The sequence below is a fragment of the Bacillus sp. FSL R5-0523 genome (assembly GCF_037975295.1).
GTDB classification, from domain to species: domain Bacteria; phylum Bacillota; class Bacilli; order Bacillales; family Bacillaceae; genus Bacillus; species Bacillus subtilis.
In genome coordinates, this window is sequence record NZ_CP150251.1 from 3,351,510 (window position 1) to 3,409,180 (window position 57,671).

A 57,671-nucleotide genomic window follows, 5' to 3' on the forward strand; every position below is an offset into this window, starting at 1 on the left:
TAAATAATTGCTGATATACGCATTTGCTTTCTCCCGCTCTCCCCTGTGGGCAGCAACAGAAAAGAACCGAACAACAACCGAGCTGAGCGCCACGGTGATAACCGAAAAGTAATTAATCACATTTTGTGTCAAGTGAACAAAGCCAAACGCTTCCACACCAAGCGTTTTGACAATAAAAGGCGTCATCCAAACCGATAGGAAAACAGACAACAGAAAAGCCGTGAGATTAGCGCTGAAGTTTATCGTGAATTTCATGCCTGCTTCGCACTGCCTTTCATTGTCCCCCGATGCTCGAAAAACAGCTTGATGAGAAAAGTGAGCCGCCATTTACACAGTGCTAATACCAAACGCTCTCCTCTTAATAATTTCTCATGCTGAAACGGTGTATGTCTGACAGCCTGCCGCACCATGTCATAGGATAAAATCTGTCTGATCTTCTTTTTGATGTCTTTCGGCGAATTCGGAGAAGCACAGGCATTTGCCAAAAGCATCGGAAGCTGATGCCTGCAAATGTACACATTCAAATCTTCTTTACATGCGCCTGCTAAGCCGTAGTGATTGTAGAATGCGATTTTAGCCTGATATTGTTTTTGAAGATGTTCATCCATCGCCGGCTTATAAGGAATTTCTGTCAGGCTGTTCGGGTTTTCACGATAAATGTACAATCCTTCATCAAGCATTTTCACCCGCTCCGCTTCGCAAAAAGCGGACAAATTGAAGGGAGAGTCTTCAGCAAAACGGATGTCTTCATCAAACAACAGATTCGCTCTCTCAAAAAGCTCACGGCGGTAAAGATAACGCCATACATACCAGATAAATCTCGTTTCGTGAGCATGTTTAAGCCGTTCAGTCATTTCTCGTTTTGTCAGCACGCGGTTTGCCTCAAGCTGCGGCGGCACATATGTCCGCCTGTCCGATGACTGCTTGTAAAAACCGCATCCGGCGATGTCAAGCTGATTTTGCTCCGCTTCTTCAGCCAGCCTCTGGAACATGGCGGATAATACATAATCGTCTCCGTCTACAAAGCCGATGTAAGTGCCCCGCGCGGCCTTTATTCCCGTATTTCGCGCTGAACTAAGCCCGCCGTTTGCCTGATGAATGACCCGGATTCTCGCATCCCGTTTTGCATAGTCCTCTGCAATCTCGCCTGAACGATCCGTTGTTCCGTCATTCACGAGGATGATTTCAATATCAGAAAGCGTTTGGCAAAGCAAAGAATCAATGCACTCTTCTATAAATGGTTCAACATTATACATCGGGACAATAATGCTGACGAGCGGGATCATTGCGCTTCACCGCTGATTTTGTCACGCAGACCTTTAAAATACACATCTCTCGGAAAGCCTGCACGGGGTGTTTCTTTTGTTAAAAGCTCATTGACTGCGGCTGTTACGCGCTCTGGCTCCGGATGTTCTATCAGCTTCATGAACGGGATGTCTTTAAGCCATTGATAGCCCTCCATCACCTTATGGTCAAAGGAGCGAATGACAACACATGGCGTTCCTGTCAGCGCGCAAAAAATCATGCCATGAAGCCTGTCAGTGACGACGGCTTCTGCGCTTTGCAGCTTAGACCACAGTGCTTCAAGTTCTTGTTCGCGTGTATCCCGGCTGACCCGGCGGCCGATCGTTGTCGTAAAGGATTTGATCTCGCCGAATTCCTCAAATAGCGCAGCCTTGACCCGGTTCCTCTGGTCCTCCTGAAGCACGCTTTCCTGATCCTCGCGCAAACATATATAAACCCCTTCGCGTTCTGCGGGGGTCTTGCTTCTGTCTAAATACAGCACCATGTCCGGCTGCTTCAAAATTGTCTTTTCTTGAAAATGCTGTTTCATAAATTGATACGTTGTTTCATCCCGTGCCATGAGCAATAGGCCGGGGTGCGCATTATAAATTTTCTGTGCCCGTTTCAGCTCTTTGCGCCCTTTTTTCGTGTCAGAAAAATGGGCCGTTGCCGGAAGCTGGACAACCCGATAGTCACGGAATGTTTTAATGATGAAGCGGCGCGTCCACTCCTCATAACGGTATAAATCCCCCATGTTTCCGCCGCCGATGATAAAGACCATATCCTCCGGATGGCGCGAGTGGATCAGTTTTTTTGCTGATTTGTAAATGTCCTTCATATCGACCTCGACGATGTCAAAGTCCGGGTATTCTTGCTCAAGAAATGCCTTGCTGGCATAAGCAATTGCATGATCTCCCAAATTGTCATGGGACGGCAGCAGGGTCAGTATGATTTTTTTCTGATGTGCTGCGGCCTTTACCGGCTGATCTGCCGCTCCCAGCCAATATTGGGACGGGTATTTGACCTTAAGCAGCAGCCATTCTGCAAAATTGATTTTCAACGATTGTAACGACATGTCCTCACCCTCTGTTTCTCATTTTGTACTCGATCACCCGCTGATACACAGCCGATGCCATAGCGACGAACGGAATCATTCTGTATTTCGCCATCAGAAGCAGGCATGACCGTTTTGCGTCAAAAGGAGCGGTACCCGTTTTTGAAAGACTTTCTTGAAACACCGGGTCCGCGCATATCACGCCAACATTTCTAAGCTTTTCAAACAGCCGGCGGCTGCCGCTCGTTTTCCATTCATTCAGCATACAGATGCTGCTGTGAAGAACGATAAAGGTATCAAGCTCCTTGCGATACTCCTCCAGTTTGTTGTTCTCCTGTAAAAACGCCGCATTCGCCTCATACAGCGCAAGTCCTGATTCAAACAATTTTTTCTGATAGCGCTGCACAATGGAGGAAAGGTGAATTCGGTAATGATAGAGCGGCGTTTTTACGTAGGATACTGAGCGGGCGAAAAAATGAGCCCTGAAGCTGAAAAACTGATCCTCGACATGCTCCAGCTCGCCTCGGAGCGGAAACGACAGCCGATGAGCTTCAATCATGCTTCTTCTGTACAGTTTGTTCCATGAAAACCCTCTGACCTTCCCTTCGAATAACGCCTTGATATAGTGCTCCTTCGGCTGATCCTGATAGGTTTGGGCAATGTCTGAGTCCATGGTTTTGCCAGTGTCCTCAAACTCTGCGGCGTAATTGCAAATGACCAGATCAGTTTCATCGCCTGCTGCCCGGAGCATCTGCTCGCAATAATCAGGTTCGATCCAATCATCTGAATCGATAAACGCGATAAATTCGCCGCGTGCCGCCTCAATGCCTTTATTCCGAACCGCACCGAGACCCTGGTTCTCTTGATGAATCACCTTGAACCTGTTGTCCATATTGGCGTATTCTTCTGCGATATCCGGGCTGGCGTCTGCTGAACCGTCATTAACAATGATGATTTCTATATTGTCCACTGTCTGGTTCCGCAGGGATTCGAGACACGTTCTGATATATGTTTCTGTGTTATAAACAGCGACTAACAGACTAACCGCAGGTGTTTCCATAATGACCGGCTCCTCTTGCATAAATTACCGGGAAAAAATCGTTCTGTAAGGCAGAACGGATGAATCAACCGGCATAAGCAAATAACTGTAAAGAAAATAACAAACAATGATAGCAATATAGATAAGGGCGTTCGATTTTTCATCAAATATCCTGACAAAATAAGGGACTAGGATCATTTGATACAGACCGAAATAAATATTGAATCTGGCAAAAATCACGTCCTTTGTGGCCAAAAGGCCGAACAAAAAACCTAGCAGGCACAAATTGACGACAATATCAATTTGCGGCCACAGACTCCGCAGTCGTTCTTTATAGCAAAATGCAAGGAACAGCGGCAGAACCAAAACAGCGATTTTGATCACATTCATTCCATTTGTGTTCGTCATGAGCCATTTTTCATAATGGCTGTATGAGCTGTTTTCAAGTACAACGACAAACACAGAAATAAATTTTTGATATAAAAATGTCATGCCGAGAAATAAAGCGGATAGGCCGAATATCGCCGGTGACCAGGCTTTTCTTCTGACAATAAAGTACACTGGAATCATAATCAGCGCCGACGAATGAAAGAGCGAGCTGACCAGCACAATCAGGAAATATCGCTTCCAGTTCCCGCTAATGATATAACGGATCGCCCAAAACAAAACAGCTGCGACCATGTATTGCCTGATGCCGTTAAAAGACGCGTAGTAATGAAAGGTTCCCAAAAACAAAAAGACACTCAGCTCAAACGGCCTGCCATAGTCGGCGAGTGTCTTCATAATAAAGCTGTAGGTCACGACCGCCACCGTAAAATACATGATTTGAGGATCTTCCGTGATGAAATTCATCAGCCAAAGGAGTGCGGTAAACCCCGGATCTGTCGCTGTTTTTGCTGTGCCGAAACCGAATATCTGCCACACATTTTGATAATCGCCCGCCAATTCGTACAGCAGCGTATACGTCTGAAAATCCGTGCCGACTCGATAGCGGAGACCTGACACGAGCACAAGTGAAGCGAGCGGAATCCAGATCAAAAGCTTATTCGGCCGATACCCCGTGGCAAGCGAATCGTCACGGCCGCCGCACATTTTAGCGAACCAAGACCAAATAAATACAATCCCCATATTGACGGCATATACAATCATCGGTTATGGTCCTTTTCCGTGCTGATGTTGTATACATTCAGCAGCGCTCCTACATTTTGCTGTGCATCGTAGCCAAGTTGAGCGAGTGTTTCTTTGATGAACTCACGCTTCGGCCTGCCTGCGGCGGCCGCCCTTGCAATGGTTTCAGCCCAGACGCTGATCGGCTCAGAAAGACTTAATCTTGTGACAAGCCCGAGACCGGCGTCGACTTTTTCTGTAATGCTGTCTGAAATGATGCATGGAAGCCCCGACGCCTGCGCTTCCACAAGCACAACCGGCAAGCCTTCGTACAGAGACGGCATGACAAATACATCGAATGTTCGCATCAGTTCATGGATCCGTTCTTCCGTGCCTAAAAAGAGGACGTCTGAAAGCAAATTCTGCCGCCGCGCCTCCTCCTCTATCTCCCCGCGCAACGGCCCGTCTCCCGCCAGAACGAGCTGAAAGCGAACGCCTCTTTCTTTGAGATGTGCGGCAAGTTTCAGCAGGAACGCGTGGTTTTTCACTTCATGAAACCGGGCCACATGGCCGATGATGAGCCGGTCAGCTGCAATGCCGCGTGCTGCTTTTTCTTCATCAGCCGCCTGCCCATTTGGGGCGAACAACTCAAGGTCAATCCCGTTAGGAAGAAGGTGAACACACTCCCGCTCCATATTGGACTGTCCAAATAAAAACCTGCCCGCATCCTCTCCGCAGGCACACAGCGCTGTCGCATTTGCCAAAATGAGCCGCCTGAACACCATCAGCTGCAAGCGATCCTTCCAATTGAAGCCGGTCTTCCAAGACGTATTGTGGGAATGGCATACCCTGACCGGCACTCCGGCGAGCCTTGCCGCAAGGGCGATAAAACCCGTTTGGAAATCCGTGTGCGCATGAACGGCGCTGAACGGCCCGTTTTCTTTTATCGCGTTTCTCACATTCCTCACAAATGTAAGGGGATTGCTTTGCCCAATGCTCGGGACATAAAAAAGCCGCCCGCCTAAAGATAAAATCTCTTCATCGTAAGCGCACGGATCATTTCGATACGTTAAAAAGTCAAATTGCACTTTGCTTTTGTCCATTTTCCGATATAAATTCATCACCATGGTTTCCGCGCCGCCCCTGTTCATGCCGCTGAGAACATGGAGCACGCGTTTTTGGCTGCTATTCATGCTTGACAAGCCCTTCCTTTTGGTTCATTACTCTTTTTTTGTGGTAGCGATTCATCACGGCTGCAGGCATAAAGGCGCGGATTAACGGTTTTGCGATATATATGTAATCAGATAAAGGAAGCTTCAAGCGTCTGCACGCCTGATAGACAAGGATGGCATTGTCGATTGAATACGTAAATGACCGCCGTTTGAATGCATCGCTGTCTTCCCTCACTTTATACAAGGCTTCCTGAAGATTATAGCCCCTGAAGCCCTCTTCAAAAAAGCGAAGCCACAAATCAATATCTTCCATTCGTCTCGTCCGCCGCACCGACCGGTAGCCTTTCAGCGTGCGGTAGGCACTCGCTCTCATCATAATCGTGCCGTGGCAAAATGGAGTCCCTTTTGCCATGATGCCCGGCTCCGGAACAGAAGGCAGAATGCGGGTGCCTCTTACGCCAAATTCATCAAACACAAGCATGCCGGTGCCAACCACCTGATAGTGTCGGTGCTTTTCTAAAAACGCGACCTGCTTTTCCAGACGGCGCGGAAACGAAAGGTCATCTCCGTCCTGACGTGCGATATAATCGCCTGTCGCATGCGAAAGACAATGATTTAATGATGCGGCAAGCCGCTTATTTGTTTTGTTTTGAATCAGTTTGATGCGGTCGCTGTAATGAGCGGCATACTGCTTCGCGATACGGAGCGTGCCGTCTGTTGACGCATCATCGCACAAAATCAGCTCCCAATTTTTATAGGATTGGCTGAGAATGGATTCTATGCTTTCTGCCAAAGTGCGTTCGCAATTATAAATGCCCATAATGACAGAAACTTTCGGTCCTGAGTTCATACGCTTTTCTCCTTTGTATCCATATCCATGTACGCGGAATAAATATCTGCCATTTCTTCCACCGTTCGCGCCTCCGAGAAGCGCAAGGCTGTTTTTCGGCCTTCCTGTCCCAGCTTTCGGCAGAGCTCCGGCTTATGGTAAAGCTGTTCAATCCGGCGGGCAAAAGCAGCACTGTCACCGATTTTGATCAGAAAACCGTTTTCTCCGTCGCGAATGATTTCCCGATGCCCGCGATTATCTGTGGCGATCGCCGGTTTTTCTGCCGCCATTCCCTCAAGCACATTCATGCCGAGGCCCTCTCTAATGCTGGATGCGACAGATACATCCGCAAGCTGAATCAGCTCATGTATGTCGCTGCAAAAGCCGTAAAAACAGACATTGGCGGAGGCGCCAAGCTTTTCAGCTAACGTTTGATACGTTTGTTCCATTGCCCCTTCCCCGGCAAACACAAGGCGGAGCGAGGGAATTTTTTCTTTTAGCAAGGCTGCGGCTTCAATTAACTGCTTCTGGTTTTTGTTCAGATTGAGCTCAGCCGGATAAACCAATATAAAATCATCTTCACGGAACCCGTGCTTTTCTCTGAGTCTTTGCTGCTCTATCGGACTGACTGGCCGGAAACGCTCGGTATTGACGCCAATGCCGTGAATTTTCTGCGTCCTTCCGCCCGGCCTTTGAAGTCCTTTCGCCCGTGTGTAATCCTCTTCATTAATCGTAATCAGGCAGTCCGTATATGCTGAAAGCCATTTCTCGACCGGATAGTAAAGAAGCCAATTTTTCACTGGTGCTCCTTTGCAGAAGTGAAATCCGTGCGCTGTGTACAGCACCTTTGTTCCGTGCCGCCGTGCCTGCCTCGCCGCCAGTCTGGCGAGAACACCGCCGACCGGTGTATGGCAATGGACAATGTCGTATTCATAGGTGTCGATCACTTTCTTCAGTTGCCTATAAACGGCCAGGTTCTGAGGGTCAAAAGGTGACCTGCGAATCGGAATGGAGAATTTCTCATCCACATACGGCAGCTTGGTTTGTCCGTTCGCGGCGACATGAACCTCCCAGCCCATTTGCTTGAACCATTTAAAATAAGGGAGGTGAAAGGCCTTAAAATGATAATCAACAGTCGCGCAAAACAAGATCTTTTTCGTCATTTTCACTCCCCCTAATGAACGCTGGCAGCCGTCATTTCTTCTGATGTATTGATTGCCGCAAACAGCCTCGCTCTCAGGTCGGCTTCCGGCAGCTCATGAAAATCCTCGATAAAGCGCATCAGCACCGGCCAATCGCCGTCCACCGCTTTACCGATGTGAATTTTCGGAAAGATTTGTTCAGCATGGACTTCATTTTTGTTCAGTAATTCTTCATACATTTTTTCGCCCGGACGAATGCCTGTGAATTCGATTGGAACCTGCTCTGTCGTGTAGCCGGACAAATGAATGAGGTTTTTGGCAAGATCTACAATCTTTACGGGCTCTCCCATATCGAGAACGAAAATCTGACGCCCTTTCGCCAGTGCCCCAGCCTGAATCACAAGCCTTGATGCCTCGGGAATCGTCATGAAATAGCGGGTCATTGCCGGATGTGTTACTGTCACCGGGCCGCCTTTTTCAATCTGTTTTTTGAAAATCGGAATGACGCTGCCGCGGCTCCCGAGTACATTGCCGAAGCGAACAGCGACAAATTTGGTACTGCTGACTTTCCCAAGATTCATAATAATCATCTCTGCGAATCGTTTTGTCGCCCCCATTACGTTGGCTGGGTTCACCGCTTTGTCCGATGAAATCAGCACGAATGTCTCTGTTCCCGACATATCGGCTGCTTCCGCGACATTTTTTGTTCCGATAATATTGTTTTTGACCGCCTCTTCAGGATTATGTTCCATTAAAGGCACATGCTTATGGGCAGCTGCATGATAGACAACATGCGGCTCGTATTTTTTCATCAAGGTAAACATTTTATCGCGGTCCTGCACATCAGCGATTTCCGTATGGAACACAATGTGTTTGCCGAATCGTCCGTTCAGCTCTGTATAAATTGAATGAATGCTGTTTTCCCCATGGCCGAGCAGAATAATTTCCTTAGGCTGAAACGCGCTGATCTGACGGCAGATTTCCGAGCCGATTGATCCGCCCGCTCCCGTGACGAGAACTGTTTTTCCTTTGATGCGGTTCGAAATTTCGCTAGTGTCGAGGGTTACCGGCTTTCTGCCGAGCAAGTCCTCAGCTTTTACATCTCTGATTTGTCCGGCAGTTCGTGTGCCAAGCAGCATTTCATCAAAATGAGGCATAATTTTAATGCTTACTCCGGTTCGCACACATTCTTTATATAACACCTGAAGCTCATGGGTGCGGAGTGAAGGAATGGCAATAATAATATAGTTAATTTTGAGCTTTTGCACCGCAGGCATGATACTTTCTTTTCCGCCGATTACGGGCAGCCCCATAATTTCTAATTTATGCTTCGTTTGGTCGTCATCAATAAAAGCGACAGGTATGATATCAGGTTCATCTTTCGAAAGCAGCTGCCTGACCATCAGAGTCCCACCTGAGCCCGCCCCGATAATCAGCGCGCGGGACGAAGCGCAGCGTTTTTTCCTGATGCTTTCGTTTAATACTCTGGATAAAATACGGGTCCCTCCAATAGACAAAAGCTGAAGCACCCAGCACGCGGTTAACAGACGGAAGAACATCGTGTGATACACAGCATATTGAATGATGCCGGTCACAGCGGCGGAAAGCGTAATGCCCTTAAGCAGGACGATCAGCTCGCCGAGTCCGGTGTATGTCCACACCTGTTTATACTGATTGAACAGGAAAGCACACACATGATAGCTGAGGAGCAAGCTGACAGCGGTAAGCAGTAATGCTCCGGAGTCATAAAATTGATAGGAATCTTTTAAAAATTGATATCCTGCAATAACTGAATTTAAAACGAGGTAAGTATCCAGCGCAATAATCATTGACAGTCTTCTCCGGTAACTCAACCTTTTCCCCCCTAATTCTTTTATCGGTTTAGCTGCGGCGGTTTTCGTCTCTCCAAAAAATCGGCAGCAGCTAAACCGACAATACGTCCTATGTATATATCAGATAAGTGGGCATTTAACCCATCCTCACGCCCCGCCAGCGACGACCAGCATCTAAGGCAGCAACTTCAGCTGCCCACAGCAGAGCCGAGTGCCTCCATTGATACAGGTCAGGAGACATCACCTTTACAAAAACTAGTAGGAATAGTGTTCCGATTTTTTCATTTTCTTTTTGTTTAAAAGAGCGCCTAACAGCTTCGCATTGGATTGTTCCAGTGCATCTTTTGCTTTCAGAACGGTATCGGTTTTTGTTTTTCCGCTTAAAACGACGAGCACGCTGCCGTCTGTTTGATTTGCTAGAATCTGAGCATCTGCAACAGCCAAAAGCGGAGGGGAATCAAAGATGACGAGGCTGAATTGTTCATAGATCTCAGATATTAAATCTCCCATTGCTTTTGAAGACAGCAGTTCTGCCGGGTTTGGCGGGGTCGGCCCGCTTGTCAATACATATAAGTTATCGATCGGCGTCTTTTGCACCGTCTCACTGAGTGAAGCATTACCGACCAGCACATTTGTCAGCCCGGTTACATTATCAACCTGAAACGTCTGATTGATGGTCGGCTTTCTTAAATCGGCATCCACCAGCAGTACTTTCTTTTCCTGCTGCTGCGCAAAGACAGCCGCAAGATTCGCTGCACTGAACGATTTACCTTCACCAGGCACAGAGGAGGTGACGAGGATAGATCGCAAGCTGGTCTGGACAGATGAGAACTCAATGTTTGTCCGAATGGTGCGGTATTGTTCCGCAACAACTGATTTATTGTGTAAAACAGATATTTGAGCCAAACCTCGCCTTGCTTTCTTTTTTCTAAAGATCACTCGCTTCACTCCCCGAAATGTTTTATCCCGCGATTCCGCCCTTTGTGGACATCAGGAACGGAGCCTAAGCATGGCAATCCGGTTCTCTCGCTGAGCTGCCGTGCGCTTTTGCACGTATCATCGAGAAAATGCAGAAAAAATGCCAGTGTAATGCCGCCCATGACAGCAGCGCCAAAAGCCATGACCATATTTCGCAGCCTGGCCGGCTTGATCATCGGGCTTTCAGAAGCCTTCGCCTCTGATAATATATGTACGCCTTGTACATTCATTCTTTCATCTACTTCTTTTTCAAACTTGTTCACTAACGTGTTCGCAATCTCAGCCGCTTTCGCCGGATCGTGATCCTGGACGGCAACGTTGATTATTTCTGATTCATTTTCACTGCTGGTAACCACTTTTCCTTTCAGCGAGGAAGCCGATTCAGATAGGTGCAATTCCGCCTTAACTTCTTCCATCAAGGCAGTGCTTTTCATAATCGATTGGAACGTGCTGCTATACTGAAGATTTCGCTGGATGTCACTGAGATTCGAGTTTTCTTCACCGTCTGATTCATGAACCAGCACCTGTGTCGACGCCTGGTAGGTCGGTGAAATGACCTTAAATTGCACAAAACCCATCATAAGGGTGACGCCGATTGTGATGAGCAGAATCAGCACGAATCTGTGTCTGACAATCGCATATAATTCTTTGAAACTCATATTCTCATTCATGTATTCATAGCCTTCAGCCTTCCCGCGGCTGGCTTCCCGCGCCCCTTTCTGTTAATGATTGGATTATAAAAGAAAACGTTATTATTTAAAAATTGCAAAATAAGCCAATAAGTTCTCTTTAGAGAACAAAATCATGATTTTCCTCTAATTTACTGCACTTCCCTTATTATTTTAAATTTTATAAAGAACGAAAAATTCCTTATAATGAACGAAATAACGACAGGAATAGAGGAGAATTTCATATTATGATTGGAAGAATTATCCGTTTGTACCGTAAAAGAAAAGGCTATTCTATTAATCAGCTGGCTGTTGAGTCAGGCGTATCCAAATCCTATTTAAGCAAGATTGAAAGAGGCGTTCACACGAATCCGTCCGTTCAATTTTTAAAAAAGGTTTCTGCCACACTGGAAGTTGAATTAACAGAATTATTTGACGCAGAAACAATGATGTATGAAAAAATCAGCGGCGGTGAAGAAGAATGGCGCGTACATTTAGTGCAAGCCGTACAAGCCGGGATGGAAAAGGAAGAATTGTTCACTTTTACGAACAGACTCAAGAAAGAACAGCCTGAAACTGCCTCTTACCGCAACCGCAAACTGACGGAATCCAATATAGAAGAATGGAAAGCGCTGATGGCGGAAGCAAGAGAAATCGGCTTGACTGTCCATGAAGTCAAATCCTTTTTAAAAACAATGGGAAGATGATGAACGGTTAAAGGGCTAACGTTCGCATCTTCAGGGGAAATCTGTTTATAATGGGGGAAAAAGGGAGAGGACACAATGACTCATCAAATAGTAACGACTCAATACGGCAAAGTAAAAGGCACAACGGAAAACGGCGTACATAAGTGGAAAGGCATCCCCTATGCCAAGCCGCCTGTCGGACAATGGCGTTTTAAAGCACCTGAGCCGCCTGAAGTGTGGGAAGATGTGCTTGATGCCACAGCGTACGGCCCTATTTGCCCGCAGCCGTCTGATTTGCTGTCACTGTCGTATACTGAGCTGCCCCGCCAGTCCGAGGATTGCTTGTATGTCAATGTATTTGCGCCTGACACTCCAAGTCAAAATCTTCCTGTCATGGTGTGGATTCACGGAGGCGCTTTTTATCTAGGAGCGGGCAGTGAGCCATTGTATGACGGATCAAAACTTGCGGCACAGGGAGAAGTCATTGTCGTTACATTGAACTATCGGCTGGGGCCGTTTGGCTTTTTGCACTTGTCTTCGTTTGATGAGGCGTATTCCGATAACCTTGGGCTTTTAGACCAAGCCGCCGCACTGAAATGGGTGCGGGAGAATATTTCAGCGTTTGGCGGTGATCCCGATAACGTAACACTATTTGGAGAATCCGCCGGCGGGATGAGCATTGCCGCGCTTCTCGCTATGCCTGCGGCAAAAGGCCTGTTCCAGAAAGCAATCATGGAAAGCGGCGCTTCCCGAACGATGACGAAAGAACAAGCGGCAAGCACTGCGGCTGCCTTTTTACAAGTCCTTGGGATTAATGAGAGCCAGCTGGACAGATTGCATACTGTAGCAGCGGAAGATTTGCTAAAAGCGGCTGATCAGCTTCGGATTGCAGAAAAAGAAAATATCTTTCAGCTGTTCTTCCAGCCCGCCCTTGATCCGAAAACGCTGCCTGAAGAACCAGAAAAAGCGATCGCAGAAGGGGCTGCTTCCGGCATTCCGCTATTAATTGGAACAACCCGTGATGAAGGATATTTATTTTTCACCCCGGATTCAGACGTTCATTCTCAGGAAACGCTTGATGCAGCGCTCGAGTATTTACTAGGGAAGCCGCTGGCAGAGAAAGTTGCCGATTTGTATCCGCGTTCTCTGGAAAGCCAAATTCATATGATGACTGATTTATTATTTTGGCGCCCTGCCGTCGTCTATGCATCCGCACAGTCTCATTACGCCCCTGTCTGGATGTACAGGTTCGATTGGCACCCGGAGAAGCCGCCGTACAATAAAGCGTTTCACGCATTAGAGCTTCCTTTTGTCTTTGGAAATCTGGACGGATTGGAACGAATGGCAAAAGCGGAGATTACGGATGAGGTGAAACAGCTTTCTCACACGATACAATCAGCGTGGATCACGTTCGCTAAAACAGGAAACCCAAGCACCGAAGCTGTGAATTGGCCGGCGTATCATGAAGAAACGAGAGAGACGCTGATTTTAGACTCAGAGATTACGATCGAAAACGATCCCGAATCTGAAAAAAGGCAGAAGCTATTCCCTTCAAAAGGAGAATAAATATGGGGAAAACAGGATACATTGGTGCTGCCATTGTTGTGGCAGCTTGTATCATTATTTTGTCGGCCGTGGTATGTTTACGGGACACAGTCTATTACCAGCCTATGCGCTGGACTGGCATCATACTGTTTTTCGCGGGAATTGTGATGGTTCCCGCATACTCAGCAAAAAGAAAACCCGGAAAAGAGAAGTAATTCTCTTTTCCGGGTTTTTATGTTTATTATAATCTTCCCGCGCGAATATCGTCTGTCATTCCCTCATAAGGTGCCTTCGAAATCACTTCTTCGTTGTCGACTCCTTCATTTTTCAGAAATGTAATTTCCGCAAATTCAGGTACAACGTATTTTGGATACGTTTCATATTTTTCACGGGATTCTTTCATCAAATCAATGTGATCATTTTGGTAGCAAACCGTAATTTCAGGATGTTCATGCACCCATTTCGGGAAGAAAATAATGCCGTGCATGCGTTTTTCATTTGGCATAAAGTTTAATGAAACATCCGTGCCAGTCGGCTCTGTCCAAGACACTTTATATACGCCTTCTGTCAGTTTGACAATATTCACTTCCTGATCCCGAACCCAGCGTCCGGCAACCATTCCGCTATGAATCCTATAATCAATTGTATGGTCGTTTTTAATATAAATCTCGTATTCCCATCCGTTATCATACGTATAAATCATGTGGCTTCCGATAAAGTTTTCCATCTTACACACTCTCCTTAGTCTTTTACTGTACTTCATAAATGTCTAGTAGAACGTAATCAGGGGTTCTTTCTGCGGAACCGATAAACAAGCGGTCATGGAGCCATTGATAGACTTCACTGCCTGTTTCAAACGTCGGTACCGTACGAAAATAAACATGCTCCGGTTCAATAATTTCCCCGGCTGCCGCTTGTTTTCGAAACGGCTCGCTGACTTGCCGTATTCCATTGTTTTCAATGTAAATCAGTTCATGATCTGCTGTTTCAATCACATACCTGGCAGATAAATCTGTTCTGCCGTTAGCGCGAATCATTTGTGAATCGGCACCGCCCGGCAAAATACGTCCCTTTACTTCCCCGGTTATTGTTCCCGAACGAATCGGAATGAATCGTCTCAGTCCCAGGCTTGTCTCACCAATCGTGATAGGCGGATCAACCTTGATTTCTAAAGAGGCGAATGGTTTTAAAACCGGCTTCTTCACGAGAACCACCTCACCTTCAGAAAAAAATCATGTAACTATTTACATGTTCACTTTAACACCATTGCAGTTAACTGTCAAACAATAGGAACATAAAAAAACAAGGACTGTTTGAAGACAGTCCTTGTCTGAAGCTAGCTTTGATAAGCAAGATATGTGCTGACAGTGCTTTTGGCAAGACAGGCAGAGGAATCTATAATCGGAATCTCACTTTGAATATGATCTAACACCGCATTTAAATCCGTGCAGGCTGAAATGATGATGTCTGCATGCTGACTGATTTCTTCATATAGCGTCTGCCACAATGCTTGTGTATGCTGCATATGATTTGGCTGTTTGATTGCGGCGATAAGCTGGTTCACAGCCTGCTGCCAATGGTCCTTGTAAATAACTTCTTGTCCATTTCCCTTCAGAACTTTTTGGTAGATGGCGGATTGGATGGTTGGCTCTGTTCCTAAAACCACCGCTTTTTTTGCGGGATGCGGAATCTCTTTTATCGTTTCCTCAACAATATGCAACATAGGAACCGACAATGCCTGCTGAATCTCTTCATAGTAGACATGCGCCGTATTACAAGGCAGCGCAATGAAATCCACGCCTGTTTTCTCGAGCTTTACCGCTCCGTCGATAATCGCTTTTTTCATCTCGTCATGGTCAATTGGACGATCTGCATAGAAGGGCGTCGGGCATGAATAGATCATCATGTGCGGGTAGTCAATATCGTTTGAAGCCCCATACAGCTTCTGACAGTAATCAATCACCTTATCAATAAACGGCGAGGTCGATTTCGGCCCCATTCCGGCTAATATTCCGATCATCTAGTTCATTCCTTTCTAATTCGTACGGACCGCTTCTTCTTCTGAGCCATCCTCATAGAGGATAAAGCTTTTCGCAGCATCCTCGCCTAACATAAACTCGACTTCAACAGACAATGCTCGCAGAAAGAAACGGGTTTCCGAGGAAGGAAATAACTCCAGTCTCAGCTGTCCAGTGATCTCCAAATAAAGCCTTTCATTCTGGGCTGTCACCTGTGCAGCCGTCCCATCCTGAAACAAGTAGCTGCCAACGTAGCTGCTGTATATCGCCGTATCAATTGCTTTTTTCTTTTTATCAGCAGGACGTTCCGGGACCTCATATGGCTGGCCAAATAGAATATGTTCCGCCGCCTTCAGAATCGCTTGTTCATATTCAGTATCCTCTTCCTTATTACTCAAATAGATCAGTGTTTTACGATGATCGATATATCGGATCATCAACGTCGAATAGCCGGGCCACCCTCCGCTGTGGCTGACAATCCGCCCTTTTTCAGGACTATTTTGCAGTACCCAGCCAAAGCCATAATCAATTGTTTCTCCATTGTTGAGGCGCACTGGAGAAAACGCGGATTCCTTAGAAGCCTTGCTGATTAAATCGTCCTCATATAAAGCCTGATCAAATCGAAACAAATCACTTGTGACAGAGTTCACCGTCCCGTCTCCCTGTATGCCATCGAGATACACAACATAGTCCGTTTCCTCTAAATCATCAGGGAGGACGTATGTTTCGGAGTGTACATCATACACATATCCATATGCATAATGATCTATTCGCTCAGGCGAAAGCCTCCTGTTATACACTCTTGTTTCATTCATGCCGATCGGTGAAAAAATACTTATTTTCATAAAATCCGCATAGCTCATACCAGACGCTTTTTCAATGATAACCGCCAGCAGCATATACCCCGTATTGCTGTACATCCAGCCTTCATTCGGCTCAAAATAACCGGGCAGCCCCTCATTCATCAGCATATCGACAATATCCTGATTCACCGCAATCTTGTGTGAATCCCAATTGGCAAAAAACCATCCCATATAATCAGGAAGCCCTGACGTATGGTTCAATAAATGCCGAATCGTTACGCCCTGATACGGAAAACCGGGCAGCCAGCGATCCACTTTATCTTCATAGCCAAGAATCCCCTTCTCCTCTAGCAAGATGATTCCCAATGCTGTAAAAGGCTTTGACAAAGACGCTAACTCAAACAAAGAGTTGGTTTGCAACGGGCGTTTTTCCGTCATTTCCGCATAACCAAAAGAGTGATGATATAAAATATCGCCACCCTCCGCAGCCAGAACCGTCCCGTTAAACTGATGTTTTTCGCCTAATGTCTCAAATAACGTCTGAAGATGCTTTCTTTTATTCTGCTTCATTCCTCCACCTCCCATATCTCTGTACGTTACTAACCTACTAACGTTTCAAATATTTTGAAAATAACAAAAAAAGTTGATCAATCCTCATACAGGAAAAATCAACTTTAATATAGCGGTATTAGATCTGTATGAATCAAAAAATCCCCTTTTATGAAGTCGGAGAAGGAACTCTAGCGGCTGCAAAATGGGTTCTCGTAGTCGCTTGAATGACTCCGGCGGCAGTACTCCTCATTGCAACTGTCACCGTATCTCCGGCGTTTAACTGAAGAATTTCAGTTATTGCTACGACTGCCGGGATGTTCCCTGCTTGAGATTTGTTATTTCCGCCTACCACATCTTGATTCACGAGAAATACGACTTCTAAGTTGAAGTCAACAATTGCATTCGGTTGAAACTCAACTGATGCATTAAGAGAATACACGCCTGCTGTTCTCGGTGAAAATGTAGATGTGTTAGGGTTATATTCATTCGCTAAATCAAATTGCACATTTTGAAAAAGGACTCCGCTAGCTGCATTTGCAGCCACTGACAGATTCGCATTGCTGGTAGCTCGGAAAGCAGAAATAGGCTGGTTACTATTTGATGTAATTGGTGCGAAGAGCTGGTTTTGTTGAGCTGGCGGGGTATTTCCATTTCTGCCTTGCATGACACTTGGTGATAAAAGAGGTTCCGGTCGATCGTTCCTCTTAATCCATTTAGTTGGCCGTGGCGGCATAACTTTTTCCTCCTTATAAGCCTTACGCTTCTATCATTTGTTTGCTAGTGAATACATTATTATATTGATCGTTACAGACATTGAAACGGTATCTGCCCGACTGTACTCAAAAATAGAAATAACAGCAGCATGTTCCCAAAACAGATTACTGCTTTTGATCCAAGATGAATTTCAAGGCATGGTTCACCCTAGAAGATATTTTCTGAATCATTACTCAAAAGGTAACTTTATGCCCATTCATCAGGCGTTATAAAAAATACAGAGAATGAAAAGAAATATCCATCTGTATTAGTTCTTTAGACCTGTAACTTTTTAATCCTTTTATAATTTTCTATCAAACAAAAGAGGAAAATAGACCAGTTGCAATCCAAACGAGAGTCTAATAGAATGAGGTCGAAAAGTAAATCGCGCGGGTTTGTTACTGATAAAGCAGGCAAGACCTAAAATGTGTAAAGGGCAAAGTGTATACTTTGGCGTCACCCCTTACATATTTTAGGTCTTTTTTATTGTGCGTAACTAACTTGCCATCTTCAAACAGGAGGGCTGGAAGAAGCAGACCGCTAACACAGTACATACAAAAAGGAGACATGAACGATGAACATCAAAAAGTTTGCAAAACAAGCAACAGTATTAACCTTTACTACCGCACTGCTGGCAGGAGGCGCAACTCAAGCGTTTGCGAAAGAAACGAACCAAAAGCCATATAAGGAAACGTACGGCATTTCCCATATTACACGCCATGATATGCTGCAAATCCCTGAACAGCAAAAAAATGAAAAATATCAAGTGCCTGAATTCGATCCGTCCACAATTAAAAATATCTCTTCTGCAAAAGGCCTGGACGTTTGGGACAGCTGGCCATTACAAAACGCTGACGGCACTGTCGCAAACTATCACGGCTACCACATCGTCTTTGCATTAGCCGGAGATCCTAAAAACGCGGATGACACATCGATTTACATGTTCTATCAAAAAGTCGGCGAAACTTCTATTGACAGCTGGAAAAACGCTGGCCGCGTCTTTAAAGACAGCGACAAATTCGATGCAAATGATTCTATCCTAAAAGACCAAACGCAAGAATGGTCAGGTTCAGCCACATTTACATCTGACGGAAAAATCCGTTTATTCTACACTGATTTCTCCGGTAAACATTACGGCAAACAAACACTGACAACTGCACAGGTAAACGTATCAGCATCAGACAGCTCTTTGAACATCAACGGTGTAGAGGATTATAAATCAATCTTTGACGGCGACGGCAAAACGTATCAAAATATACAGCAGTTCATCGATGAAGGCAACTACAGCTCAGGCGACAACCATACGCTGAGAGATCCTCACTACGTAGAAGATAAAGGCCACAAATACTTAGTATTTGAAGCAAACACTGGAACTGAAGATGGCTACCAAGGCGAAGAATCTTTATTTAACAAAGCATACTATGGCAAAAGCACATCATTCTTCCGTCAAGAAAGTCAAAAGCTTCTGCAAAGTGATAAAAAGCGCACTGCTGAATTAGCAAACGGCGCACTCGGCATGATCGAGCTAAATGATGACTACACACTGAAAAAAGTGATGAAACCGCTGATTGCATCTAACACAGTAACAGATGAAATTGAACGCGCGAACGTCTTTAAAATGAACGGCAAATGGTACCTGTTCACTGACTCGCGCGGATCAAAAATGACGATTGACGGCATTACGTCTAACGATATTTACATGCTTGGTTATGTTTCTAATTCTTTAACTGGCCCATACAAGCCGCTGAACAAAACTGGCCTTGTGTTAAAAATGGATCTTGATCCTAACGATGTAACCTTTACTTACTCACACTTCGCTGTACCTCAAGCGAAAGGAAACAATGTCGTGATTACAAGCTATATGACAAACAGAGGATTCTACGCAGACAAACAATCAACGTTTGCACCAAGCTTCCTGCTGAACATCAAAGGCAAGAAAACATCTGTTGTCAAAGACAGCATCCTTGAACAAGGACAATTAACAGTTAACAAATAAAAATGCAAAAGAAAATGCCGATATCCTATTGGCATTTTCTTTTATTTCTTATCAACATAAAGGTGAATCCCATATGAACTATATAAAAGCAGGCAAATGGCTAACCGTACTCCTAACCTTTTTAGGATTATTGCTGTTTATCGACTTATTTCCAAAAGAAGAACATGATCAAAAAACAAAATCAAAACAGAAGCCGGACTACCGGGCGGCATATCATTTTACGACGCCGGATAAATGGAAAAATGACCCTCAAAAACCGATCTATTTTGATGGCAAGTATCATTATTTCTATCTATATAACCGGGATTATCCAAAAGGTAACGGCACAGAATGGCGCCATGCCGTCTCAGAGGATTTGGTGCACTGGACCGATGAAGGCGTGGCGATTCCGAAATATACAAACCCGGACGGTGACATTTGGACCGGTTCCGTCGTGGTTGATAAAGAGAACACAGCCGGCTTCGGGAAAAATGCGCTTGTCGCGATTGTGACACAGCCCTCAGCCAAAGACAAAAAACAGGAACAATATTTGTGGTACAGCACAGATAAGGGAAAATCATTCAAATTCTACAGTGGCAACCCCGTTATGCCTAATCCGGGCACAGACGATTTCAGAGATCCGAAAGTCATATGGGATGACCAGGATAACAAATGGGTCATGGTCATGGCTGAAGGATCAAAAATCGGCTTTTATGAATCCGATAATCTTAAGGACTGGCATTACACAAGCGGATTCTTCCCAGAACAGGCGGGAATGGTGGAATGTCCCGACCTCTACATGATGCGGGCAAGCGACGGAACGAATAAGTGGGTTCTCGGTGCCAGCGCGAATGGCAAACCGTGGGGCAAACCAAATACGTACGCCTACTGGACCGGAAGCTTCGACGGAAAAGAATTCAAAGCGGATCAGACTGAAGCCCAATGGCTTGACTATGGCTTCGACTGGTATGGCGGTGTGACGTTCGAAGACAGCAAAAGCACAGATCCATTAGAAAAGCGGTATGCGCTTGCCTGGATGAACAATTGGGATTATGCCAACAACACCCCGACAATGAAGAACGGCTTTAACGGCACAGATTCTGTCATACGCGAACTCCGGCTGAAGGAGCAGGATGGCACATACAGCCTCGTCTCACAGCCGATTGAAGCTTTGGAGCAGCTGACTGTTTCAACTGACGAAATAGAGGATCAGGATGTGAACGGATCAAAAACATTGTCGATAACAGGTGATACGTACCAGCTTGATACGGATCTTTCTTGGTCAGAGCTAAAGAATGCAGGCGTCAGGCTCAGAGAATCAGAAGACCAAAAACGCCATATTGATGTCGGTATTTTCGCTGAAGGCGGCTATGCTTATGTCAATAGAGCAGCCACAAATCAGCCTGACAAAAGCAATACCTATGTCGAAAGCAAAGCTCCTTATGATGTAAGCAAACGTAAGGTGCATTTGAAAATACTTGTCGATAAAACAACGATAGAAGTATTTGTTGGCGACGAGAAAACCGTTTTTTCAAATGAAGTCTTCCCAAAGCCTGAAGATATAGGAATTACCCTTTATTCTGACGGCGGCACAGCCTCCTTCAAAAATATAACAGTGAAACACTTTGATTCGGTTCATAAATAAAAACAGGGGCAGCGCAGGCTGCCCCTGTTTTTTTATTAGGAGCGGTATTCTCTGTTACATATTGGGCATTGTAAGAAATATAAGGCTGGTTTCAAAGGAGGAAGCGAATGTCTAAACAAGGAAATTTTCAAAAATCAATGTCGCTGTTTGATCTGATTTTGATTGGGATGGGAGCCATCTTTGGATCAGCGTGGCTGTTCGCTGTCAGTAATGTCGCTTCAAAAGCAGGGCCCTCCGGCGCTTTTTCCTGGATCCTCGGAGGAGCCATTATTTTGTTAATCGGGCTCGTATATGCAGAGCTCGGAGCCGCTCTGCCCCGTACCGGAGGCATCATTCGATACCCCGTTTATTCACATGGCCACCTTGTCGGCTACTTAATTTCGTTTGTCACGATTATCGCTTATACAAGCTTGATTTCAATTGAAGTGACAGCTGTGCGCCAGTATGTGGCCTATTGGTTTCCCGGCCTGACCATTAAAGGGTCTGATTCGCCGACCATTTCCGGCTGGATCTTGCAGTTTGCCCTATTATGCTTGTTTTTCCTGCTAAATTATTGGAGCGTCAAAACCTTCGCTAAGGCGAATTTCATCATATCGATTTTTAAATATATTGTGCCGATTACCATCATTATTGTACTGATCTTTCATTTTCAGCCGGAGAATTTATCTGTTGAAGGATTTGCACCGTTTGGGTTTACAGGTATTCAGGCTGCAATCTCGACAGGCGGCGTCATGTTTGCGTATCTCGGTCTGCATCCGATTGTATCTGTAGCAGGTGAAGTCCAAAATCCAAAACGCAATATCCCGATCGCTTTAATCATTTGCATCATCGTTTCAACCATCATTTATACTGTTTTGCAGGTCACCTTTATTGGTGCAATCCCGACAGAAACACTGAAACATGGCTGGCCGGCAATTGGCCGGGAGTTCTCATTGCCGTTTAAGGATATTGCGGTCATGCTCGGGTTAGGCTGGCTTGCAACGCTTGTCATTTTAGACGCCATTCTGTCCCCCGGAGGAAACGGGAATATCTTTATGAATACGACATCCCGCCTTGTTTACGCCTGGGCGCGTAACGGCACATTATTTGGCATATTCTCAAAGGTCAATAAAGATACGGGGACACCCCGCGCTTCGCTTTGGCTTTCGTTTGCCCTGTCCATTTTCTGGACACTTCCCTTTCCTTCGTGGAACGCGCTCGTCAATGTCTGTTCAGTCGCGCTCATTCTTTCATATGCGATTGCACCCATTTCTTCAGCCGCGCTGAGGGTCAACGCGAAGGACTTAAACAGGCCGTTTTATTTAAAGGGAATGAGCATTATCGGGCCGCTTTCCTTTATATTTACAGCGTTTATCGTGTACTGGTCAGGATGGAAAACAGTCTCCTGGCTGCTCGGTTCACAGCTCGTGATGTTTTTGATCTATCTCTGTTTCAGCAAATATACGCCTAAAGAAGATGTCAGCCTCGCTCAGCAGCTGAAATCAGCCTGGTGGCTTATCGGGTTTTATATTATGATGCTGATCTTTTCCTACATCGGTTCTTTCGGACATGGTTTAGGGATTATCAGCAATCCCGTCGACCTCATTTTAGTCGCGATCGGCTCACTTGCGATTTATTACTGGGCAAAGTATACCGGGCTCCCAAAAGCCGCCATTGATTACGATAAATAAAGAAGCAAGAGGTTTTCTTGCTTCTTTATTCTTTACAAACATACATACACGCGATAAAATGAATGAGAGTCAGTCATTATTGGAGGTGTTCCTCATGCCAAAACAAACATCGGGTAAATATGAAAAAATTTTGCAGGCGGCCATAGAAGTCATTTCTGAAAAAGGCCTCGACAAGGCTTCTATTTCTGATATTGTCAAAAAGGCCGGCACTGCCCAAGGAACATTCTATTTGTATTTTTCATCTAAAAATGCCCTCATACCGGCCATTGCAGAAAATCTTCTCACCCATACACTTGATCAAATCAAAGGTAGGCTGCATGGGGACGAGGATTTTTGGACCGTTTTAGATATATTAATTGATGAGACATTTCTCATTACAGAACGCCATAAGGATATTATTGTCCTCTGTTATTCCGGGCTTGCGATCGACCACTCCATGGAAAAATGGGAGACGATCTATCAGCCTTATTATTCCTGGCTTGAACAAATCATCAACAAGGCCATTGCAAACCATGAGGTAACGGAAGGAATCAATTCAAAATGGACGGCCAGAACGATTATCAATTTGGTCGAGAATACTGCGGAACGATTCTATATCGGATTTGAACAAGATGAAAATGTTGAAGTGTATAAAAAGGAAATTTTCACTTTCTTAAAACGGAGCTTAGGTACTGCTTAAAAAATGACTGGGTAACACCGCTCATTTTTTAATGCCCTAAAAATGACTGACGTTCATTCATAAAATAGAGAGGTGTTTCATTTGAATTGGGTTCTTGTTTTTATTGCAGGGCTTTTAGAGGTTGTTTGGGCCTCTTCCCTCAAACATGCCGATTCGCTTTTGGATTGGATCATCATTTTTATCTTAATCGCGGTCAGCTTTATCCTGTTGATCCGCTCTTATCAAAAAATCCCGATGGCCGCCGCGTACACTGTGTTTGTGGGAATCGGAACCGTCGGAACATATCTGACTGGAATTGTTCTGGGCGAATCCTTCTCAGCAGCCCAAATGTTCTTTTTAGCTTTATTGCTGGCTGGCATTTTAGGAATGAAATTATTTACGAAAGAAAGCAAATCTCAGCCGGGAGGTGAACAATAATGGCATGGTTTTTATTAGTGATTGCCGGCATAGAAGAAATTATAGCTGCCATTGCCATGAAATATATAGACGGAACAAGAAAAAAATGGCCGATCATTGTGATGACTGTTGGATTCGGCTTATCCTTTTACTGTCTTTCCCAAGCGATGATGGTCCTGCCTGCCGGAGTCGCATATGCCGTCTGGACTGGCATTGGAAGCATTGGTGTTTCGGCGGTCGGGCTCATCTGGTTTAAGGAGCGGTTTCAGCTTTCACAGGTGATTTCACTTTGCCTTATCCTAGCCGGCGTTATCGGCCTGCGTCTTACGTCATCTTCATAAAATAAAGGCATATACAGCTGTATATGCCTTTGCCATTAAGCTTCGTGATGTTTTTGAAGATGAAGCGGCGGCGGGATGAGCCAGCCTTTGTTTTTTAGCAGCCTTAAGTATTTTGCGCCAGTTGCCGCTTTCGACATATGAAATTGCCCAAACATCATGGCAATATCCTCACGAATCGATTGCCCCATCATTTTGCTGCATGTCACAAGACCTGCAGCATTTTCTGCTGCCGCGGAGGCCGCCGCATCCGGATCGAGAAACCGTGCGCCAGGCGGAATATCGTTAAGATCTGCTGTCGGCGGTTCAGGAGAAGCCGGCGGCAGCGCCACCCCGTTTTCTTTCAGGATCGTGCTGACCTGTTTGATTTCATCTTGGCACTTCTCAATGGACTCACGAAGCAGCTTCTTCAGGTCGTCATCACCGACATGATTCAATAGCATTTGGTAATTGCCGACCATTTTATTGCCCGCCATCACATAACTCCACAAGCCGAATATCTCACCATAATGCATCGGTTCATCCTGCGGATTTCCGCTTAAAATACCCATGTTCATCCTCCTCGCAAATTCAATATCGCACACATTCCATAACGTGCCCGGTAGGAGGAAAATTTATGTTCCAGCGGGAGAGATTTATGAAACAAAACAAAAAAGACAAGAGCGGCAAAATGCCAAACCTCTTGTCTTTCCTCTTTTTATGTTCGCCTGCTAAACAGCCTTTTTTCTCAACCAGTTGATTCTAATTTTTTCATAAGCTTTTGAGCAATCTTCCTGTCAAACCCTCCAACAAGAATCTTTTTTCTTATCGTTTTTAGAGCCATGTACAGATTTTTTCCGTGTAAATATTCGATCGAAGTAAAAAGAAAAGTGAGATAAAAATGGGATAATGCATGATGAAATTGAATGATTAGGACAAGAGATGTTCATTCATCCATACAACAGACTCTAGATAAACATATACTGAATGATAGTTTTAATTTAGAAAGGAGAAACCAGCTTTGGCAAAATATCGGATTATGACCTTTGACGGCGGCGGTACCTTAGGTGCTTTAAGTTTACAACTGATAAACAGATTGGCTAGGCAAAACCCGAAGTTAATTAGTCGAACCCATGTATTTTCGGGAAATTCAATCGGTTCATTTACTGCCCTTGCATTAGCAAGCGGAAGATCTCCGAGGGAAACACTTCAGTATTTTGAGGATGAAATCCTGCCCGCATTCAGCATTTCCCGGCCAGGCGGACCTGTTTTCAACCAACAATTACCCTATTCCGGTTTTATTAAAGCGGTAAGAAATTTTTTCCCAGCAGATCTTCAACTTATAGATTTAAGAAAACGAATTGTTGTCCCATCATTCAAATTATACTCTCAAAAACTGGACCGTTGGACTCCTGTCTTATTTCACAATTTTCCCGGCTCTCCCTATTTAAATGAAAAAGTGAGTGATGTCATACTGCGGAGCAGCGGTGCTCCCGCGACGCAACGGGCCTATCAAAACTATGTGGATGGGTATGTAGTAGCAACGAACCCTAGTACAGCCAGTATCGCGTTTGCAGTTGGTAAAGCCAACGTGCCATTGGATCAAATTGCGGTATTGTCCATAGGAACAGGTGAAGCCCCGACCCGGTTAAGAAGAGATACGAAGGGATGGGGAATGGTAAGTGCAGATAACATCCGCCCCGAAAATCTGAAGAACCTTCCTCCAAATTGGGGAGTTCTTTTGGACAGGTCGCCTAATGAACCTTTACTGCCATTTCTTCAGATGATTGCTGGCGGTAATGGGTACTATGAATCCATGGTCAGCGCGAATCTTCTGGGAGATCGTTTTTTCCGGTTAGATCCGCGGATTCCGAACTTCTCCAAAACGGACCCTGCCGTCGTTCCCGCTGTCATTGAAATTGCGAACAATACCAACTTACAGCCTGCGATTCAATTTATAGAGAAGAACTGGGGGAGCAAATAAATTTTTATTTTAAAACTATTCTCGCTTATCCAATTTTGTCCGAGAGAAGATTCTCAAAATAAATACAGGCAATGGGTAAAAAGAATTTTTTTCTTCTTGTTTTGACAATAAAGTTGTTTACAAGTGTAATGTCTCTTTGGATTCCAACAAGTAAACAATATTTTTGTAAAGTATCAGTAAGAACCGGATTTCTTTTTAAGTGTTATTCAAAGCCAATAAGACAAATAAATAAATTCAAATTTCCTCTTTTAAAAATGGTGGTTCAAATCGTGGAATGATTGATTTGAAGTTTATTTCAAAACTCGAAGGTTTACTATGCCTCTTATTTCACACAAAAAAGACAAGAGCGGCAAATCGCCAAACCCTTGTCTTTCCTGTTGTTCTATTGGACGCGCTCGGAGGGATTCGAACCCCCGACAGACGTGGTACCGGAAACCACCGCTCTATCCAACTGAGCTACGAGCGCAGAATGACTGCGTTATGAGAACGTCAGCACAACTAATTATACGATAATTCCATTCAAATAACAACCCTCTATTTCGAGAGGCCGTTTTTTAAATAGACAAAGCATCTTAATTGGCAATCTGACATACGATGGTTTGAACCCCTGTATTTTTGGGGAAAATGGGAAAAAGAGACGACTTTGCATATCAGGCCAGCTTTTTGTTTGACCTTTATTGACCAAAAATGTATCATGTAACTACATACTTACCTAAAAGGTGAAGGAGGAGCATTATGAATTTAATACCTACAGTCATTGAACAAACGAACCGCGGGGAAAGAGCGTATGACATTTATTCTCGTCTATTAAAGGATCGTATCATCATGCTTGGATCTGCGATTGATGACAACGTTGCGAACTCCATCGTGTCACAGCTTTTATTCTTAGCAGCAGAAGACCCTGAAAAAGAAATTTCTCTTTACATCAACAGCCCGGGCGGCTCTATTACAGCCGGTATGGCGATCTATGATACCATGCAGTTTATTAAGCCGAAGGTATCTACAATTTGTATCGGTATGGCTGCGTCAATGGGCGCGTTCCTGCTTGCAGCCGGGGAAAAAGGCAAACGCTATGCACTTCCAAACAGTGAAGTCATGATTCACCAGCCTCTTGGCGGTGCGCAAGGTCAAGCGACAGAAATTGAAATTGCTGCGAAACGCATTCTCTTGCTTCGCGACAAATTAAACAAAGTCCTAGCTGAACGTACTGGCCAGCCGCTTGAAGTGATCGAACGTGACACAGACCGTGATAACTTCAAGTCTGCTGAAGAAGCGCTTGAATACGGCCTGATTGACAAAATTTTGACTCACACAGAAGACAAAAAGTAATAACACAACCTGCAAGAGCTGCGTCTCTTGCAGGTTTTTTTCATTTAAACACTTTTGATTCTAAACTGCTCCCATTCCTCGTGTAACAGCTCAAGTGTTAGATCACTCGTCTGCCTCACAACCAGATCAGCACCAAGCATCGGCTGTCCTTGACCGACACCAACCGCAAACATCCCCGCAGATTTGATTGCAGAAATGCCTGCTTCTGCGTCTTCTATTGCCGCGCAATCAGCAGGGGAAACATCGAGCATCGCTGCAGCTGTTAAAAAGATGTCAGGATCAGGCTTCCCCTTCGCAAGAGTCGTCGGATCAACAATAGCATCAAAATCATCGATAATTGCCAAACGTCTTAAAATCTTAGGAGCATTGCGACTTGAAGATGCTAACCCGATTTTTATATTTTCGTTTTTCAATTGACATAGGAGCCTGCCAATCCCCGGTAAAAGATCTTCCGGCGTCAATTTGCTGATCAACGTTTGATAATCGTGATTTTTCCGATGCATTAGTTCTTGTTTCTCCGCATTTGTATACTTTGTTTCCGCACCGCCAGAGATCAATATGCTTTCAAGTGACTCTTCTCTGCTGATTCCTTTTAGCCTTTCATTCATGTCTCTGTCAAAGGGGATATTGATTTGTTCTGCGATGTGCTTCCAAGCGAGAAAATGATATTCAGCAGTATCTGTTATCACTCCGTCTAAATCAAAAATGACCGCTTTCATATACTAATGCCCATCACAGCTTCATAAGGTTTGAGGCTAATACTCTTTAAGTCAGCCCGCTCCTGCGGATAGTTTGAAATCAGCACTTTCCAACGCTCATGAATCAGTTCTGGAGGCGCTTCGAACAGAGCCTTTTCTTCCGATAAATTCACAACGACAAGAAGCTTTTCCCCTTGATATTCTCGAAGGTAAGAAAAGACCTGCGGATCATTCTCCTGCAAAAGCTGATAATCGCCATATATCATAATCTTATATTGCTTTCGTAATTGAATGAGCTTCTGATAGTAAAAGAAAATCGAATCTTGATCTTTCAAGGACTCTTTCACATTGATATCTTGATAGCGGGAATTTACCGGTATCCACGGGTCTCCAGCTGTGAATCCCGCATGTTTTCCGGCATCCCACTGCATCGGTGTTCTCGCATGATCCCTTCCTTTTATCATCACGGCTTTGACAAACTCTTTTTCTGACATCGTTTTGTTTTCGACGACTAGTTCACGATATGCATTCTTTATTTCAAGATCATCATACATCTCCAGCGGCATATCGCTGTTGACCATGCCGATTTCTTCTCCCTGGTAAATAAACGGCGTTCCTTTCATGCCGTGCAAAACCGTTGCAAATGCCTTCGCACATTCCTTACGCAGTTTCCTGTCATTGCCCCAGCGGGAAATAACCCTCGGCTGATCATGGTTCTCAAAATAAAGGGTATTCCAGCCGACATTCATTAACCCGGTCTGCCACCTTGTCATCGTCTTTTTTAAAGCAATCAAATCAAACGGCTTGATCTGCCATTTCCCATTTGGCGAGTTTTGTTCTGTATCAATATCCATATGTTCAAATGTAAAGATCATATTCAGCTCTTGCCTGCTTGCATCTGTGTACTTTTTCGCCTCTTCAATATCAGAGCCGTTTGCCTCTCCGACTGTCATGCAGTCGTAATGAGAAAGCACTTCCCTGTTCATCTCTTGAATAAACTCATGAAGACGTGGGCCGTTAGAGTGATAACGGCCGACAATATAGCTGCGGCTGTGATCCGTTTCGTAGTCCGGAAAATCGGTGTATTTAGAAATAGAGCCGATCACATCCATCCGCCAGCCGTCAACGCCTCTATCCATCCAGAATCTCATTACATTATAAACTTCCCGGCGAACGGCTTCATTTTCCCAATTTAAATCAGGCTGTTTTTTCGAAAAGTAGTGCAAATAATACTGCCCTGTTCCTTCATCGTATGTCCACGCTGAGCCTGAAAAGATCGATCCCCAATTATTCGGCTCTGAGCCGTCCGGTTTAGGATCTTTCCAAAAATAATAATCCCGGTAAGGATTGTCCTTCGACTTGCGGCTTTCAGCAAACCAGGCATGCTCATCCGACGTGTGGTTCACGACCAAATCCATGACGATTTTCATTCCGCGTTTATGGACTTCATCAATCAACTGATACATATCTTCATTTGTCCCAAACTTTTCGTACATGTTTTTGTAATCGCTGATATCATATCCGTTGTCATCCTGCGGGGAATCAAATACCGGGGAGAGCCAGATGACATCCGCCCCGAGGTTTTTGATGTAATCCAGCTTTTGAATCACACCTTGCAAATCCCCGAATCCATCTCCATTGGCATCATAAAAACTGCGCGGGTAAATTTGATAAACGACAGCTTCTTTCCACCATTCACTCATTAGGCGTTCTCCTTTCACATCGTCCCTGTAGGACAACTGGTTCCTCATAAACGTTCATGTGCAGCGGCTCGCCTTTTACAAGCTCAAAAATAACGCGCTTTTCGTCAACCGTCACATTGATTAATCGATTTCGATAATTGATGTTGAATGAATATTCGTCCCATTCTTTCGGCAAAAACGGAGCAAATGACAGCGTCTCATTCGCGGTGCGCATGCCTGCAAAGCCATGAACGATTGCCAGCCAGCTACCCGTCATTGAAGTAATGTGCAAGCCTTCTTCCGTATCATGATTGTAATTATCAAGATCAAGCCTTGCTGTGCGCTTATATAATTCGAGCGCTTTCTTTTCCAGCTTGAGTTCGGCTGCGAGAATCGCATGGACAGAGGGCGATAGGCTTGATTCATGAACAGTCATCGGCTCATAAAATTCAAAGTTTCGCCGTTTTTCTTCTATTGTAAAACGGTCATTAAAAAGATAAATGCCTTGGAGAACATCTGCCTGCTTAATAAAATTGGAGCGGAGAATCTTGTCCCATGACCATTTCTGATAAAGAGGCCGCTCCGCTGGATCTAATTCGTCAACTGCTTGCAGATCTTTGTCCAAGAACGTGTCATGCTGAACGAAAATTTGCAGTTCTTCACTATACGGATAGTACATGTGCTGGATGATTTCTCTCCAGACTTTCAATTCTTCTTCCTGCACATCCAGATGGCGGCGTTTCTCCGCTGAGATACTTTCGAGACTTTGTAGAGTATACTCCAACGTCCAAGCCGCAATGACATTCGTATACCAATTGTTGTTAACGTTGTTTTCGTATTCATTCGGCCCTGTGACGCCATGGATCATATACTTGTTTTTTCGTTTCGAGAAGTGAACACGGTCGGCCCAAAATCTGCTGACTGCCACAAGTACGTCTATCCCGTATTCTTCCATATAGTCACAGTCGCCTGTATAATTGATATAATTGTAGATCGCATAACAGATCGCGCCATTGCGGTGAATTTCTTCAAAGGTGATTTCCCATTCGTTGTGGCATTCATCACCGGTGAACGTCACCATCGGATAAAGTGCCCCCTTCATCCCCAATTTTGCCGCGTTTCGTTCGGCAGCCTCCAACTGATGATAGCGATACAAAAGCAGGTTTTTCGTCACCTCCGGCTCGGCTGTCGCCAAATACATCGGAACGGCGTACGCCTCAGTATCCCAATATGCGGCACCTCCATATTTCTCGCCAGTAAATCCTTTCGGCCCGATATTCAAACGGGCATCGTCCCCGTAATATGTCGAGAATAACTGAAAGATATTGTAGCGGATTCCTTGTTGTAGCTCCTCATCTCCTTTAATTTCAATGTCCGCTTTTGCCCATCTTTCCTTCCATCGATCAGTGTGCCTCCGTTTTGCTTTTTCATAGCCGTTCTCAACCACATCCGCCAAAAGCTCCTTGGCTTTCGATAAAAGCTCTTCCTCCCGAAAATCACGGGAAGTCGTGACAATCACAAACTTTTTCAATGATGCTTTCGTTTGATAACTGTAGCGATTCTCGACATACATCCCGGCTGTTTGAGAGCTTTCACTGACAAAACCCTCCGTCTCGTTTGCCATTGCGGCTAAAACCGTGAAGCGCGGTGTTCCAAATGGATTTTCGATCGTTTTTGCCGCTAAATGGCCGCTGTGAGAATCAGCACCTTTCGCTTCCTCCTGCCAAAACTGTTCTTGGTAGTTGGAATCTTCATTTGCCACATTTCCATCCAGGTAAGGAACAAGCGTAATGACCGCATCTTCTGTCAGGCACTCCGCTTCATAATGAATCGCACAAAGTTCTTTTACAGCCAGGCTAAGAAATCGCTCCGATCTGAGTCTGACGGTTTTATCCTGAATGCGGACAACAGCGCTTCGCCGCAGAATCCCCTCTTTCATATTGAGCTCTACCTCAAATGATTCAATTGGATTTTGATAGAGATCGATTTTTTCACCGTCAACATATAAGCCTATGCCCATAAAGTTCATCGCATTGATCACTTTTCCGAAATATTCCGGATACCCGTTTTTCCACCAGCCGACTCGCGTTTTGTCTGGAAACCACACGCCGGCAATATATGTGCCTTGGTGACTGTCGCCTGAATAGCCTTCTTCAAAATTCCCTCTGACCCCCATATAGCCATTGGCAAGAGACATCAGGCTTTCCAGCAGACGTGTATGCTCCTTATTAAATGTATTTGTTTTGATTTTCCATTCATCAATCTCAAATAACTGCTGATTTATCATCATTTCCTCCCGAATGTAAGTTTCCATTATCACGGCGGGTTTTGGTCAAATATCTAAATGCAAAAGAGATCATCAAAGTAACGCCACACGAATGGATCATCAATACAGTAATCAAATCAAAATGAACCATGCCGATAGCAGCTGCCGCAAATGCCGGCAGTGCTGATGCGCAAATCGCTATAGAGGCCGCTTCCTTGAATGATGCAATAGAGACCATGTTTGATATTTTTGTGATCCAGAGGCCACCTGCAAGAACAAACGTTAACAAAAGCTGGATCATAGAAACCACCGTATATGCCAGCATCATGATCATCGGCTTATACTGTGCCAACCACAATGTATCGATCAAGTCCTCTACATCATGGACGTTTGGCTTCTCGAGCTTAACGTCCATTTTCGCATAGCCAACAGAAAACCCCGTTCCGTTTTGATCGGTGATCACCAGTTGATCAGGTTGAAATATGATGGCGTTTTCAAATCCAGTTACTTTCAATCGCCCATTTTCACCGCTTGTCTCATATTCATGCTTCATATCGACTGCCATCACATTCTGCCCATCTTCAATCCTCTCAGAGCTCTTCCCGCCTGTTAGTTTTCCGTTCCTGATTTGAAAACCCTGCAATTGATCAGCAAATTGATCATTAACCCCTTGAATCGCTGACGGCATGAAAGATGCAACGCTGAAGCGATCCATTTTCACAAACGAAACCGCTAACGGCGCCATTAAGCAGGCCGTTAAAAACATAAAGAGAAAAGAGAGCTGCAGCCAGCTGAAGGTATTCCCGTAACGGCAAACACCTGATGGGGATACAGCCGCCTTCAGGCAGCGGATGATAAAGCTTTTATTCTCCAGATTCTTCATTGGCATTACCCCTTTGTTCCGCCGGCTGTCAAACCGGACACAAAGTTCTTTTGGAGAAAAAAGAATAGAACGCATATCGGCAGTGCGGCTAGTATGGCACCGGCTGCAAATAGAGCTACTTTTTGCTGCTGCGGATTAGAAATAAAGGATTGTAATCCTACAGCGATGGTCAGCCTTTCCGGTGAGCGAAGCAGAAATTTCGCCAGCAAATAGTCGCCAAACGGTGCCATAAACGCCCAAAGCGCTTGTACCGCGAGCATTGGCTTAACAAGCGGCAGAACAATTGAAGCGAAAATCCTCAGATGTCCCGCTCCGTCAATTCGCGCGGCTTCATCAATTTCTCTCGGCACAGTATCAAAATAACCTTTCATCAGCCACGTGTTCATCGGAATTCCGCCGCCGATATAGATCGCTGTTAAAAACCAGTATTGATCGAGTGCGCCTATTAGCATCGCCAAGACATAAAAAGCAGTCAGCGCCGCCATTGTCGGCACCATTTGAATGATTAAAAAGAATATCAGGCTCTTTTTTCTGCCTGCAAACCGATAGCGGCTGTACGAGTACCCGGCAAGTGTCACGATTGTAACCTGCAAAACCATGACTAATAGCGCGATGACAAGTGTATTGCTGTACCAATTGAGATAAAGTGTTTCGTCAAATAGCCGCTTAAAATGATCCAATGTCCAAGAACCCGAAAAATCGAGCTGAAAAGCCGCCGAATTCCCCACACGGAAGGCTGATGATGCCGTAATCAGCAACGGATATATAATGACAATACTTAAAAGCGTCAAAAAGAAATACGTACAGATTTTATTAAGCATTCTGGCAGTGCTCGCGTTCACCTACATAACCTCCTCATTGCCAAAAGCATTCGATTTTTTGAAAGCAATCAGTGAAATTCCAATGACAATGAAAGAAATTAACAGTGTCACAGCCGCCGCAACGGAATATTGGGGTGATGTGCCTGTTGTCAGTTTATAAATCCACGAAATTAAGATATCGGTCGACCCGGCCCCGGCTCCCGCACTGCCTGGCCCTCCCTCATTAAATAAATAGATGATCGAGAAATTATTGAAATTAAACGTATACTGAGTAATCATCACGGGTGCTGTCGCAAATAAAATCATCGGAAATGTGATATGCCGAAAACGCTGAATAAAAGTGGCCCCGTCAATCTTTGCCGCTTCATACAATTCACCTGGAATCGCCTGAAGCACTCCCGTTACCATGACATAAATATATGGAAAGCCGAGCCACGTTTGAATCATAATGAGGGCTGTCTTTGTCCAGAAAGGATCGGTCTTCCACGCGATCGCAGGCAGCTCTACAAACGGCAGGTGATTGAATAGTGGAATCACCTGTGCATTCACCGCTCCTATGCTGTCGTTAAACATGTTGGAAAAACTCATGATTGTAATAAAAGCCGGAACAGCCCATGGAAATAAGAAAATCATTCGAAATATCCGCTTGCCTTTTATAAAATCCTGATTGACGAAAAGTGCCGTCACAATCCCTAAAATGATTTGCAGCGTTGTCGCGCAAATTGTCCAGATGACCGTCCAGCCCAGTACATTCACAAATGTTTCACGATAGGAGCCAAGGAAAAAAATATTCAAGAAATTTTTAAACCCGACCCAGTCAATCAGACGATTAGGCGGAATATGATAAAAATCATAGTTTGTTAATGCAACAAACAGAGTCACCAAAACCGGAAAGATAATCACAAACACCATCATGATATATGCCGGAAGTGTAAATAGATATGGAAACCCTTTATCGCCCGCATGACAGATCATATCCTTGGCTGTTGTATTGACTTCCAAACCCGCCGCTTTCATTGCGGCGGTCTTACGCGAATCATGAATATTAAAGATATAGAACATGAGGAAAATCATTGTCACGATCAATTGCAGCGTGCCTTCAATCAGCATAAACAGCGAGTGATCTTCACCAGGAACACTTCCCAATGTCATCAATCCGGTTAGCGCCTGTATACCGAAAACGCATAATTCAAAAGCAAACAAGCCTGTGATGGCAAGAAATAAGAGCCCCTTTGACAATTGCTGATTCGCAATCTGCCCAAGTCCTGGAATGATCGATAAAAGCCCTGCCTTTCGTTTTTGCTTTGCAAGTGTGCGATGTTTATTCATTTTTCCGCCCTCTATTCTTCCGGACGCTATCCCGCCGTTTTATTTCACATACTTTTCTTTAATATTTTCCTTTATGACGTTTACAGCATCATTCGCTGATGTTTGTGTGGATTTTTTTCCTGAAGCTGCATCAAAAATCAAACTTTCCGCCCCTGTCCATACTTCAGCCATTTCCGGAATATTTGGAGTCGGCGTTGCTGTTTCATATTGTTTAATCACAGCTGACGTCAGTTCATTCTTTTGCTCATCGGCTTTCTTCCTTGCAGCCGTGTTGGCCGGAACTTCGTTTGTATCCTCATAAAAAGCGTAAGCATTGGCATCATTTGCAGCATACTCAAGCCATTTTTCAGCCAGCTCGGGCTCTTTTGTATATTTTGAAGCTACCCAGCCCTTCCCGCCCGCAAAAGGGGCATATTCTTCTCCATTGGGCAATGTCGGAATGGGAGCCGCTCCGTAGTTCAATTTAGCCTCTTTATAGTTGGCAGCTGACCAAGGACCGCCAATGATCGCAGCCGCTTTGCCTTCTAAAAACATCTGCTGAATAAAGTCGTCTGCGCTTGAATTGTCTTGCATTCCTTTCGGCCAATATGTTTCAAACCATTTCTCCGCATATTTCACCGCTTCTACAGCTCCTTTATTGTTCAGGCCGATGTCCCCGGAATCTGTGCCGTTTTTTCCAAACACATATCCGCCGTATCCAGCCAATAAGCCGTACGACATATAAAAGTCAGTCCATTTTGCTAAAAATCCGGTTGATTTTCCTTTTTCCGAAGCAAACGCGAATCGAGGATCTTCCGTTAACTTTTCAAGGTCTTTAAATGTTTTTGGCGCTGTTTTTAAAAGATCTTTGTTGTAATACAAAATAAGTGTCTCAATGACTAGTGGCATTCCGTACACTTTGCCGTCAACTGTCACCTGCTGCATTTCTTTATCGCCAAAGCTTTTTGTATGAGATGGCTTAATGTCAAGCAGATGTCCTTGCTGTCCCAAACCGCCGATCCGGTCATATGCAGCAAGCATAACATCAGGCGCATTACCCGCCGGGCCATCAAGGGGAAGCGCCTCCAACTGTTCGAACATTTGCTTTTCAATAATTTTTACTGTGACATCATTCTCTTTTTCGAACTTTGTTTTTATGCTTTCAATGTATTCTTTATACGTTTCTTCGACAGACACAGTCAGCACCTTTTTGCCATCAGCGCTTGCTGGATTTTTTGAACTTGAGCAGGCGGCAAGGCCGATTGCCAGAAATGATGCCGCCAATATGGCGAACCCCTTTTTAAAAAGAACCATCTCTTTTCCCCCTTCTATTTACGAAACTATAACAATTGTATTGTCCTATAGAAAGCGGTTACAACAACTTTCGATTTGTTACCGATAACAGAATGTTATACAGGGGCGGCAGCACTCAAAATCAAAAATTCTCCCGGCTGAACGGCAATGACATCGTGATGCTGAAGCGGCTGCTCTGTCCATGCATCACAGATTTTCTTATTCCTATCAATATTCAACTCTCGTAAGCTGACATATTGAACCACATTCCCTTGATTAAAGAAATAAATCAGTATTTTTTCATCAAGAGTCCGTGAAAAGCTAATAAAATCGTTTTGGTCGTCCAGCAGATTCCACTCAAGATGTCCTTCAGTCAATAAAGTGCTTTCCTGCTTGCGTAAAGCAATTAACCGTTTCATAAATTGCAGCATGTCTTGGTTTTGCTTCTCCTTTTCCCAAACCATACATTTCCGGCATAATGGATCATTTTCGCCGTCCAGCCCGATTTCCGTTCCGTAATAAATGCATGGTGAGCCTGTCTGGGCAAACATAAAGGCCAGCAACGCGCGTGCTTTCTTCTCATCATTGCGGCATCTGGTCAAAAGGCGCTTTGTATCATGGCTATCCAGTAAATTAAACATCACCTCATTGGCCTGCTTCATTCCATTCATCAAATGTGCATTGACACGGTAGGCCATACGTGAGGCTGGGATCGTCCGGTCAGCAAAATATTCAATCATAGGCTCTGTAAAAGGGTAATTCATCGCCGCATGAAATTCATCCCCTCTAAGCCAGGGTTCGGCAGAATGCCAGATCTCACCTAAAATATAAACGTCAGGCTTTTCAGTAGATACAGCCTGTCTGAATGTCTTCCAAAACGCGTGATCCACTTCATTTGCGACATCCAAACGCCAGCCGTCAATGTCAAATTCCCGAATCCAGTACAAAGCAATATCAAGCAAATATTTCTGCACCTCGGGATTAGCCGTGTTTAGCTTCGGCATATCAGCTGTAAAAGCAAATTTGTCATAATTGTCGTCTGTGACGGGAAAAGAGTGAATATGGAACCAGTCCTTATAGCGGGATTGATCTCCGTTTTTGACGACATCCTGCCATTGCGGAGACGCGCTTCCTATATGGTTAAAAACCGCATCAAGCATAATTCTCATCCCCCGCTGATGCAGCTGGCTGACCAATGTACGAAAAAGCTCCGGATCCCCAAAATGCGGATCAATAGAAAAGTAATCCAGCGTGTCGTATTTATGATTAGAAGGTGCGGAAAAGATCGGCGTCAGATAAATGCCGTTCACCCCTAAATCCTCTAAATAATCAAGCTTGTCAACAATCCCTTGCAAATCTCCTCCAAAAAAATCATTGACGCCCGGGTCCTTGCTCCCCCACGGCAATGCATTCTTCGGTGACAAGTCTTCTCTTCCATTTGCGAAACGCTCCGGAAAAATTTGATACCAAACCGTTGACTTGACCCATTCAGGCGCTTGAAATGTATCAGCCTCGTGAACAAACGGAAATTTAAAGTAATAATGAATCGTTTCCAGTGTTTTTTCGTTATAAGGGCATACACCCGAACTTCCGAAAAAGATGTCTTCATGATCGTCTGTTACAACAAACGCATATTGTAAACGCCTAAATGGCGGCACCACTTCAGCAAACCAATAGTCATGCATTTCTGTAGCAGCAATTTTCCTCATCGGCTGCTCGTTTGCCGACCATTTGCCGTCGTTGTACTCATAGGGATCACCCCAAATGAATCGAATGTGATCTGCATCACCTTTTTTCGTCTGAATCTTGATATGCACAGTCCGCCCATCATAAGAATAAGCATCGGTGCTGAATGGCTGGTGGTGAATCGCTGCATATTCCATCATGTTTCCCCCTTTGATTTCCGTTTTATTGAAGCCGGCTCATAGTTTGAAAGTATCATGATGAAATTGTGGGAACAATCCTTTTCACCCTGTTACCGATAACAGAATACGGCGCTTACAGCGTTGATTCTCGTACAATTAACTCTGGTTCAAAAAATAGACTTCCTTGTGCAGCACCGTCTTCATTCATTTTTTTCAGCAACATTTTCGCACAGGCTTCCCCCATTTCAACAACAGGCTGTCTGACCGTAGTCAAGCGCGGCGAGGAGATGCGATCAAGAAACACACCGTCATTCCCGGTAACCGCAACGTCTTCTGGAATTCGCTTTCCAAGGGATTGCGCCGCACGAATGACGCCGAGCGCGATTCGATCAGATGCGCAGACAAATGCGGCCTGATTGTCCATGGATTTCAGCAGTTCTCTTGCAAGGTCTTCACTTTTCTTAGAACTGTTGTCGATCCGAAACATATTCGATTTTTTAAAGCTTTTATTCATTGCCCGTATATACCCCTGTTCTCTTGCACGTTCGAAAGGCTCATCTAAATCAATGCCAAAAAAGACAACTTCCCGCTCCCCCAGCCCCATAACATGGCGGGTTGCCATAAAAGTGCCTTTCTCGTTATTCACATCAATAAAGTCATAGCCCATTTCATTTTGCCCAAATACGACGAGCGGCTTCTCAAACGCTTTTATTACACCTTCAAAATCGGTCTTTCTCAAGCCGGTGGCAATAATGCCGTCACATTGGCCAATATTAAGAGAATTTCTTGTCACGAGCTGGAGAGCATAATGATTGCGATCCAGCTCCCTGCTGATTCCTGTCAGCAGGTTCATGTAATATGGTTCTGTCGTATCCATTTCCTCAAGTATCAATAGTTTCACAACCTGTGTTCTGTTTTGCACGAGCGCTCTCGCCGCATAATTAGGGATGTAATTCAGCTCTTTCATCGCAGAATGAACAAGCTTTTTCAATTCATCTGTCACTGTCTCAGGGTGATTGATCACTCGTGATACCGTCATTTTCGAAACATTTGCTTTTTTTGCCACATCTGACAATGTTGCCATTTTCATCCCCTCCTTATCTGTGCTTATTATCCAAACTAGTGATAAAGTCCTCTATTACTGTTAAATATACGATGCAGGCAAAAGAGAAATAAAAAAGAGATTTCCCTTAAGGAAACCTCACTTTGTTAAAAACACTCGATATTTCATGGATCATACGCTAGGTGGCAGACTCATTCTCTCCACTTCCATGAGAAAGTCTCTTTTTTAAATTTCTGTCCACTTTTTTTCTAAAATCGGATAAGAATAATTTTGCATTTGCTCAATTAACTCATCCGGCCGTGACGAGCTGTGAATCAGTTTTAGGTGCGATTCGTTAGAAAACCCTTCTTGAATGCTGTATTTCACCATTTTCATCATTGGTTCAAAATATCCGTTTACATTGTACAGTCCGATTGGCTTTTGGTGGATGCCGATCTGTGCCCAGCACAGCACTTCAAATAATTCTTCATATGTACCGAAGCCGCCCGGCATCGAGATAAAGCCGTCCGCCAGCTCGCTCATTTTAGCCTTTCGTTCATGCATCCCGTTTACTTCAATCAGCTCAGTCAGGTTTTGATGGACAACCTCCCCGCTGAACAAACCGCTCGGCATGACCCCGATTGCAGTTCCGCCGTTTTCCATAATCGCGTCAGCAATCGTGCCCATCAAGCCTACGCGGGAGCCCCCATAGACAAGGCCGATTCCCTGCTCAGCCATATACACGCCAAGCTCTGCCGCTTTTCTTTTATAAGCTTCATTTCCCCCAGGGTTTGATCCCGCAAATACACAAATGGTTTTCATCTTGTCATCTCCGCATCTATATATCGTGTTAAACATTCAAAAACACACTATATATTGTCCCATCTTCATGTGATAATATCAATATGAAATACATAAAGAATGCAGGAGTGATGAGGTTGCAGCTGGCTGATGCAGAAAAATGGATGAAAGAGTTTTACGAAAAAAGAGGCTGGACAGAATACGGACCTTTTATTCGCGTCGGCTTTTTAATGGAGGAAGCCGGAGAACTGGCCCGGGCTGTCAGGGCGTATGAAATCGGCAGAGACCGGCCGGATGAGAAAGAATCGTCACGCGCTGAGCAAAAACAAGAATTGATTGAAGAAATGGGAGATGTCATCGGAAATATCGCCATTCTTGCTGATATGTATGGTGTCTCTTTAGAAGACGTCATGAAGGCCCACCAAGAAAAACTGACAAAACGATTTGAGCATGCATAAAAAAGCGGCCGCGATGGCCGCTTTTTTTAACCTGTGATTTCATCATGGTGATCAAAGAAATGCTGCTTTCCTATTTTGTGAAAAAGGCCTGTTTTATGCAGCAGCTCCTTCGGCTGCGATTGCAATCCTACAATCATCAGCTTTCCATTGTGGCGTTTAATTCGATTCATAATGTTCCCAAGCACCGCTTCAGCTGACGTATCCATATAGTGCACCTTATTCATGAGCAGAATGAGGGTTTTCGGTTTTTTCTGTACATGCTCCAGCAATGACGATTCAAGGGAATCAATTGACCCGAAAAACAGCGGCCCTTCTATGGCATACATGCTGACAGATGGATCTTCTCTCTTCGCCAGAACAGGATGCGATTCCTGATTGTGGATGCGGGTCGCTTCGCTCATTCTTCTGATAAAGAATACAAAAGCGAGCAGCAATCCGGTTGCCACACCGATGATTAAGTCAAACAGAACCGTAAGGGCGAAGGTCGCCGCCAAAATAAAGGAATCAGCGTTTTTCAGTCTCAGCATGTTTGCGACTTCCTTGCGCTCACTCATATTCCATGCGACCACCATGAGAATCGGTGCCATACTGGCGAGCGGCACATGGGACGCATAAGGCGCAAATACAAGCAGGACAAGGAGAACGACTACGCCGTGAACGACGCCGGAAACTGGGGAAACCGCTCCGTTTTTTATATTGGTCGCCGTTCTCGCAATCGCTCCTGTAGCCGGGATTCCGCCAAACAGGGGCGCTGCCATATTCGCAATCCCCTGGCCGACAAGCTCCTTGTTGCTGTCATGCTTTGAGCCCTTCATGTTATCAGCGACCATTGCGGACAAAATCGACTCAAGTCCTCCAAGAAGCGCGATGACAAGCGCAGCCGGAAACAGCATGACCATTTTATCCAAAGTAAACTCAGGAAACTGAAATTCAGGCAAATGGCGGGGGATTTCTCCATAAGTTGACCCAATCGTTGCCATGCGGTCAGGGAAAAAGACAACCGCGACCACTGTGGAAATAAGAAGCGCCAACAAAGCGCCCGGCACTTTAGGCATCACCTTGGCGGATACAAGCAAAATGACGAGCCCGATCACAGCTGTCAAAATGGCATACACGTTAAAGGTGCCGAGCTGCTGTACAATTTCAAACATGTTGTGGTGAAAGTTCTCATGTTTTTCAACATTTCTCAATCCGAGAAAATTAGCGATTTGTTCCGTAAAGATTAACACGGCAATTCCTGCTGTAAAACCGACGATAACGGGTTTAGGCACAAATTTCATTATTTTTCCGAGCTTAAACAGCCCAAACAGCACCAGCATTACCCCTGCCATAAACCCCGCAATCAGCAGATTCTCTAATCCGTACTGCATGATAATGCCGAACAGTATCGGGACAAAGGCGCCTGTCGGACCGCCAATCTGATATTTAGATCCCCCGAACAAAGAGATACAAATCCCCGCTATAACAACAGTGTACAGCCCGTATTCGGGCTCGACTCCCGAGGCAATGGCAAACGCCATTCCTAAAGGAATTGCCACGACACCTACTACGATACCTGCAATTAAGTCTTTCTGAAATTTCTGTAAATTGTATCCCTTGAATCTCCCTGAGAATCGCATATTTTGTTATAACCTCCCTTATGAGTGATTGTTTATTAGCTCAGTTTCATAACCGTTAATGACCACATCAAGTTTTCCTGTTTCAGGGTGAATGACAAGCCCGTGAACCGGCACTTTTTTTGGAAGCAGCGGATGGTTCTTAATCATGTTCACACTGTGGGAAACGCTTTCTTCCACGCTGTGAAAACCAGTCAGCCACGTTTTCAAATCGAGTCCGGCACTCGTCAGCAAATTCAGGCAGCTATCCTCCACCCCGCGTTCCTTTGCTTTCTCAAGAATCGAGGACGCATTTAGCCCTGACATTCCGCATTCATGATGGCCGACAATGCATACCTCTTCAGCCTGCAATTCATAAATCGCGACCAGTATGCTTCGCATCACGCTTCCAAATGGGTGAGAAACGATGGCTCCCGCGTTTTTTACAATTTTAGCATCACCGTTTCTAAGCCCCATTGCTTGCGGAAGAAGTTCTGTAAGCCTTGTATCCATACAGGTGACAATGACGAGCTTTTTCGAAGGAAACTTTGTCGTTTTGTACGGTTCATACTTCTTCTCACTGACAAACCGCTGATTGTGTTCCAAAATTGATGTTAAAGAAACCATTTGATTCATCTCCCATCCATATGATTTTGCAAGCCTTCTTACCCAGCTTACAGTAAGGAATTATAGCATAGGAATAAGCCAAGAAAAGGCTTTCAGAAAAAGACACTATAATTGGACTGTATAATCAAAACATAAACATTTATATCTTTCAAAGATAATAAAATTTATATTTAATGAATCCTATAATCCGGCTGCAGCTCGCATATTGATGATTTGTCTGACAAAAAATATGGGTGAATTCTGATAATTAAAAAACTTTTTTAAGCAGATTTAGCTGTTCGATCTTCATTTTAAGTTCAAAAGAACCAGAAAATAAAAAGAACGCAGCTATATTTTTAACATCTATTTATTTCCGATATAATGAAACAGACAACAGCCATAAAGGGGGAGCCTTGTTGAAACCATTTGTATTTATCACAAAACCGATTCCTGAAGAGATTGAAGCATTCATCGGTGAACATTGCCGTTATGAAGTATGGCAGGAGGATACGCTTCCGAGTGACGTGCTATTTGAAAAATTAAAAGATGCGGACGGAATTTTAACGTCAGGGACTTCCGGGCCGTCAATCAATCGTGAGTTGCTGGAACACGCGCCTAAGCTCAAAGTGGTCAGCAACCAATCAGTAGGCTACGATAACTTCGATATAGAAGCAATGAAAGAAAGAGGAGTCGTCGGCACTCATACACCTTATACACTGGATGACACAGTTGCAGATCTGGCTTTTTCACTGATTCTGTCTTCCGCCAGACGTGTTGCCGAACTGGACCGTTTTGTCAGAGCAGGAAAATGGGGAACCGTGGAAGAGGAAGCGCTTTTCGGAATTGATGTTCATCATCAAACGTTAGGCATTATCGGCATGGGCAGAATTGGAGAACAAGCAGCGAGACGCGCCAAATTTGGTTTTGATATGGAAGTGCTTTATCATAACCGACATCGCAAACAAGAAACAGAAGACAGCATCGGCGTTAAATATGCAGAGCTTGATACATTGCTGGAGCAATCTGATTTTATTCTTCTCATTACGCCGCTGACTGATGAAACCTATCACATGATAGGAGAACGCGAATTTAAGTTGATGAAGGATTCAGCAATTTTCGTCAATATTTCCCGGGGAAAGACAGTCGATGAAAAAGCACTGATTCGCGCTCTTCAGGAAGGCTGGATCAGGGGAGCCGGCTTAGATGTATACGAAAAAGAGCCTGTCACCCAAGATAATCCGCTTCTGCAGCTGGATAATGTCACGCTGCTTCCTCATATCGGTTCAGCAACAGCTAAAGTGCGCTTCAACATGTGCAAACAGGCCGCCGAAAATATGATTGCAGCCATTCAAGGACAAACACCGAAAAATCTCACAAGAGAATTTCAATAAATCAAAAATCCGGTCTGATAACAGACCGGATTTCTATTACATACGCTGAAGAACAGCACGCTTATAAATATGGCGGGTGACGATATAATAAACAGCCTGGAATACAAAATAAATGAAGATGACAATTACGGCCTCAAGAAATAAATTGGAATTCAGCATATTACTTAACGCTGCATACGCAAAGCCGGCGTGAATCGTACCTGCGATAAATGGGATGAAGAATAAAAATCCTATTTGCTTTCCAAGGATCGAGTGAATCTCTTTGTCCGTAACCCCTATCCTTTTTAACGCTAACACCTGCACTCTCGTATCTTCTATTTCCGTAAACATCCGCAAATACAGCATGCTTCCTTGCACGATAAAAAACAGCACGCTGACAAACAGACCAATAAACAGCATTAATGCAACTCCCTGCTTCACAATTTGATAACTAGGAGCACGTGTTTGAAAATCAGATGTATGTTCTTTCGGCACCATATTTTCAAGCTTTTCAGAGACATCCACCGTCTCCTGCCAATGCTCAAGCTCATAACCTACCAATCTCATCTGTTCCTTCAGCGGCACATCCTGTGACAGACTGTCAAAGCTCTTTTCGCTGACAACCAATAAACGGCTGACTCCATCGACAGACATCAATATCCCTTTGTTTTGCTGCTTTTTCATGACGTAGGAAAGGGTTTTTCCTGACTTCATATGAAATGCTGCTGTTTCCCCTTCTCCAAATGTGTCTTTCACCATCATTTGAAAAGAAACATTAATAAATGCTTCGTTTTCTTGTAAATGAATAACTGGGAACCCTTTTTCCTTTGCGATTTGATTATAGACTTTTTCTGAAATCAGCAAAGCTTCCGCTTCCATCTTCTTATTTCCATACGGCAAGTTTGACTGAAAAGTGACAGGAATCCCTGTGGCATCCACCTTATACTTGATAACAGCATGAGCTTTTTTCAATGTATTCTCAGCCGTCTCAGGCTTCATGACCTGAAAGCGGGAAGCATCCTTTTCCACCCAGGAAACAGACTGAGGAATGCTTTGCTCCTCCTGCCTTTGTAAATCGGAATAAAACATATAGATGACACCTGTAGCTGTTAATATGACCGCTGTAATGACAGAGGTTAAAAACAGCATGCGTGCATGATCCTTCAGCCTGAATATCATGTTGGAACGCACAATGATATTCGTGCCTTTGTAGAAGCTGTGTTTCTTTCGGTACAGCATGCGGAAAAACGCCACACTGCTTTGTGTAAAGAAGAAATACGTGCCAACTAACACTAAAATCAAAATTGGAAAAACCCGAAACATCATGTCAATTGCATTGGCTGTTGCAGATAAGTAATAACCGCTGCCAAGACATAGCAAAGACAATACAGTGAGCCATTTTGAATAAACCGGCAAGCTTTTCGGCTTTTTGGCCGATTTAATCAGTTCAATGATTTCCAGCCTCCGAATCCGTCCCAGTGATAAAATGAGCAGCGTCTGAAACAGGATGAGAAAGCCGGCAATTGTCATCACAAACGCTTTCGGCACAATGGCAAACGAAATCGGCACCTTCACGCTGAGCATCCATGTCATGATCATAAAAAACAGTTTTGAAAATAACAGGCCTGCTCCAATGCCGGCCGCAATCGCCGCAAGAGAAATAAGTGACTGCTCATAATAAATCATCTTGCGAAGCTGCTGCTTTGATGTGCCAAACAGTGTCAGCAGCCCAAACTCTTTCTTTCTTGCCTGCAAAAACGCTGAATTGGAATATGTGATGAAAAATATACAAAACACAATGATGACGACAAGAGCTGCGCTCAAGCATGTTTTGACAAGGCTTCCGCCATATATATTGTCTTCATTGACATCAGGATGAAAAATAAATGATGTGAAGACAAAAAACACCGAAACGGCAAACACACAGCTTAAAAAGTAGGCCACATACCGTTGCAGATTCCCAAGAATGTTTTTACGGGCGATGGTTCTCAAATTCATGAAAATCGCCTCCTAACACACTCAAGGTATCCAATATACTTTGATAAAACACCTGCCTGTTTGTTCCTCTGTGAATCTCTGAAAAGAAACGTCCGTCTTTAATAAACACAATCCGTTTACAGAAACTTGCTGCTGTAGCATCATGCGTAACCAACAGAATCGTCGCTTCCTTTTCCTCATTCAGATGAGCCAGTGTGTTCATCACTTGCTTTGCCGATTTTGAGTCGAGGTTTCCTGTCGGTTCATCGGCAAGAATGAGCGCCGGATTGTGAATAATCGCTCTGGCACAGGCTGCCCGCTGCTGCTGTCCGCCCGACACCTCATATGTGCGGTGATCGAGAATATGCTTGATTTGCAGCGTATCCGCCAGTTCATCCAATCGGGCTTCCATTTCTCTTAGCTTTACCTTATCCAATGCGAGCGGCAAGAGAATATTTTCACGAATCGTCAGCGTATCAAGCAGATTAAAATCCTGAAAGACGAAGCCGAGTTCTCTTCTGCGAAACAGAGCCAGCTCTTGGTCCTTTAACGTTTTCGGCTGAATGCCGTTGATCATCATCTCGCCCTGGGTCGGCTTATCAATGGTAGCCAGCAAATTCAGGAGCGTGGTTTTTCCGCTTCCCGACGGCCCCATAATCCCGACAAATTCTCCTTTTGACACACTGAGATCAAAGGCGCTGAGCGCTTGGTATGATATTGTTCCTTTATTTGAATAGTACGTTTTCGATAGGTTCGTTGTTTGCAACACGTTCATGTTCTGCTCCTCCTTTTTCTTTATTATAAAAAGGAAGTCAGCATCCTCCCATCGAACTTTCTTGCAATTCCGCTCCCCAACCTTACAATGCTGTCACATTCACGAGGGTGTCACTTGAAAACACGATGGTCATTACAGTGCCAGCCCCTTCTTTTGATTCCGCATACAGCTTATGGCCGAGACGGCTGCACACCTGTTTTGCTAAATAAAGGCCCATTCCAGTTGCCTCTTTCATGGTTCGTCCGTTTTCTCCGGTAAAAAACGCGTCAAAAATCCGCGGCAGATCCTGCGGCGGTATGCCGATTCCTTCGTCGGCAACCGACAATCGCGTCTCATGTCCCTGTGTTTCAATCCGGATTGTAATAGAGTCTCCCACACCTTGCTTTGAATATTTTAAGGCGTTGAAAAGGATTTGCTCGACAACAAAGGAAAGCCACTTTTGATCACTGGAAATCTGAACGGCATTTGGCGGCACATGTAATGTTGGAAAAAGGCGCCGTTTAATAAACTGACGTTTTTCCTGATTGATCAGTGAACGAACCATTTCTGCCAAATCAAAGGTTTGCGGCTTTACATCAAATGCAAATTCCTCCAGCCGGGCCGTTTGCAGCATCATATCAAGACCGTGGCGAAATCTCTCATTCTCATCCTCCAGCTCCTCTAAAAACGTCGGAAAAGAGGATGAAGTTCCGTTTTTTCCTTCCTGAATCATTAAGGATATGACGGATACCGGTGTTTTCATATGGTGGACCCATTGGTTGGTGAAGGTATAATGCTGTTTTTGCTGATTGATATATTGTGAGAGCCTGCTTTCGTATTGTTGCCCGAGTGCGTTGATCATCTTCGTCCAAAGCGCTTGCTCTCCTGTTCTTGGCTTTCGGGCTTTCAAAGACTGTCCGATGTCATTCGAAGAAGAGGCTTGTTCTGCAAGCTTTTTAACATATGTGAGAAAGGAAAATTGCCGAACATAATCAGCAGCAAAACCTGCGGCTAAAAGAGTACCGGGCAAAATCCATATGTATATCATATTTTCTTTGGAAGGTTCTGCGCCGCTCTCTACAATGCTTAAATATGCAATCAGCATGGCGGACCCTATCCCTAATAATGAAAATAGAATAATGGCTAAGCGGTCGATGAGATAAGTCTTTAACACTCCGCTTCATCCTTCCGATTGACTTGAAATCGATAGCCTTGTCCTCTGATTGTGGAAATGCAATCTGTCAGTCCTGCATTCTCCAGTTTTCTCCGCAGCCGGTTGACATTGACCGTTAACGTATTGTCATCGACAAAATCAACGTCATCCCATAACGCCTCCAATAGTTCATCACGAGAGACAATTTTTTTATGCTCCCTCACAAAAATCGAGAGAAGCTGGAATTCTTTTTGGGAAAACAAAATCCGGACGCTGTTCCACTCCGCTTCATTTTGATCAGGATAAATCGTTAGCCCGCCAAGCTCCACTATTCTTGATTCCTGCGGCAAAGAGGGCGAGTATTCACCATATGTGCGGCGCAGGACGCTTTTGATTTTGGCCATCACTACCTCTAGATGGAACGGCTTTGTGATATAATCATCGCCGCCATTTTCAATCGCCATTACCTGATTCAGCTCATCGGTCCGTGCCGATATAAAGATAATCGGCGCATTGGAAATGGTACGGATTTGCCTGCACCAATAAAACCCGTCAAAAAAAGGCAGGTTGATATCAAGCAGCACAAGATCAGGCTTCATTTCTGCAAATTCCAATTTTATATCATTCAGCTGTTCAGCAATTTTCACTTCATATCCGTATTTTTGAAGATGACCGCCCAGCAAAGAAGCAATCCGCTCATCATCTTCCACAAGCAAAATCCGATACACGTTGATCCCCCTTATATGTACATCACGATGATTTTTCTAGAAGATTCCAAAATTATTATAGCATGTGCGGAATAGTAAATCGGTCTTTTTCTTTTCGTTATGATAGAATGATAAAGGTAAAAATTTCATAATAGGCAGGTGTCGTGATGAAGAAAATCATGCTGTTTCTGGCAATGACGTCAATTCTTTCAGCATGTCAGCCCAACTATACCGGGAAATACATAGAAATTGGGGATACACTAACTGACTATGAAAAAGAATGTTTTAAAGAGAATGAAATTCCTTATAAATACGAAAAGGGAAAACTGTATATCCCAGAAGACGCATTTGATACAGCAATCTACACTTGTTCATAAGAAAAAGCTTGCAGATAACCTGCAAGCTTTTCACGTTACAAAAATTGAGTATTTAATTTCTCTTCAAATCCTGAAGGGCCGATGTCGCTTTTTTGAATGTTACCGCCGTTTTCATAAATCGTAAAATGGCGCTCTGACATGACCATCCTTCCGCTCGGCGTCAGCTTTGAGGCAAGCAGGGACTTGTTAAAAGGAGATTTATCATGAGAGTGAATGATGTCCTTCATGTTATCTAAGTCCCCGAGATCACTCTCTTCAAGAGTAAAGGCGTACCCAATTTGCCAGCCTTCTCCTTTGTCCATCAGCAGAACATGGCTGCCCTTTTCTGTCTCTTCTTTTTTGATTCGGAATGACCCGACTGGTGACTGTACCGTTTCTCCGGAAAGCGGTATCGGCTGGAGCGCCAGGTTGATGCCGAAGCCGATATCAACGAGGTAATCGCCGTTTTCGGCAGACAGCCATACAGCAGCATGCGTCCCTTCTAGTGCCCATCCCTCTTGATTGCCTGCATAAACCGTTCCTCGAATGAGCTTCACATGAAACCCGGCCTCACGCAAGACAAAATAAAGAAAACCATTTAAATCGTAGCATAGGCCGCCATGCTGATCTTTGAGCAGACGTCGCCATAGCTCTTCTTTTGTGATCTTATAATTCTCTTTTGCAAGTACGGCACGGTTTTCGAATGGAAAACGGTATGCCATTGCTTTGAGAAAAAGGGGAAGATCGCCGAAGCTGACATGATCTTTCTCCCAGCCGATTTTCTGAAAGCACTCTTTTAGAAAGTCACTCATTTTTATCACCTAAACTTCTTCTTGAACGTAAGCAGCCAGCTTCTCCAGCGCCTCTTGTTCATCTTCTCCCTGGGCAATCAAGATAACCTCAGTGCCTGTGCTTACCGCAAGGCTCATCAGCCCCATGATGCTTTTGGCGTTTACTTTTTTCCCATCCTTCTCAAGAAACACATCTGACGTAAACCGGTTTGCTTCTTGTACAAACAAAGCAGCAGGACGTGCTTGCAGTCCTGTCTTTAATCGAACTTCCACTTTCTGTTGAACCATAAGATCTCCCCTTTTCTTTACGGTTATTTTAAAGTGACGGTTTGCCCTGTCCGCAGCTGTTCTGCGATTTCGTCAAGTTTTCTCAGCCTGTGATTGATCCCTGATTTGCTGATTTTCCCGCTTGCTACCATTTCCCCCAGCTCTTTCAGCGTCACTTCCTGATAATCAATCCGAAGCTGCGCAATTTCCCGAAGTTTTTCAGGCAGCGCCTCCAAGCCGATTCTTTCATCGATGTATTTAATATTTTCCACCTGTCTCAGCGATGCGCCGATCGTTTTGTTTAAGTTGGCTGTTTCACAATTGACGAGGCGGTTGACCGAATTTCTCATGTCCCGGACGATTCTGACATCCTCAAATCGCAGAAGCGAATTGTGAGCACCGATTACGTTCAGAAACTCTGTAATCTTCTCAGCCTCTTTTAAATAGGTAATGTAGCCTTTTTTCCGTTCAAGCGTTTTGCTGTTTAACTGAAACTCATTTAACAGGTCGCATAATGAATCGTTATGCTCCTTATAAAGAGAGAAGATTTCTAAATGATACGAGGAGGTTTCCGGGTTATTGACCGAACCTCCTGCCAAAAATGCTCCTCTCATATAAGAACGCTTGCAGCATCTCTTTTTGACCAGCTCTTTCGAAATACTTCGTTCAAACACAAAATTCTCCCCGAGTATTTTTAAATCCTCTAAGATCACTTTTGCATTTTCTGAAAAACGCACAATATAGACGTTATTCTTTTTCAGCCGCATTTTCTTTCTGACCAGCAGCTCGACCGACACATCATATTGTTTTTTCAGCAATGTATAGATGCGACGGGCAATCGCCGCGTTTTCAGTTTGAACATCGAGTACGAGATGGCGGTTTGTAAATGATAAAGCTCCATTCATCCGAATGAGTGCAGACAGCTCGGCATTAATGCAGCAGTCCTTCACTTCCAGATTCGTTAATTCTTTTTTTGTTTCTGATGCAAATGACATATAGCCACCTCATTTCAAGGCTTCATTCTTTCAGTAAATCAACAAGAAGAGAGGCCACTTTATGTGTATCGTGACGTATTACGTCATTTTTATACGTTACAATTTGATCTCTGATGACTTCAAGCCCCATCGCTTTCAGCTCTTCAATATCAAAATCAACAGGACGCGCCGATTCCATTTCGTACTTACGTTTTATTTCGTCGGGAATGTCTTCACTGTTCACTAATATCGTATCAATAAAATCGCAGCCCATATGCTGATTGAGCGCTTTCACATGATCAGCAGCGGTGTAATGGAGCGTTTCGCCGGGCTGAGTCATCACGTTGCAAATGTATACTTTTTTCGCCGGCGCCTTTATCACTTCTTCCCCGATTTTTGGGACGAGCAAATTGGGAAGAATGCTTGTATAGAGGCTTCCCGGGCCGATAATAATCAAATCCGCTTCCCTGATCACGTCTATTGTTTCCGGCAGCGGATCAATTTGTTCAGGCGTGAGAAAAACACGCTTAATACGCTGTCCGTATTCTGGGATCGTTGACTCGCCTGAGACCACGCGGCCATCTTCCATCTCAGCATGCAAAACGACACTGGCATTGGCAGCCGGCAAAACCTTTCCTCTGACATTCAGCACCTTGCTCATTTCAGTGACAGCGTGAAAAAAATCACCGGTTATATTTGTCATCGCTGCCAAAATCAAATTCCCGAGAGAATGGCCTGTTAAGTCATTCCCTTTATTGAAGCGGTGCTGAAAAAGATCTTCAACAAGCGGCTCCACATCGGATAAAGCGGCAAGCACATTTCTGATGTCTCCGGGAGGCGGAATTTTCAGTTCATTCCGCAGACGGCCAGAGCTTCCCCCATCATCGGCAACTGTTACAATGGCCGTGATGTCAACGGGTTTATGCTTTAAGCCCCGAAGCAATACAGAAAGACCTGTACCGCCGCCAAAGATGGCGATTTTCGGCTTTTGTCCCATCTTATTTCCGGCTTCTCTTTTCAATGTCCCGGTGAGTAACATGAGTATAGTAATCCTTTTTAAAATAATCAGCTAAATTCTCGGCTAATGTCACAGAGCGGTGCTGGCCCCCTGTGCAACCGATCGCAATGACAACCTGGCTTTTTCCTTCTCTTTTGTAAGATGGAAGCATAAAGCTCAGCAGATCAATTAATTTCTCATTGAACTTTTGCGTTTCATTCCACTTCATGACGTAAGAGGAAACCTCTTTATCCTTGCCAGTCAGCGGCCGCATGCTTTCGATATAGTACGGATTCGGCAAAAATCTGACATCAAAGACGAGGTCTGCATCAATTGGAATACCGTATTTAAAACCAAATGACATGACATTCACGGTAAATGTCTCTCCTTGGTTTGTCGCAAAGTGCTTCACGATTTTTTCACGCAAATCACGCGGCTTCATGTCAGATGTATCGTAAATGATTTGAGAGCGGCCTTTTAATTCCTCAAGCAGCTCTCGTTCCAGCGCGATGCCTTCAAGCGGCAGGCCAGTCGCTGCCAGCGGATGCGAGCGTCTCGTCTCTTTATATCTTGTGACGAGAATGGAATCCTTCGCGTCCAGGAATAAAATTCGCGGTGTGATCCACGGATTTTCGGCCATTTCATCCAGCGCTTCAATCAGCCGGTCAAAAAATTCGCGGCCGCGCAAATCCATCACGAGCGCAACTTTGCTCATTTTCGAATTTGATTCCTTCATCAGCTCTAAAAACTTCGGAAGCAATGAAGGCGGAAGATTATCGACGCAGAAATAGCCGAGATCTTCAAAGCTTTGGATCGCGACCGTTTTCCCCGCTCCCGACATTCCGGTTATAATGACAAGCTGAATATCATGTGATTCACTAGCACTCATCTTTCTCCCCCCTGACTTGTCTTTCTATTTGATATGCTGCGGGTCTAAACGATAACTGAGCAGCTCAAATTCCGGTGTATACGTAAATGTGCCGTGCAGCAGCCCTTGTCCCTTCATCATAAAATCAAGGATATGGCCGTCTCCAGGGGCCATAGGCAGGTTCTGAATGTCATTGACATCGTGCCACTGCAGTTTGCCTTCCTCTGATTCTGATACATTTTGTCCTGTATATGAATCAGCGACAAACGTAAACATCATCCACTCGGAGACAATGTGGTCACCGTCTTTAATAATAAAGGTAAAAACGCCTTTTAATTGAGGATTTATGATATAGATACCAGTCTCTTCTCTGTACTCTCTGATGACGGAGTCTCTGACTGATTCTCCGCTCTCCATCTTGCCTCCCGGCGCGACCCACCATCCGCGTCTCGGCTTTTGAAGCAGAAGAACTTTGTCATCCGTCTGAAGCACACAATTTGTCACTCTTTGCAAGTACGTCACCTAACCTTCGTCCTGTCATCGTCTCTTTATTATACCGCTTCAAGATGCCTCCCACAATGAAGAGACATTGACAATCTTTTCTTCTATTTTACAGCATATTCATTCCTTAATTCAGATGATTTTGCTGTAACTGGCATTCATCTTTTATTTATGGACAAAAAAAGGACACGGATAACTGGAGAATCCGTGCCAAAAAAGTGTATTCATTATAAAAAGGGGGTCAATTACTTTATTAATCATAACCGAAAAGCATTACACATGTGTTACAGCGGAATTAAAACCCAGTAACGTAATGTGAAACTCGTATGACAGCCCTTTTTATTTTAAGGTTTTCAGCGTTTCTTGGAGCTCTTCGACATAATGCTGTACGCTTTGTGCCGCAATACTTCCGTCTCCTGTAGCCGTTACGATTTGGCGCAGTGATTTTTCGCGGATGTCTCCGGCAGCGAAAATCCCTTCAACCTTTGTCTCCATGCGGTCGTTTGTTTCGATATAGCCTTCTTCATTCGTAATGCCCAGGTTTTCAAACGGTTTAGACAGAGGAAGCATGCCAATGTAAATGAATACGCCGTCTGTTTTGAATTCACTTTCTTCACCGGTTACCGTATCGACAAGCGTTACGTTACCGACTTTGCCGTTTTCCTCATGAATTTCCTTCACGGTTTTGTTCCATAGGAAGTCAACTTTTTCATTATCAAATGCTCTCGCTTGAAGAATACTTTGAGCACGGAGTTTATCACGTCTGTGAACAATCGTTACTTTTGAAGCGAAACGAGTCAGATACACGCCTTCTTCAACCGCGGAATCTCCGCCGCCAACAACAACAAGTTCTTTGCCTTTAAAGAAAGCGCCGTCACATACTGCACAATAAGATACACCGCGTCCGCCCAATTCTTTTTCGCCAGGCACGCCGATTTTTTTATATTCCGCACCTGCAGCAATGATGACAGCACGGGCTTTATATTCTTTTGAACCGGCTTTGACTACTTTGTACTCTTTGCCGTCAACGACTTCTTTAATATCGCCATAAGCGTATTCAGCGCCGAATTTTTTGGCGTGTTCAAACATTTTGTTAGAAAGCTCAGGCCCAAGGATACTTTCGAATCCAGGATAGTTTTCTACATCTTCCGTATTGGCCATTTGTCCGCCAGGAATTCCTCTTTCAATCATTAATGTCGATAAATTCGCTCTTGATGTGTATACAGCGGCCGTCATCCCAGCAGGGCCCGCGCCGATTATAATCACGTCATAAATTTTTTCTTCTGACACACTATTCACTCCTTAAACCATCTTTTCAAGTTTGGGCTCTTTCTTATATGATAAGAATCCCCATCAAACGTATTCCTTACCCATATCCTATAAAATCTCATGGTGATACGCTATTTTTTTGCTCAACACGATTAAATGTATTCGAAAAGGGTATATGTTAATAAAGAAAGAGCCTTCTGTTTATAGAAGGCCCTTGTCATATTTATTATTGAACAACACGTCTTACAACGCCTTTAAATGCTGCTTTCCAGTAAGGATTGCTCATAGAGTCAACAGATACGCCATGAGATGTATTGTCGTTTAGGAATGTACCGTTACCTAAGTAGATTCCTACGTGTCCATTCGTTTTGTAAGTGTCAAAGAACACAAGGTCTCCGCGTTTCATTTCGGACGCGCTGACAGCTTGTCCTCTGCCAACTAACGTATCAGTTGTTGTTCCGCCGACAGGTCCAAGGTTAACACCTGCAGAAGCGTATGCCCAGCGTACGAATGATGAGCAGTCAAAAATACGGTTGTTGATATCAGACTGAGTGCGTCCGCCGCCAAACTTGTATGGAGATTGTCCTACAATGCTTGAACCAACGCTGATCGCGCCTTCAATTCCGCCGGAGTTGCTGATAACAGTGCCGCCTGAATTGCTGTTTGAGCCGCTGCTCTTCTTAGAAGATGAGCCGTTAGACGAGCTGTTTGATGAACCGTTAGAAGAATTGTCTGAAGAATCATCAGATGAGCTTGCTTTTGCTGATTCAGTTGTAGCCGTTTGGCTGTCATCTGTTTGTGTTTCATCAGATGCTTTTTGTGCTTCTTCCTGCTTTTTGATCAAAGCAGCCGCTGCTTCTTGTTCTTTTTTGATGCGTGCTTGTTCAGCTTCAGTATTTGCTTTTTGATTTGCAAGTTCAGACGCCTCTGATTTTAATTCAGAAATCGCTTTAGCCGTTTTCTTCTGGCTTGCTTTTGCTTCGTCGAAAAGCTTGTCTTTTTCATTAAGCTGTTTATCAAGGTCTTTTTGCATTGTTTCTAATTTAGCCAATGCAGCTTGAACTTCTTTCAGCTTGTCATTCAAATCCGCTTCAGAATCTTCGAGCTTCGCTTTATCCTGCTCTTGCTGTTTGATTAAATCTTTGTCTGCGTCCACAATAGATGAAACCGCAGTCGCACGAGAGATAAAGTCACCAAAGCTTGTTGATCCTAGAAGAACATCTATGTATCCTTGAGATCCGCCGCTTTCCTGTAAAGAACGAACGCGTTTTTTCAGGATTTCATTGCGTTTTTCGATACGTGCTTCTGTTTCTTTAATCTCTTTTTTCAGTTTTTTGATTTCTTCTTTTGTTTTATCATTTTCTTCTTTTTTATCTTCGATCTTGTTACTTGTATCAAGCGCCTTAGCGTTAATGTCTTTCAGTTCTTTTTCAATCTTTGATTGATTTTCCTGAAGCTCAGTTAATTCTTTTTCCTTCGCTTCAATGCTGGAAGCAACCTCAGATTGCTTGCTTTCGATTTTTTGTTTCTTTTCATCTAATGTTTCCGCCGATGCAGTTTTACTTGTAAATGGGATCAAAAAACTGCTTGTCCCGATGACGGAAGCCAAACCAAGTGTAATTAAACTCTTTCTCACTTTTTATATCCTCCCTTTTACTGTGAACCTGTCCTCATTTGGAATCGTATTTTGAACATCAAGTTTCGTTCCTCATACTCTACGAGGAATGATGGTTGTTTATGGTTAATTATTCTGTGCATCTCTTATTCTGGTTGTATAGCGTTTATTTCACATCATATGTAAAAAACACTAATTCCTTATGTACGAGAATCATTATACCATCAAGTTTCGACAAATAAGCGATAAATTTTATTACATTTATGTTTCAAACAGATGTCAAGTCACACATCATTTGTCATTTTTCTTAAGCGTGTAAAAAAACTGTCGATATTATTCTCTTAATATAATCTATCAAACAAAAAAAGAGTCGATTAAATAAATCGACTCTTTAAAATTTACTATTCTAGAATATCATCAATATATTTCATATATTTCGTCAACGTTGCCGGAGAGATGCCGAATCGGGCCGCTGTGTCTTTTTTCGTGTCTTGCTTGCCATGGGCTTCTTTCCAAATAAAACAGATGGCTGCTGCCCAGCCTTTCTCATTCTTCAACGGAGCAGCTGCACGAATTTGCTGGATGACATGGAAAACCCAGCAGCTCATGACTTCTGTTTTCATCTCTTCTTTTTCAGCTTGCTCTAATAGTTTGACCGTTTGATAGGCGAAAAGTGCATCCTCTGAAACGTCAGCAGCCGCAGAATCTCCATTTAGAAGCAGCTTTACAAAATGATTTTCAAAAGGAGCGGTTATTCTCTTTGAGCGTATCACCGCTTCAAGATGCTCTGTTTCTCCCTTTGTGCTGCTGATATAATAGGCTGCGAGACGCTGTTCCACAGATGAAGGAAGAGCTTCCCTCCGCTCAATCCAAGGCGCCGGGCGGTCTTCGCCGGGATATTGCGACTCGACTTTTCTCCAGATCGTCTCGGCAAAGTCGGTATGTCCCGTAAAATAAGCAGAGCATGAAAGCCAGTAAAAGAAGGTGTCGTCACCTTCAAAGCCGGTTTTATATAATGATTTGAGCCATTTATATCCGATCTCGTAGCGGCCGACAAGCGCCAAAGTAGCACCCAATTTATAACGCTGCTCCATTAGCATCGGATAGACATTGGAGAGCTGATCACTCAATTCCGCCACTTTTTCGTCTTCTCTTTCATAATAGTAGAAAACGAGAAGATTGCATAAGGCGTGAAGATTTCCTTCATTATGAGAAAGCACTTCATAAGCGGTTTGCTTCGCTTTTACAACGTTTCCTGAATAGAAATAGGCAAGCGCGAGATTGTTGTATGCTGACC

At 44.3% G+C, this 57,671-nt stretch carries 56 protein-coding genes and 1 tRNA gene (2 of these 57 cut by a window edge); 14 read left to right on the plus strand and 43 right to left on the minus strand.

Annotation, left to right across the window (positions count from 1 at the left end):
- The 11 genes from NYE53_RS17220 to NYE53_RS17270 all read right to left on the minus strand — a co-directional run.
- Positions 1 to 255, minus strand: partial view of an MATE family efflux transporter gene (locus tag NYE53_RS17220; RefSeq protein WP_339245852.1) — the 5' end (the start) only. 1,263 nt of this gene lie to the left of the window's left edge; the window shows 255 of its 1,518 coding nt (coding positions 1-255); the start codon lies at positions 253 to 255; its stop codon lies beyond the left edge, outside the window.
- Positions 252 to 1,286 (minus strand): glycosyltransferase, encoded by a 1,035-nt coding sequence (locus NYE53_RS17225; protein ID WP_339245855.1) that lies wholly within the window; start codon positions 1,284 to 1,286, stop codon positions 252 to 254. The genes NYE53_RS17220 and NYE53_RS17225 overlap by 4 nt, the downstream gene beginning before the upstream one ends.
- Positions 1,283 to 2,359, minus strand: a complete 1,077-nt coding sequence (locus NYE53_RS17230) for a polysaccharide pyruvyl transferase family protein (protein WP_339245859.1) — start codon at positions 2,357 to 2,359, stop codon at positions 1,283 to 1,285. The genes NYE53_RS17225 and NYE53_RS17230 overlap by 4 nt, the downstream gene beginning before the upstream one ends.
- A 4-nt stretch (positions 2,360 to 2,363) precedes the next feature.
- Entirely contained in the window at positions 2,364 to 3,398 is a 1,035-nt protein-coding gene (locus tag NYE53_RS17235; RefSeq protein WP_063334692.1) for a glycosyltransferase family 2 protein, read from the minus strand.
- Between the two features lie 24 nt (positions 3,399 to 3,422).
- Positions 3,423 to 4,526 carry a biofilm exopolysaccharide biosynthesis protein EpsG gene (gene epsG / locus NYE53_RS17240; RefSeq protein ID WP_339245865.1) on the minus strand — a complete coding sequence of 368 codons (1,104 nt, stop codon included), beginning with the start codon at positions 4,524 to 4,526 and terminating at the stop codon, positions 3,423 to 3,425.
- Positions 4,523 to 5,677: a glycosyltransferase family 1 protein gene (locus NYE53_RS17245; RefSeq protein ID WP_339245868.1), complete on the minus strand. Its 1,155-nt coding sequence runs from the start codon at positions 5,675 to 5,677 to the stop codon at positions 4,523 to 4,525. Before NYE53_RS17245 ends, epsG begins: the two co-directional genes overlap by 4 nt.
- A complete protein-coding gene (epsE, locus tag NYE53_RS17250; RefSeq protein ID WP_003228255.1) occupies positions 5,670 to 6,506 on the minus strand; it encodes a glycosyltransferase EpsE in 837 nt (278 codons plus the stop codon). Before epsE ends, NYE53_RS17245 begins: the two co-directional genes overlap by 8 nt.
- Positions 6,503 to 7,648 carry a glycosyltransferase family 4 protein gene (locus NYE53_RS17255; RefSeq protein WP_339245871.1) on the minus strand — a complete coding sequence of 382 codons (1,146 nt, stop codon included), beginning with the start codon at positions 7,646 to 7,648 and terminating at the stop codon, positions 6,503 to 6,505. The genes epsE and NYE53_RS17255 overlap by 4 nt, the downstream gene beginning before the upstream one ends.
- Positions 7,649 to 7,659: 11 nt before the next feature.
- Positions 7,660 to 9,480 carry a nucleoside-diphosphate sugar epimerase/dehydratase gene (locus NYE53_RS17260; protein WP_251188179.1) on the minus strand — a complete coding sequence of 607 codons (1,821 nt, stop codon included), beginning with the start codon at positions 9,478 to 9,480 and terminating at the stop codon, positions 7,660 to 7,662.
- A 234-nt stretch (positions 9,481 to 9,714) separates the two neighbouring features.
- Positions 9,715 to 10,398 carry a protein tyrosine kinase EpsB gene (epsB, locus tag NYE53_RS17265; protein ID WP_021480653.1) on the minus strand — a complete coding sequence of 228 codons (684 nt, stop codon included), beginning with the start codon at positions 10,396 to 10,398 and terminating at the stop codon, positions 9,715 to 9,717.
- Between the two features lie 5 nt (positions 10,399 to 10,403).
- Positions 10,404 to 11,108 carry a YveK family protein gene (locus NYE53_RS17270; RefSeq protein ID WP_041338900.1) on the minus strand — a complete coding sequence of 235 codons (705 nt, stop codon included), beginning with the start codon at positions 11,106 to 11,108 and terminating at the stop codon, positions 10,404 to 10,406.
- A gap of 245 nt (positions 11,109 to 11,353) precedes the next feature.
- On the opposite strand from NYE53_RS17270, the gene slrR reads away from it, so the two are divergent.
- The 3 genes from slrR (at position 11,354) to NYE53_RS17285 (ending at position 13,551) form a co-directional block, all read left to right on the plus strand.
- Entirely contained in the window at positions 11,354 to 11,812 is a 459-nt protein-coding gene (gene slrR, locus NYE53_RS17275) for a transcriptional regulator SlrR (protein WP_003228245.1), read from the plus strand.
- A 75-nt stretch (positions 11,813 to 11,887) separates the two neighbouring features.
- Positions 11,888 to 13,357 carry a para-nitrobenzyl esterase gene (pnbA, locus tag NYE53_RS17280; protein WP_339245875.1) on the plus strand — a complete coding sequence of 490 codons (1,470 nt, stop codon included), beginning with the start codon at positions 11,888 to 11,890 and terminating at the stop codon, positions 13,355 to 13,357.
- Between the two features lie 2 nt (positions 13,358 to 13,359).
- Positions 13,360 to 13,551, plus strand: a complete 192-nt coding sequence (locus NYE53_RS17285; protein ID WP_003228241.1) for a hypothetical protein — start codon at positions 13,360 to 13,362, stop codon at positions 13,549 to 13,551.
- Positions 13,552 to 13,577: 26 nt separating this feature from the next.
- Here the strand turns inward: NYE53_RS17285 and padC are convergent, their stop codons facing one another.
- From padC to NYE53_RS17310, 5 genes are all read right to left on the minus strand, one after another.
- A complete protein-coding gene (padC, locus tag NYE53_RS17290; protein WP_339245878.1) occupies positions 13,578 to 14,063 on the minus strand; it encodes a phenolic acid decarboxylase in 486 nt (161 codons plus the stop codon).
- Positions 14,064 to 14,085: 22 nt separating this feature from the next.
- Positions 14,086 to 14,541 carry a DUF3237 domain-containing protein gene (locus tag NYE53_RS17295; RefSeq protein ID WP_041850507.1) on the minus strand — a complete coding sequence of 152 codons (456 nt, stop codon included), beginning with the start codon at positions 14,539 to 14,541 and terminating at the stop codon, positions 14,086 to 14,088.
- Between the two features lie 131 nt (positions 14,542 to 14,672).
- Positions 14,673 to 15,356, minus strand: a complete 684-nt coding sequence (gene racX / locus NYE53_RS17300; RefSeq protein ID WP_327828573.1) for a broad specificity amino-acid racemase RacX — start codon at positions 15,354 to 15,356, stop codon at positions 14,673 to 14,675.
- 15 nt (positions 15,357 to 15,371) lie between these two features.
- Positions 15,372 to 16,727: a serine hydrolase gene (locus NYE53_RS17305; protein WP_339245883.1), complete on the minus strand. Its 1,356-nt coding sequence runs from the start codon at positions 16,725 to 16,727 to the stop codon at positions 15,372 to 15,374.
- A gap of 148 nt (positions 16,728 to 16,875) precedes the next feature.
- Positions 16,876 to 17,442 carry a hypothetical protein gene (locus NYE53_RS17310; protein WP_339245886.1) on the minus strand — a complete coding sequence of 189 codons (567 nt, stop codon included), beginning with the start codon at positions 17,440 to 17,442 and terminating at the stop codon, positions 16,876 to 16,878.
- Between the two features lie 594 nt (positions 17,443 to 18,036).
- Between NYE53_RS17310 and sacB the strand changes: the two genes are divergently transcribed.
- The 6 genes from sacB to NYE53_RS17340 all read left to right on the plus strand — a co-directional run bounded on the left by sacB (position 18,037) and on the right by NYE53_RS17340 (position 24,168).
- Positions 18,037 to 19,458, plus strand: a complete 1,422-nt coding sequence (gene sacB, locus NYE53_RS17315) for a levansucrase (protein WP_014478052.1) — start codon at positions 18,037 to 18,039, stop codon at positions 19,456 to 19,458.
- A gap of 73 nt (positions 19,459 to 19,531) precedes the next feature.
- The gene (levB, locus tag NYE53_RS17320; RefSeq protein WP_339245889.1) at positions 19,532 to 21,082 is read left to right on the plus strand and encodes a 2,6-beta-fructan 6-levanbiohydrolase; all 1,551 of its coding nucleotides are present in this window, start codon (positions 19,532 to 19,534) and stop codon (positions 21,080 to 21,082) included.
- Between the two features lie 107 nt (positions 21,083 to 21,189).
- Positions 21,190 to 22,752 (plus strand): aspartate/proton symporter AspP, encoded by a 1,563-nt coding sequence (gene aspP / locus NYE53_RS17325; protein ID WP_339245892.1) that lies wholly within the window; start codon positions 21,190 to 21,192, stop codon positions 22,750 to 22,752.
- Between the two features lie 94 nt (positions 22,753 to 22,846).
- Positions 22,847 to 23,431 (plus strand): TetR family transcriptional regulator, encoded by a 585-nt coding sequence (locus NYE53_RS17330; RefSeq protein ID WP_003228226.1) that lies wholly within the window; start codon positions 22,847 to 22,849, stop codon positions 23,429 to 23,431.
- Positions 23,432 to 23,512: 81 nt separating this feature from the next.
- The gene (locus NYE53_RS17335; protein WP_014480966.1) at positions 23,513 to 23,848 is read left to right on the plus strand and encodes an SMR family transporter; all 336 of its coding nucleotides are present in this window, start codon (positions 23,513 to 23,515) and stop codon (positions 23,846 to 23,848) included.
- Positions 23,848 to 24,168 carry a QacE family quaternary ammonium compound efflux SMR transporter gene (locus NYE53_RS17340; RefSeq protein ID WP_021480661.1) on the plus strand — a complete coding sequence of 107 codons (321 nt, stop codon included), beginning with the start codon at positions 23,848 to 23,850 and terminating at the stop codon, positions 24,166 to 24,168. The genes NYE53_RS17335 and NYE53_RS17340 overlap by 1 nt, the downstream gene beginning before the upstream one ends.
- Before the next feature lie 35 nt (positions 24,169 to 24,203).
- Here the strand turns inward: NYE53_RS17340 and NYE53_RS17345 are convergent, their stop codons facing one another.
- Positions 24,204 to 24,716: a DUF3231 family protein gene (locus NYE53_RS17345; protein ID WP_339245895.1), complete on the minus strand. Its 513-nt coding sequence runs from the start codon at positions 24,714 to 24,716 to the stop codon at positions 24,204 to 24,206.
- Between the two features lie 449 nt (positions 24,717 to 25,165).
- Here NYE53_RS17345 and cotR point away from each other — a divergent pair, with 449 nt between their 5' ends.
- Positions 25,166 to 26,128, plus strand: coding sequence for a sporulation hydrolase CotR (gene cotR / locus NYE53_RS17350; RefSeq protein ID WP_123373762.1), 963 nt, complete (start codon positions 25,166 to 25,168; stop codon positions 26,126 to 26,128).
- A gap of 390 nt (positions 26,129 to 26,518) precedes the next feature.
- Here the strand turns inward: cotR and NYE53_RS17355 are convergent.
- A tRNA-Arg gene (locus NYE53_RS17355) sits at positions 26,519 to 26,594 on the minus strand.
- Positions 26,595 to 26,863: 269 nt separating this feature from the next.
- Here NYE53_RS17355 and clpP point away from each other — a divergent pair.
- The gene (clpP, locus tag NYE53_RS17360) at positions 26,864 to 27,457 is read left to right on the plus strand and encodes an ATP-dependent Clp endopeptidase proteolytic subunit ClpP (protein ID WP_003228214.1); all 594 of its coding nucleotides are present in this window, start codon (positions 26,864 to 26,866) and stop codon (positions 27,455 to 27,457) included.
- 44 nt (positions 27,458 to 27,501) lie between these two features.
- Here clpP and pgmB read toward each other — a convergent pair whose 3' ends face one another.
- The 10 genes from pgmB to NYE53_RS17410 all read right to left on the minus strand — a co-directional run bounded on the left by pgmB (position 27,502) and on the right by NYE53_RS17410 (position 40,137).
- Positions 27,502 to 28,176, minus strand: a complete 675-nt coding sequence (pgmB, locus tag NYE53_RS17365; protein WP_249850835.1) for a beta-phosphoglucomutase — start codon at positions 28,174 to 28,176, stop codon at positions 27,502 to 27,504.
- Positions 28,173 to 29,858 (minus strand): oligo-1,6-glucosidase, encoded by a 1,686-nt coding sequence (malL, locus tag NYE53_RS17370; RefSeq protein ID WP_339245900.1) that lies wholly within the window; start codon positions 29,856 to 29,858, stop codon positions 28,173 to 28,175. The genes pgmB and malL overlap by 4 nt, the downstream gene beginning before the upstream one ends.
- On the minus strand, positions 29,851 to 32,124 hold the full coding sequence (gene mdxK / locus NYE53_RS17375) for a maltose phosphorylase (RefSeq protein WP_339245903.1): 2,274 nt from the start codon (positions 32,122 to 32,124) through the stop codon (positions 29,851 to 29,853). Before mdxK ends, malL begins: the two co-directional genes overlap by 8 nt.
- Entirely contained in the window at positions 32,102 to 32,986 is an 885-nt protein-coding gene (locus NYE53_RS17380; protein ID WP_251188192.1) for a DUF1189 domain-containing protein, read from the minus strand. Before NYE53_RS17380 ends, mdxK begins: the two co-directional genes overlap by 23 nt.
- A gap of 5 nt (positions 32,987 to 32,991) precedes the next feature.
- A complete protein-coding gene (gene mdxG / locus NYE53_RS17385) occupies positions 32,992 to 33,828 on the minus strand; it encodes a maltodextrin ABC transporter permease MdxG (RefSeq protein ID WP_251188193.1) in 837 nt (278 codons plus the stop codon).
- Positions 33,829 to 35,136, minus strand: a complete 1,308-nt coding sequence (gene mdxF, locus NYE53_RS17390) for a maltodextrin ABC transporter permease MdxF (RefSeq protein WP_339245909.1) — start codon at positions 35,134 to 35,136, stop codon at positions 33,829 to 33,831.
- A gap of 39 nt (positions 35,137 to 35,175) precedes the next feature.
- A complete protein-coding gene (mdxE, locus tag NYE53_RS17395; protein ID WP_327828555.1) occupies positions 35,176 to 36,429 on the minus strand; it encodes a maltodextrin ABC transporter substrate-binding protein MdxE in 1,254 nt (417 codons plus the stop codon).
- Positions 36,430 to 36,524: 95 nt separating this feature from the next.
- Positions 36,525 to 38,294 (minus strand): maltogenic alpha-amylase, encoded by a 1,770-nt coding sequence (gene mdxD, locus NYE53_RS17400; RefSeq protein ID WP_339245913.1) that lies wholly within the window; start codon positions 38,292 to 38,294, stop codon positions 36,525 to 36,527.
- Positions 38,295 to 38,406: 112 nt separating this feature from the next.
- Positions 38,407 to 39,357 carry a LacI family DNA-binding transcriptional regulator gene (locus NYE53_RS17405; RefSeq protein WP_339245916.1) on the minus strand — a complete coding sequence of 317 codons (951 nt, stop codon included), beginning with the start codon at positions 39,355 to 39,357 and terminating at the stop codon, positions 38,407 to 38,409.
- Positions 39,358 to 39,561: 204 nt separating this feature from the next.
- The gene (locus tag NYE53_RS17410) at positions 39,562 to 40,137 is read right to left on the minus strand and encodes a TIGR00730 family Rossman fold protein (protein ID WP_003228180.1); all 576 of its coding nucleotides are present in this window, start codon (positions 40,135 to 40,137) and stop codon (positions 39,562 to 39,564) included.
- A gap of 116 nt (positions 40,138 to 40,253) precedes the next feature.
- On the opposite strand from NYE53_RS17410, the gene NYE53_RS17415 reads away from it, so the two are divergent.
- The gene (locus tag NYE53_RS17415) at positions 40,254 to 40,574 is read left to right on the plus strand and encodes a MazG-like family protein (protein WP_003242570.1); all 321 of its coding nucleotides are present in this window, start codon (positions 40,254 to 40,256) and stop codon (positions 40,572 to 40,574) included.
- A 26-nt stretch (positions 40,575 to 40,600) separates the two neighbouring features.
- Here the strand turns inward: NYE53_RS17415 and NYE53_RS17420 are convergent, their stop codons facing one another.
- Complete coding sequence (locus NYE53_RS17420) at positions 40,601 to 42,193, minus strand: SulP family inorganic anion transporter (protein ID WP_049140406.1); 1,593 nt, start codon at positions 42,191 to 42,193, stop codon at positions 40,601 to 40,603.
- 18 nt (positions 42,194 to 42,211) lie between these two features.
- Positions 42,212 to 42,805, minus strand: a complete 594-nt coding sequence (locus NYE53_RS17425; protein WP_076457546.1) for a carbonic anhydrase — start codon at positions 42,803 to 42,805, stop codon at positions 42,212 to 42,214.
- A gap of 383 nt (positions 42,806 to 43,188) precedes the next feature.
- On the opposite strand from NYE53_RS17425, the gene NYE53_RS17430 reads away from it, so the two are divergent.
- Complete coding sequence (locus NYE53_RS17430) at positions 43,189 to 44,166, plus strand: D-glycerate dehydrogenase (RefSeq protein ID WP_339245921.1); 978 nt, start codon at positions 43,189 to 43,191, stop codon at positions 44,164 to 44,166.
- A gap of 36 nt (positions 44,167 to 44,202) precedes the next feature.
- On the opposite strand, the gene psdB is transcribed toward NYE53_RS17430, so the two are convergent.
- The 4 genes from psdB to psdR form a co-directional block, all read right to left on the minus strand.
- A complete protein-coding gene (psdB, locus tag NYE53_RS17435) occupies positions 44,203 to 46,143 on the minus strand; it encodes a lantibiotic ABC transporter permease PsdB (RefSeq protein ID WP_339245924.1) in 1,941 nt (646 codons plus the stop codon).
- A complete protein-coding gene (gene psdA / locus NYE53_RS17440) occupies positions 46,118 to 46,897 on the minus strand; it encodes a lantibiotic ABC transporter ATP-binding protein PsdA (protein WP_251188199.1) in 780 nt (259 codons plus the stop codon). Before psdA ends, psdB begins: the two co-directional genes overlap by 26 nt.
- 82 nt (positions 46,898 to 46,979) lie before the next feature.
- On the minus strand, positions 46,980 to 48,050 hold the full coding sequence (gene psdS, locus NYE53_RS17445) for a two-component sensor histidine kinase PsdS (protein ID WP_339245928.1): 1,071 nt from the start codon (positions 48,048 to 48,050) through the stop codon (positions 46,980 to 46,982).
- Positions 48,044 to 48,757, minus strand: a complete 714-nt coding sequence (gene psdR, locus NYE53_RS17450) for a two-component system response regulator PsdR (RefSeq protein WP_339245931.1) — start codon at positions 48,755 to 48,757, stop codon at positions 48,044 to 48,046. The genes psdS and psdR overlap by 7 nt, the downstream gene beginning before the upstream one ends.
- A gap of 146 nt (positions 48,758 to 48,903) precedes the next feature.
- Here psdR and NYE53_RS17455 point away from each other — a divergent pair, with 146 nt between their 5' ends.
- Complete coding sequence (locus NYE53_RS17455; protein WP_339245933.1) at positions 48,904 to 49,113, plus strand: hypothetical protein; 210 nt, start codon at positions 48,904 to 48,906, stop codon at positions 49,111 to 49,113.
- Between the two features lie 35 nt (positions 49,114 to 49,148).
- Here NYE53_RS17455 and NYE53_RS17460 read toward each other — a convergent pair whose 3' ends face one another.
- From NYE53_RS17460 to NYE53_RS17500, 9 genes are all read right to left on the minus strand, one after another.
- Positions 49,149 to 49,913 carry an arylamine N-acetyltransferase gene (locus tag NYE53_RS17460; protein WP_339245935.1) on the minus strand — a complete coding sequence of 255 codons (765 nt, stop codon included), beginning with the start codon at positions 49,911 to 49,913 and terminating at the stop codon, positions 49,149 to 49,151.
- Positions 49,914 to 50,171 (minus strand): HPr family phosphocarrier protein, encoded by a 258-nt coding sequence (locus NYE53_RS17465; RefSeq protein ID WP_077671033.1) that lies wholly within the window; start codon positions 50,169 to 50,171, stop codon positions 49,914 to 49,916.
- 23 nt (positions 50,172 to 50,194) lie between these two features.
- The gene (whiA, locus tag NYE53_RS17470; protein WP_339245938.1) at positions 50,195 to 51,145 is read right to left on the minus strand and encodes a DNA-binding protein WhiA; all 951 of its coding nucleotides are present in this window, start codon (positions 51,143 to 51,145) and stop codon (positions 50,195 to 50,197) included.
- A gap of 22 nt (positions 51,146 to 51,167) precedes the next feature.
- A complete protein-coding gene (gene mgfK, locus NYE53_RS17475; protein WP_339248568.1) occupies positions 51,168 to 52,121 on the minus strand; it encodes a gluconeogenesis morphogenetic factor in 954 nt (317 codons plus the stop codon).
- Between the two features lies 1 nt (position 52,122).
- Positions 52,123 to 53,010 carry an RNase adapter RapZ gene (gene rapZ / locus NYE53_RS17480; protein ID WP_003228143.1) on the minus strand — a complete coding sequence of 296 codons (888 nt, stop codon included), beginning with the start codon at positions 53,008 to 53,010 and terminating at the stop codon, positions 52,123 to 52,125.
- 24 nt (positions 53,011 to 53,034) lie between these two features.
- On the minus strand, positions 53,035 to 53,511 hold the full coding sequence (locus tag NYE53_RS17485; RefSeq protein ID WP_010886622.1) for an 8-oxo-dGTP diphosphatase: 477 nt from the start codon (positions 53,509 to 53,511) through the stop codon (positions 53,035 to 53,037).
- A gap of 318 nt (positions 53,512 to 53,829) precedes the next feature.
- Positions 53,830 to 54,780, minus strand: coding sequence for a thioredoxin-disulfide reductase (trxB, locus tag NYE53_RS17490; RefSeq protein WP_003228139.1), 951 nt, complete (start codon positions 54,778 to 54,780; stop codon positions 53,830 to 53,832).
- A 205-nt stretch (positions 54,781 to 54,985) separates the two neighbouring features.
- Positions 54,986 to 56,395, minus strand: coding sequence for a peptidoglycan DL-endopeptidase CwlO (cwlO, locus tag NYE53_RS17495; protein WP_070547828.1), 1,410 nt, complete (start codon positions 56,393 to 56,395; stop codon positions 54,986 to 54,988).
- Positions 56,396 to 56,775: 380 nt separating this feature from the next.
- Positions 56,776 to 57,671 carry the 3' portion of a tetratricopeptide repeat protein gene (locus tag NYE53_RS17500; protein ID WP_339245941.1) on the minus strand. The gene runs 559 nt beyond the window's last position, so 896 of the gene's 1,455 nt are visible here — the last part of the coding sequence; its start codon lies beyond the right edge, outside the window; its stop codon occupies positions 56,776 to 56,778.

Excerpts from the sequence above, each read along its gene's own strand:
- whiA (WP_339245938.1), bottom strand. The coding sequence starts at position 51,145 with ATGTCATTTGCATCAGAAACAAAAAAAGAATTAACGAATCTGGAAGTG.
- mdxD (WP_339245913.1), bottom strand. The coding sequence starts at position 38,294 with ATGATGGAATATGCAGCGATTCACCACCAGCCATTCAGCACCGATGCT.
- NYE53_RS17405 (WP_339245916.1), bottom strand. The coding sequence starts at position 39,357 with ATGGCAACATTGTCAGATGTGGCAAAAAAAGCAAATGTTTCGAAAATG.
- NYE53_RS17455 (WP_339245933.1), top strand. The coding sequence starts at position 48,904 with ATGAAGAAAATCATGCTGTTTCTGGCAATGACGTCAATTCTTTCAGCA.
- psdB (WP_339245924.1), bottom strand. The coding sequence starts at position 46,143 with ATGAATTTGAGAACCATCGCCCGTAAAAACATTCTTGGGAATCTGCAA.
- levB (WP_339245889.1), top strand. The coding sequence starts at position 19,532 with ATGAACTATATAAAAGCAGGCAAATGGCTAACCGTACTCCTAACCTTT.
- NYE53_RS17340 (WP_021480661.1), top strand. The coding sequence starts at position 23,848 with ATGGCATGGTTTTTATTAGTGATTGCCGGCATAGAAGAAATTATAGCT.
- NYE53_RS17330 (WP_003228226.1), top strand. The coding sequence starts at position 22,847 with ATGCCAAAACAAACATCGGGTAAATATGAAAAAATTTTGCAGGCGGCC.
- pgmB (WP_249850835.1), bottom strand. The coding sequence starts at position 28,176 with ATGAAAGCGGTCATTTTTGATTTAGACGGAGTGATAACAGATACTGCT.
- mdxK (WP_339245903.1), bottom strand. The coding sequence starts at position 32,124 with ATGATAAATCAGCAGTTATTTGAGATTGATGAATGGAAAATCAAAACA.
- pnbA (WP_339245875.1), top strand. The coding sequence starts at position 11,888 with ATGACTCATCAAATAGTAACGACTCAATACGGCAAAGTAAAAGGCACA.
- epsE (WP_003228255.1), bottom strand. The coding sequence starts at position 6,506 with ATGAACTCAGGACCGAAAGTTTCTGTCATTATGGGCATTTATAATTGC.
- mgfK (WP_339248568.1), bottom strand. The coding sequence starts at position 52,121 with ATGGGACAAAAGCCGAAAATCGCCATCTTTGGCGGCGGTACAGGTCTT.
- NYE53_RS17255 (WP_339245871.1), bottom strand. The coding sequence starts at position 7,648 with ATGACGAAAAAGATCTTGTTTTGCGCGACTGTTGATTATCATTTTAAG.
- NYE53_RS17285 (WP_003228241.1), top strand. The coding sequence starts at position 13,360 with ATGGGGAAAACAGGATACATTGGTGCTGCCATTGTTGTGGCAGCTTGT.
- NYE53_RS17305 (WP_339245883.1), bottom strand. The coding sequence starts at position 16,727 with ATGAAGCAGAATAAAAGAAAGCATCTTCAGACGTTATTTGAGACATTA.
- NYE53_RS17420 (WP_049140406.1), bottom strand. The coding sequence starts at position 42,193 with ATGCGATTCTCAGGGAGATTCAAGGGATACAATTTACAGAAATTTCAG.
- sacB (WP_014478052.1), top strand. The coding sequence starts at position 18,037 with ATGAACATCAAAAAGTTTGCAAAACAAGCAACAGTATTAACCTTTACT.
- mdxE (WP_327828555.1), bottom strand. The coding sequence starts at position 36,429 with ATGGTTCTTTTTAAAAAGGGGTTCGCCATATTGGCGGCATCATTTCTG.
- NYE53_RS17245 (WP_339245868.1), bottom strand. The coding sequence starts at position 5,677 with ATGAATAGCAGCCAAAAACGCGTGCTCCATGTTCTCAGCGGCATGAAC.
- rapZ (WP_003228143.1), bottom strand. The coding sequence starts at position 53,010 with ATGAGTGCTAGTGAATCACATGATATTCAGCTTGTCATTATAACCGGA.
- aspP (WP_339245892.1), top strand. The coding sequence starts at position 21,190 with ATGTCTAAACAAGGAAATTTTCAAAAATCAATGTCGCTGTTTGATCTG.
- NYE53_RS17270 (WP_041338900.1), bottom strand. The coding sequence starts at position 11,108 with ATGAATGAGAATATGAGTTTCAAAGAATTATATGCGATTGTCAGACAC.
- NYE53_RS17235 (WP_063334692.1), bottom strand. The coding sequence starts at position 3,398 with ATGGAAACACCTGCGGTTAGTCTGTTAGTCGCTGTTTATAACACAGAA.
- NYE53_RS17310 (WP_339245886.1), bottom strand. The coding sequence starts at position 17,442 with ATGCCGCCACGGCCAACTAAATGGATTAAGAGGAACGATCGACCGGAA.
- padC (WP_339245878.1), bottom strand. The coding sequence starts at position 14,063 with ATGGAAAACTTTATCGGAAGCCACATGATTTATACGTATGATAACGGA.
- slrR (WP_003228245.1), top strand. The coding sequence starts at position 11,354 with ATGATTGGAAGAATTATCCGTTTGTACCGTAAAAGAAAAGGCTATTCT.
- clpP (WP_003228214.1), top strand. The coding sequence starts at position 26,864 with ATGAATTTAATACCTACAGTCATTGAACAAACGAACCGCGGGGAAAGA.
- mdxF (WP_339245909.1), bottom strand. The coding sequence starts at position 35,136 with ATGAATAAACATCGCACACTTGCAAAGCAAAAACGAAAGGCAGGGCTT.
- NYE53_RS17230 (WP_339245859.1), bottom strand. The coding sequence starts at position 2,359 with ATGTCGTTACAATCGTTGAAAATCAATTTTGCAGAATGGCTGCTGCTT.
- psdA (WP_251188199.1), bottom strand. The coding sequence starts at position 46,897 with ATGAACGTGTTGCAAACAACGAACCTATCGAAAACGTACTATTCAAAT.
- NYE53_RS17225 (WP_339245855.1), bottom strand. The coding sequence starts at position 1,286 with ATGATCCCGCTCGTCAGCATTATTGTCCCGATGTATAATGTTGAACCA.
- NYE53_RS17410 (WP_003228180.1), bottom strand. The coding sequence starts at position 40,137 with ATGAAAACCATTTGTGTATTTGCGGGATCAAACCCTGGGGGAAATGAA.
- NYE53_RS17345 (WP_339245895.1), bottom strand. The coding sequence starts at position 24,716 with ATGGGTATTTTAAGCGGAAATCCGCAGGATGAACCGATGCATTATGGT.
- malL (WP_339245900.1), bottom strand. The coding sequence starts at position 29,858 with ATGAGTGAATGGTGGAAAGAAGCTGTCGTTTATCAAATTTACCCGCGC.
- NYE53_RS17465 (WP_077671033.1), bottom strand. The coding sequence starts at position 50,171 with ATGGTTCAACAGAAAGTGGAAGTTCGATTAAAGACAGGACTGCAAGCA.
- epsG (WP_339245865.1), bottom strand. The coding sequence starts at position 4,526 with ATGATTGTATATGCCGTCAATATGGGGATTGTATTTATTTGGTCTTGG.
- racX (WP_327828573.1), bottom strand. The coding sequence starts at position 15,356 with ATGATCGGAATATTAGCCGGAATGGGGCCGAAATCGACCTCGCCGTTT.
- NYE53_RS17425 (WP_076457546.1), bottom strand. The coding sequence starts at position 42,805 with ATGAATCAAATGGTTTCTTTAACATCAATTTTGGAACACAATCAGCGG.
- NYE53_RS17380 (WP_251188192.1), bottom strand. The coding sequence starts at position 32,986 with ATGAAGAATCTGGAGAATAAAAGCTTTATCATCCGCTGCCTGAAGGCG.